This is a genomic window from Psychrobacter sp. Choline-02u-9 (genome assembly GCF_002836505.1).
Taxonomy (GTDB): Bacteria; Pseudomonadota; Gammaproteobacteria; order Pseudomonadales; family Moraxellaceae; genus Psychrobacter.
Genome location: NZ_PJBF01000045.1, coordinates 1 through 57671 on the forward strand (window position 1 = coordinate 1; position 57671 = coordinate 57671).

At 41.4% G+C, this 57671-nt stretch carries 52 protein-coding genes and 2 tRNA genes (1 of these 54 running past the window's edge); 26 read left to right on the forward strand and 28 right to left on the reverse strand.

What is annotated here, in order from left to right:
• Positions 1-351, reverse strand: a 351-nt coding sequence (locus tag CXF69_RS14410) for a hypothetical protein (RefSeq protein WP_219621363.1), incomplete at its 3' end; no start/stop codon positions are given.
• A gap of 422 nt (positions 352-773) precedes the next feature.
• Between CXF69_RS14410 and CXF69_RS05355 the strand changes: the two genes are divergently transcribed.
• From CXF69_RS05355 to CXF69_RS05380, 6 genes are all read left to right on the forward strand, one after another.
• The gene (locus CXF69_RS05355) at positions 774-1685 is read left to right on the forward strand and encodes a YagK/YfjJ domain-containing protein (protein ID WP_102078903.1); all 912 of its coding nucleotides are present in this window, start codon (positions 774-776) and stop codon (positions 1683-1685) included.
• A gap of 167 nt (positions 1686-1852) precedes the next feature.
• On the forward strand, positions 1853-2140 hold the full coding sequence (locus tag CXF69_RS05360) for a hypothetical protein (RefSeq protein WP_102078904.1): 288 nt from the start codon (positions 1853-1855) through the stop codon (positions 2138-2140).
• A 93-nt stretch (positions 2141-2233) separates the two neighbouring features.
• A complete protein-coding gene (locus CXF69_RS05365; RefSeq protein WP_102078905.1) occupies positions 2234-3229 on the forward strand; it encodes a DUF932 domain-containing protein in 996 nt (331 codons plus the stop codon).
• A gap of 243 nt (positions 3230-3472) precedes the next feature.
• Positions 3473-4507: a YqaJ viral recombinase family nuclease gene (locus CXF69_RS05370; protein WP_228706741.1), complete on the forward strand. Its 1035-nt coding sequence runs from the start codon at positions 3473-3475 to the stop codon at positions 4505-4507.
• A 115-nt stretch (positions 4508-4622) separates the two neighbouring features.
• The gene (locus CXF69_RS05375; protein WP_102078907.1) at positions 4623-5534 is read left to right on the forward strand and encodes a recombination directionality factor; all 912 of its coding nucleotides are present in this window, start codon (positions 4623-4625) and stop codon (positions 5532-5534) included.
• 168 nt (positions 5535-5702) lie between these two features.
• Positions 5703-5963, forward strand: coding sequence for a helix-turn-helix transcriptional regulator (locus tag CXF69_RS05380; RefSeq protein WP_102078908.1), 261 nt, complete (start codon positions 5703-5705; stop codon positions 5961-5963).
• Between the two features lie 61 nt (positions 5964-6024).
• On the opposite strand, the gene CXF69_RS05385 is transcribed toward CXF69_RS05380, so the two are convergent.
• Positions 6025-6441, reverse strand: coding sequence for a hypothetical protein (locus CXF69_RS05385; RefSeq protein WP_102078909.1), 417 nt, complete (start codon positions 6439-6441; stop codon positions 6025-6027).
• Positions 6442-6765: 324 nt separating this feature from the next.
• Here CXF69_RS05385 and CXF69_RS05390 point away from each other — a divergent pair, with 324 nt between their 5' ends.
• Positions 6766-7143 carry a hypothetical protein gene (locus tag CXF69_RS05390; protein ID WP_102083159.1) on the forward strand — a complete coding sequence of 126 codons (378 nt, stop codon included), beginning with the start codon at positions 6766-6768 and terminating at the stop codon, positions 7141-7143.
• 244 nt (positions 7144-7387) lie between these two features.
• Here CXF69_RS05390 and CXF69_RS05395 read toward each other — a convergent pair whose 3' ends face one another.
• Positions 7388-7606 carry a hypothetical protein gene (locus CXF69_RS05395; RefSeq protein WP_145990090.1) on the reverse strand — a complete coding sequence of 73 codons (219 nt, stop codon included), beginning with the start codon at positions 7604-7606 and terminating at the stop codon, positions 7388-7390.
• Positions 7607-7834: 228 nt separating this feature from the next.
• Between CXF69_RS05395 and CXF69_RS05400 the strand changes: the two genes are divergently transcribed.
• A complete protein-coding gene (locus CXF69_RS05400) occupies positions 7835-9700 on the forward strand; it encodes a DUF262 domain-containing protein (protein ID WP_102078748.1) in 1866 nt (621 codons plus the stop codon).
• Positions 9701-9794: 94 nt separating this feature from the next.
• The gene (locus CXF69_RS05405; RefSeq protein ID WP_102078749.1) at positions 9795-10268 is read left to right on the forward strand and encodes a hypothetical protein; all 474 of its coding nucleotides are present in this window, start codon (positions 9795-9797) and stop codon (positions 10266-10268) included.
• Between the two features lie 57 nt (positions 10269-10325).
• On the opposite strand, the gene CXF69_RS05410 is transcribed toward CXF69_RS05405, so the two are convergent.
• The 12 genes from CXF69_RS05410 to CXF69_RS05460 form a co-directional block, all read right to left on the reverse strand.
• Entirely contained in the window at positions 10326-11306 is a 981-nt protein-coding gene (locus CXF69_RS05410; protein WP_102078750.1) for a hypothetical protein, read from the reverse strand.
• 115 nt (positions 11307-11421) lie between these two features.
• Positions 11422-11853, reverse strand: coding sequence for a hypothetical protein (locus tag CXF69_RS05415; protein ID WP_102078751.1), 432 nt, complete (start codon positions 11851-11853; stop codon positions 11422-11424).
• A 143-nt stretch (positions 11854-11996) separates the two neighbouring features.
• Entirely contained in the window at positions 11997-12821 is an 825-nt protein-coding gene (locus tag CXF69_RS05420; RefSeq protein WP_102078752.1) for a M48 family metallopeptidase, read from the reverse strand.
• Positions 12822-12849: 28 nt separating this feature from the next.
• Positions 12850-16143 carry a type I restriction endonuclease subunit R gene (locus CXF69_RS05425; RefSeq protein ID WP_102078753.1) on the reverse strand — a complete coding sequence of 1098 codons (3294 nt, stop codon included), beginning with the start codon at positions 16141-16143 and terminating at the stop codon, positions 12850-12852.
• A 12-nt stretch (positions 16144-16155) separates the two neighbouring features.
• Positions 16156-17514, reverse strand: a complete 1359-nt coding sequence (locus CXF69_RS05430) for a KAP family P-loop NTPase fold protein (protein ID WP_219621264.1) — start codon at positions 17512-17514, stop codon at positions 16156-16158.
• Between the two features lie 138 nt (positions 17515-17652).
• Positions 17653-18645 carry a restriction endonuclease gene (locus CXF69_RS05435; RefSeq protein ID WP_102078754.1) on the reverse strand — a complete coding sequence of 331 codons (993 nt, stop codon included), beginning with the start codon at positions 18643-18645 and terminating at the stop codon, positions 17653-17655.
• A 79-nt stretch (positions 18646-18724) separates the two neighbouring features.
• Positions 18725-19405 carry a hypothetical protein gene (locus tag CXF69_RS05440; protein ID WP_102078755.1) on the reverse strand — a complete coding sequence of 227 codons (681 nt, stop codon included), beginning with the start codon at positions 19403-19405 and terminating at the stop codon, positions 18725-18727.
• A 64-nt stretch (positions 19406-19469) separates the two neighbouring features.
• Positions 19470-19616, reverse strand: a complete 147-nt coding sequence (locus tag CXF69_RS14300) for a hypothetical protein (RefSeq protein ID WP_180954800.1) — start codon at positions 19614-19616, stop codon at positions 19470-19472.
• 38 nt (positions 19617-19654) lie between these two features.
• Positions 19655-20458 carry a hypothetical protein gene (locus tag CXF69_RS05445; protein ID WP_102078756.1) on the reverse strand — a complete coding sequence of 268 codons (804 nt, stop codon included), beginning with the start codon at positions 20456-20458 and terminating at the stop codon, positions 19655-19657.
• 148 nt (positions 20459-20606) lie between these two features.
• A complete protein-coding gene (locus CXF69_RS05450) occupies positions 20607-21875 on the reverse strand; it encodes a DUF6161 domain-containing protein (RefSeq protein ID WP_102078757.1) in 1269 nt (422 codons plus the stop codon).
• Entirely contained in the window at positions 21875-23119 is a 1245-nt protein-coding gene (locus CXF69_RS05455) for a restriction endonuclease subunit S (protein ID WP_102078758.1), read from the reverse strand. Before CXF69_RS05455 ends, CXF69_RS05450 begins: the two co-directional genes overlap by 1 nt.
• A complete protein-coding gene (locus CXF69_RS05460; protein WP_102083160.1) occupies positions 23112-24644 on the reverse strand; it encodes a type I restriction-modification system subunit M in 1533 nt (510 codons plus the stop codon). Before CXF69_RS05460 ends, CXF69_RS05455 begins: the two co-directional genes overlap by 8 nt.
• Positions 24645-25048: 404 nt before the next feature.
• Here CXF69_RS05460 and CXF69_RS05465 point away from each other — a divergent pair, with 404 nt between their 5' ends.
• The 3 genes from CXF69_RS05465 to CXF69_RS05475 all read left to right on the forward strand — a co-directional run bounded on the left by CXF69_RS05465 (position 25049) and on the right by CXF69_RS05475 (position 28175).
• Entirely contained in the window at positions 25049-25840 is a 792-nt protein-coding gene (locus tag CXF69_RS05465; RefSeq protein ID WP_102083161.1) for a DUF4339 domain-containing protein, read from the forward strand.
• Positions 25841-25873: 33 nt separating this feature from the next.
• Complete coding sequence (locus tag CXF69_RS05470; protein ID WP_102078762.1) at positions 25874-26761, forward strand: hypothetical protein; 888 nt, start codon at positions 25874-25876, stop codon at positions 26759-26761.
• A gap of 694 nt (positions 26762-27455) precedes the next feature.
• On the forward strand, positions 27456-28175 hold the full coding sequence (locus CXF69_RS05475; RefSeq protein ID WP_102078763.1) for a hypothetical protein: 720 nt from the start codon (positions 27456-27458) through the stop codon (positions 28173-28175).
• 94 nt (positions 28176-28269) lie between these two features.
• Here the strand turns inward: CXF69_RS05475 and CXF69_RS14305 are convergent, their stop codons facing one another.
• From CXF69_RS14305 to rsmH, 8 genes are all read right to left on the reverse strand, one after another.
• Positions 28270-28641, reverse strand: coding sequence for a hypothetical protein (locus tag CXF69_RS14305; protein ID WP_180952663.1), 372 nt, complete (start codon positions 28639-28641; stop codon positions 28270-28272).
• A gap of 443 nt (positions 28642-29084) precedes the next feature.
• The gene (locus CXF69_RS05480) at positions 29085-30032 is read right to left on the reverse strand and encodes a putative RNA methyltransferase (RefSeq protein WP_102078764.1); all 948 of its coding nucleotides are present in this window, start codon (positions 30030-30032) and stop codon (positions 29085-29087) included.
• A gap of 139 nt (positions 30033-30171) precedes the next feature.
• A complete protein-coding gene (gene mraY, locus CXF69_RS05485; protein ID WP_101205970.1) occupies positions 30172-31290 on the reverse strand; it encodes a phospho-N-acetylmuramoyl-pentapeptide-transferase in 1119 nt (372 codons plus the stop codon).
• 3 nt (positions 31291-31293) lie between these two features.
• A complete protein-coding gene (locus tag CXF69_RS05490; protein ID WP_102078765.1) occupies positions 31294-32742 on the reverse strand; it encodes a UDP-N-acetylmuramoyl-tripeptide--D-alanyl-D-alanine ligase in 1449 nt (482 codons plus the stop codon).
• An 82-nt stretch (positions 32743-32824) separates the two neighbouring features.
• Positions 32825-34540 carry a UDP-N-acetylmuramoyl-L-alanyl-D-glutamate--2,6-diaminopimelate ligase gene (locus CXF69_RS05495; protein WP_102078766.1) on the reverse strand — a complete coding sequence of 572 codons (1716 nt, stop codon included), beginning with the start codon at positions 34538-34540 and terminating at the stop codon, positions 32825-32827.
• Positions 34541-34606: 66 nt separating this feature from the next.
• Entirely contained in the window at positions 34607-36697 is a 2091-nt protein-coding gene (locus CXF69_RS05500; RefSeq protein WP_102078767.1) for a peptidoglycan D,D-transpeptidase FtsI family protein, read from the reverse strand.
• Complete coding sequence (locus CXF69_RS05505) at positions 36694-37176, reverse strand: cell division protein FtsL (RefSeq protein ID WP_057762053.1); 483 nt, start codon at positions 37174-37176, stop codon at positions 36694-36696. The genes CXF69_RS05500 and CXF69_RS05505 overlap by 4 nt, the downstream gene beginning before the upstream one ends.
• A gap of 306 nt (positions 37177-37482) precedes the next feature.
• Positions 37483-38484 carry a 16S rRNA (cytosine(1402)-N(4))-methyltransferase RsmH gene (gene rsmH, locus CXF69_RS05510; protein ID WP_228706742.1) on the reverse strand — a complete coding sequence of 334 codons (1002 nt, stop codon included), beginning with the start codon at positions 38482-38484 and terminating at the stop codon, positions 37483-37485.
• 397 nt (positions 38485-38881) lie between these two features.
• Between rsmH and gltX the strand changes: the two genes are divergently transcribed.
• The 6 genes from gltX to CXF69_RS05540 all read left to right on the forward strand — a co-directional run bounded on the left by gltX (position 38882) and on the right by CXF69_RS05540 (position 43707).
• Entirely contained in the window at positions 38882-40408 is a 1527-nt protein-coding gene (gene gltX, locus CXF69_RS05515) for a glutamate--tRNA ligase (protein ID WP_102078769.1), read from the forward strand.
• A gap of 155 nt (positions 40409-40563) precedes the next feature.
• The gene (locus tag CXF69_RS05520; protein WP_102078770.1) at positions 40564-40929 is read left to right on the forward strand and encodes a hypothetical protein; all 366 of its coding nucleotides are present in this window, start codon (positions 40564-40566) and stop codon (positions 40927-40929) included.
• Positions 40930-41051: 122 nt separating this feature from the next.
• Positions 41052-41127: transfer RNA gene (locus CXF69_RS05525), tRNA-Ala, on the forward strand.
• Positions 41128-41275: 148 nt separating this feature from the next.
• Positions 41276-41351: transfer RNA gene (locus CXF69_RS05530), tRNA-Glu, on the forward strand.
• Between the two features lie 291 nt (positions 41352-41642).
• A complete protein-coding gene (locus CXF69_RS05535) occupies positions 41643-42296 on the forward strand; it encodes a LysE family translocator (protein ID WP_102083162.1) in 654 nt (217 codons plus the stop codon).
• Positions 42297-42366: 70 nt separating this feature from the next.
• A complete protein-coding gene (locus CXF69_RS05540; RefSeq protein ID WP_102083163.1) occupies positions 42367-43707 on the forward strand; it encodes a HEPN domain-containing protein in 1341 nt (446 codons plus the stop codon).
• A gap of 63 nt (positions 43708-43770) precedes the next feature.
• Here CXF69_RS05540 and CXF69_RS05545 read toward each other — a convergent pair whose 3' ends face one another.
• Both CXF69_RS05545 and CXF69_RS05550 read right to left on the reverse strand, forming a co-directional pair.
• Entirely contained in the window at positions 43771-46608 is a 2838-nt protein-coding gene (locus CXF69_RS05545; RefSeq protein WP_102078386.1) for an aconitate hydratase, read from the reverse strand.
• Between the two features lie 296 nt (positions 46609-46904).
• On the reverse strand, positions 46905-47975 hold the full coding sequence (locus tag CXF69_RS05550) for a DUF3025 domain-containing protein (RefSeq protein ID WP_102078387.1): 1071 nt from the start codon (positions 47973-47975) through the stop codon (positions 46905-46907).
• 126 nt (positions 47976-48101) lie between these two features.
• On the opposite strand from CXF69_RS05550, the gene CXF69_RS05555 reads away from it, so the two are divergent.
• Together CXF69_RS05555 and CXF69_RS05560 are read left to right on the forward strand one after the other, a co-directional pair.
• A complete protein-coding gene (locus tag CXF69_RS05555; RefSeq protein ID WP_102078388.1) occupies positions 48102-48818 on the forward strand; it encodes a metal-dependent hydrolase in 717 nt (238 codons plus the stop codon).
• Between the two features lie 59 nt (positions 48819-48877).
• Entirely contained in the window at positions 48878-49465 is a 588-nt protein-coding gene (locus CXF69_RS05560) for a YchJ family protein (RefSeq protein WP_102078389.1), read from the forward strand.
• A gap of 24 nt (positions 49466-49489) precedes the next feature.
• On the opposite strand, the gene CXF69_RS05565 is transcribed toward CXF69_RS05560, so the two are convergent.
• The 3 genes from CXF69_RS05565 to CXF69_RS05575 form a co-directional block, all read right to left on the reverse strand.
• On the reverse strand, positions 49490-50410 hold the full coding sequence (locus CXF69_RS05565) for a class II glutamine amidotransferase (protein WP_101205983.1): 921 nt from the start codon (positions 50408-50410) through the stop codon (positions 49490-49492).
• Positions 50411-50740 carry a hypothetical protein gene (locus tag CXF69_RS14480; RefSeq protein ID WP_227522960.1) on the reverse strand — a complete coding sequence of 110 codons (330 nt, stop codon included), beginning with the start codon at positions 50738-50740 and terminating at the stop codon, positions 50411-50413. It abuts the gene before it with no gap.
• Positions 50741-50812: 72 nt separating this feature from the next.
• Complete coding sequence (locus CXF69_RS05575) at positions 50813-51976, reverse strand: homoserine kinase (protein WP_101205984.1); 1164 nt, start codon at positions 51974-51976, stop codon at positions 50813-50815.
• Positions 51977-52161: 185 nt separating this feature from the next.
• On the opposite strand from CXF69_RS05575, the gene hisF reads away from it, so the two are divergent.
• From hisF to glmU, 6 genes are all read left to right on the forward strand, one after another.
• Positions 52162-52944, forward strand: a complete 783-nt coding sequence (gene hisF / locus CXF69_RS05580) for an imidazole glycerol phosphate synthase subunit HisF (RefSeq protein WP_101205985.1) — start codon at positions 52162-52164, stop codon at positions 52942-52944.
• A 185-nt stretch (positions 52945-53129) separates the two neighbouring features.
• Entirely contained in the window at positions 53130-53648 is a 519-nt protein-coding gene (gene ribE, locus CXF69_RS05585; RefSeq protein ID WP_057762077.1) for a 6,7-dimethyl-8-ribityllumazine synthase, read from the forward strand.
• Between the two features lie 216 nt (positions 53649-53864).
• Positions 53865-54707: a transcription antitermination factor NusB gene (gene nusB, locus CXF69_RS05590; RefSeq protein WP_227522961.1), complete on the forward strand. Its 843-nt coding sequence runs from the start codon at positions 53865-53867 to the stop codon at positions 54705-54707.
• 14 nt (positions 54708-54721) lie between these two features.
• Positions 54722-55753, forward strand: coding sequence for a thiamine-phosphate kinase (gene thiL, locus CXF69_RS05595; protein ID WP_101205986.1), 1032 nt, complete (start codon positions 54722-54724; stop codon positions 55751-55753).
• A 3-nt stretch (positions 55754-55756) separates the two neighbouring features.
• Positions 55757-56338 (forward strand): phosphatidylglycerophosphatase A family protein, encoded by a 582-nt coding sequence (locus tag CXF69_RS05600; RefSeq protein WP_101205987.1) that lies wholly within the window; start codon positions 55757-55759, stop codon positions 56336-56338.
• Between the two features lie 206 nt (positions 56339-56544).
• Positions 56545-57671 carry the 5' portion of a bifunctional UDP-N-acetylglucosamine diphosphorylase/glucosamine-1-phosphate N-acetyltransferase GlmU gene (glmU, locus tag CXF69_RS05605; RefSeq protein WP_102078390.1) on the forward strand. 250 nt of this gene lie beyond the right edge of the window, so the window shows 1127 of its 1377 coding nt (coding positions 1-1127); its start codon is at positions 56545-56547; its stop codon lies beyond the right edge, outside the window.

The following is a 57671-nucleotide window of genomic DNA, read 5'->3' on the forward strand; positions in this document are numbered from 1 at the left end:
TTCTATATCATAGTCATATTCATTAATAAGGATTTTTAAAGTAAATACCTGAGCTCTCAAGTTCTCCTCGATCAACTGAAAATGCTTATTAGGCAATAAGACATGTGACATTTTCATACAAGCTTCATATGTAACTTCTTTAAAATTTTCTAATTTTGCTAACTGGGTTATTAGTTCTTCGTGTAAGTTATTTGATCTAGTACTCAGAAAAGAAACTTTACTTATCTTATCGGCAAGATAAAGTTGTAACCAAGCCACCTCTCTTTCTGACAAACATCTGATGTTTTCATCAAAGTACTTCTTATTTTTATGTATTACATTTGATACATGACCTACGCTAATATTCGACATTATTCCACCATTTTTATTTTATCACGCGTGATATTTTCATTAATAAATAGTAAGAATATTGTAGATTTAAAGTGTTATTTAAGCAATATTCTAGTGATATTTTCATATCAAATATTAACCTTAAGTCTTCTATTTCAATACTCCAACCCCTAGATTAGTCTAGTTATTGCTACAATCTGAGTTCTCAGGTAACTATCCCCCATCATACTCTTAGTTTATTGAGAAAAATATGAAGTGATTTTTAAGCAAACTATGTGTTTATGCTAGAGATATATGGATTTTACTGAGATGCAATAAGTTGGTATTAGAGTATCAATATACTTGTAAGTACTACTAAGCTAAGAGTTACTCTCTTAGCTATCTGCATTATAAAATTACGAATGTGCGTAACCCTATGAATCAATAAACTCATAGGGAAAATCATGTCACATTTAACTTATAATCAATCCAAACTTACCAATGATGTTGATAAACTGGTCAAAAACGTATTATTTAAAAATCTTAGAGGTAAACGCTTTCAAGGTCAATTGAACGAGTTATATCGTCCATTTATGTTTATGTATTACTCTCAAGACGCTTTGACTTACTCACAAGACTCTGTAAATTACTCACAAGCTATTAACGCATTTATGAACATTACCATTACTTTAATTGGTGCTTCGTATCCTTGTGATGTTATTTGGGACTATGAGAGAAGTCAAAAAATTATTACAAAGTTATTAGAGTATAAAGATAGTATTATGAGAGAGCTTTATGATTGGCGTTACCAAGAATCTCAAAATCAAAAAGTTTTGGAGTGTTACTTTAAAAATCTGATTGAGAATAAATCAAGAGTGTTAGTTATTTTTATTGAGCTAAAGTATTTGAAAAACCAACGGTATAATCTGACTATTCACGATTTTTATAATCACATGAAAAAGCTCAGAAAACTTATCAGCAAGAAAAACGCTTGTTTTAAACACCTAACTGGTTATGCATGGGCATTAGAGCAGGGCTATAAATATGGCGGTTTCCACTGCCATTTAGTCTTAACTTATGATAATTCAAAAAGATATTCTGACTGGCATATCGCTAAAACGATAGGTGAGAAGTGGCAAGAAGTCACAGAGGGCATCGGTACTTATCATAGTTCTCACGACACTAAGACCAAATATAGTTTTGAAAAAGATGGAAAGCTAGGTGTTGGTAGAATACATCGTGATAGTCCTCAGGAGGTAGAGAACGCTTTTACTGTAGCAAGGTACTTAACAAAGTCTGATAAATACGATCAAAAGCTCAAAGTGTGGTTGCCTAAGATGCAAACATTTGGACATGGTGAATTTAAGGAAAAATAGAGAATAAACACTTTGGCTTGCTTAAATATCAAAATAATTTCAGATATACAGTATCACCATGAGATGAGATAAGTAGCCATCGCTGTCTTATCCATCTATCCCTCAACGTCTAATCAAGGTCTGCTTTATAGCAGGCCTTTTTTATGCGCCACTATCAAGGAGTCACTATGAAACCTATCTGTCCCAACTGCCATTCAGCACACGTTATAGAAAATACGGATACCAGTATGCAAAGCATGTCAGAGCATCTGTGTTCACCCAAGCTCTTAGTCAGTCTTGGTACTAGCGTCTGCAAGTACTACAAGATCAACCCCATGATCGGGATGGTTGCAGGTGGCGCACTTGCCACCGTGATTAATCTGGCACAACAAAGACTGATGCAGCCGCCACTACTTAGGGCGGCTATCCTGCCGCGCTATTTATGCAGTACCTGTCAGCATAGCTTTAGCCTCTAACATTCTCATTTGTTTAACCACTCAATGATTCATGCATCAAAGCATTGAATCAGTCAAACCACTTATTTATTCAACAGTAAAAGGAAATTAATCATGGCACATTTAATCGAAAGCATGGCATACGTTGGCGAAACGCCATGGCATGGTCTTGGCAACGAGCTATCCCCCAAACAGCCGATTGAGGTCTGGGCACGTGAGGCTGGGATGGATTGGCGTATCGAATCCTCAGACGTGAGCTACATGGCAACCAATGATAAAGGGCAAAACCTGATCATGCCTTATGACAATAACAAGGTGCTGTATCGCTCAGACACGCTTGAGCCGTTATCAGTGGTGAGTCAGCGCTACCAAGAAGTACAACCAAGTGAGATTTTAGAGTTTTATCGGGATCTGACAGAGCAAGCTGACTTTGAGCTAGAGACCGCAGGGGTACTTAAAGAAGGACGTAAGTTCTGGGCACTCGCACGTACAGGTCAATCAGCAACGCTACGTGGCGGTGATGTCAGTCATGGCTATCTGCTGCTAGCAACCGCTTGTGATGGCACGCTTGCTACTACAGCACAGTTCACCAATATTCGCGTTGTGTGTAATAACACCTTAGCGATCAGCCTTGCGAACGGCAATGGCGGCGTGGTGAAAGTACCGCATAGCACGACCTTTGATGCCGAAAAGGTCAAGCAGCAATTGGGCGTCTCCGTCAGCCAATGGGATGCGTTTAACTATGAGATGAAGCAATTAACTAATAGACGCGTCACTCAAGCAGAAGCAGCCAACTACCTAAATCGTGTGTTTAATGATGTTAAAGATGATGGCCTGATTCTGTTTAATACGGCTAAGAAAGAAAAAGATGCGGTTCCAAATGCAAAAGCCATGAATCAGGTGATGAGTATGTTTAACGGTCAAGGTCGCGGTGCGGATCTGGCATCAGCAAAAGATACGGCTTATGGGTTGTTAAATGCGATGACAGAATTTGTTGATCATGAACGCCGTGCGATGTCGCAAGACCATCGCCTTGACTCAGCATGGTTTGGGGCTGGGGCTAAACTTAAAGATAGAAGCCTCGACGAAGCACTACGCTTGATTGCCTAATCGCTTAGCCACTCTACTTATCTCTTAAATCAACCACGCCTTTGCGCGTGGTTTTTTTATGCCATTAATTAAGCAAGGCATATGCGCATCTCACTAAGAATAAATCTATTAAAGGAGTTCACCATGAACCTGATCGCATTAAATAACATAACCACGACTCAGTTAAAACCCAAACGTTCAGTCATGACAGCTAAAGCGTCTCGAACTGCTAAGTCTAAAACCAAGGACAATTCAGTAGGAGTCATGCTAAAGCAAAATAAAACGGTTGATAAACCGGTTCAAGCAAAGACATCAACCACCGCTAAGCGTTTGGTCAATACCAAAAACCTAAGCCGTGAAGACTGGCTTGAGGTACGCAAGCAAGGCATTGGCAGCTCTGATGCTGCTGCCGCTTGTGGTATCCATCCTTACTTGTCCATGCTTGAGCTATGGATGATCAAAACAGGACGCATGAACTCAAACATTGATGCCAGTAGTAATAACGGCATCGAGGGCTACTCGCCCCTTTACTGGGGCAATACGCTTGAACCCATGGTAGCGAAATACTACCAAGAGCATACAGGCAATAAGGTTAGGCGTGTCAATGCTGTCTTGCAGCATCCTGATCCTGATAACGCCTTTATGCTGGCGAATTTAGACTATGCCATCACTACTAATGATGAGGTTCAGATTTTAGAGTGTAAAACCGCTGGTGAACATGGTACCAAGCTGTGGCGTGATGGTGTGCCGTTGTATGTGACGTGCCAAGTACAGCATCAGTTAGCAGTGACTGGTAAACAGGCTGCGCATATCTGCGTGCTGCTGTGTGGACATGAAGCCAAGATATATAAGGTTGAGCGTGACGAGCGTTTGATTGAATCGATCATCGAACATGAACGTTTGTTCTGGCAATACGTAGAAACGGACACGCCACCAACCCCTGACCACTCTGAGTCAGCAGCCCGTGCATTAAAACTGCTGTATCCAAAGCCTAAACCCTCAAGCAAGATTGATTTGCGAGATGACGATGGCGCTAATAAGTTGTTTGAGCAATTGCTGAGTTACCGCGCATCCATGGAAGACTTTGAGCAGCGTCATGATCAAGTGAAACATCAGCTACAAACACTTATCAAAGACAACGAGGTCGCTGTGTTTGATAAAGGCGCGATCTCGTGGAAGCGCTCTAAAGACAGTGTTGGCCTTGATAGCAAAGCCGTTATCAAGGCGCATCCTGAATTGCTTAAACAGTTTAATAAAACCAAGCAAGGTAGCAGACGCTTCGTTGTCTTAGATGACTGAACTAAAAAGCACTTAATCATCAACGCACAACAACTAACCATTTCAAGCGCATAACCACCCACCCCTAAAAGGTGGGCTTTTTTATGGCTAATCAAAACATATAAGGAATATCACCATGATTAAAGGTCTCACTATAACTCCGCCAGTCTTAGGTCGTATCAGTATTGGCCGTATCATTGAAAAAGACGGCAAGCGTCTGCCTGCTAAAGACGATCAATTCACAATTACCAGCCAAATCCAAAATAAGGAAGGCTGGATCAACCATCCACTTGATGAAAAGCTACGTGGAAATAATGACGGTAAGCTCAGACAAATACCCGTACGCATGCTGTTTAATGACCCTGAGCTGAATTTACGCGCAGAATACACGCTATTTGATAGACAAACGGGTCGGCCACTATGCGTGGGTGACGGTGAGCAATGCCAACGTCGAACCAATAATGGTGTTGAGCAACTGCCTTGCCCATCCCCTGATCGTTGTCCACTGGCACAAGGCGGTGCTTGTAAGCCTTATGGTCGTCTGTACGTTAATCTGAGTGAGGACGATGAGCTGGGCACGTTTATCTTTCGAACGACTGGCTTTAATAGTATCCGTACCTTGGCAGCACGCTTGAGCTACTTTGCAGCGGTATCAGGCAATAAGCTGTCATGCTTGCCATTGCAACTCACACTCCGAGGTAAAAGCACGACGCAAAGCTATCGGACGCCAATTTACTTTGTGGACTTAACACTACGTGATGATGTGACACTGAAGCAGGCGGTACAAGATGCACAGGCAATTGATAAAGAGCTTGGCGAACATGGCTTTGACCAAGCGGCATTAGAGGAAGCTGCCAAACAGGGTTATGTGAATTCATGCTTTGAGGTTGATAACGATAATCTACTCGATGTGGCTGAAGAGTTTTATCCCGTAGAGACAGATGAGGCTAATAGTAATCATCAAGGAGGGTCACAAAATGGTATGGCTCCCTACAATGTCGGTAATATTGAAAGAAGTCTAAGAGAGAGTGTGACAGCTATAAGTTAAAGCAGTAGTAAGGATATACGGCATAAAAAAGGAGCTGATTATTCAGCTCCTTTTTTTATTGCATCATCTAAGACTAGCCGCTGGACTGCATAGGATGCCGTAAAAAAATATGGGACTCCGTAAATGTATGAGAAGAAAGATTCTCATTAACTTACAAAGGAGATAATCATGCAAATCTTAGATCCGAATACACAACAAAATGCATCAACAGCTAGCACTTTACAGATACCTCGCATGATACCGCTCAAGCAGGTAATGCATTATACAGCGCTTAGCAGTACTACGATTTATGAGATGGTCAATAAAAAATCTGATCGTTACGATCCAACATTCCCTGTTCAAGTAAAGCTATCAAAGGGACGTGTAGCATGGGTAGAAAGCGAAGTGGCTGATTGGATTGAGAGCAAGATGGCTGATCGGATTCACTGATCAAGGATAAAAAATAAGCCGCACTACGCGGCTTATTTTTTTATTTTAATAAATAGTTAATTTATTTTTTAGCATCTAAGAAGTATAGTACGGCTAGCCCTTCAGCAAAAATACGTTCGTCAGCTGGACTCGCACTACCACCTCTATAAAATACTTCCTCAGCAGCATAAGCTAAGTTTGAGGAACGTGTATGTCTAAAACTAGCTCCTTTCCATAAGCTATAACCATTACCAGCTTTTGCTTCTGCCTTGGCATCACAATTTGAGCCATAAGAAGTTTGAAAACAATTTGGAATAGATTTCCATTGCTTGGATAAGGCGTAAAAAGCATTACAATCCTGATCACCTTTACACTGCTTTACTTTTGGAGCAACGCTAGAGTTTGTATAGTATTTATTCATTGCAGAAAAATCAGCATGACTCATTGAAAATATAAGAGTAAAACATATACCGACTACAGCCTTCAAGAACTTGTTCATTGTAAATTTCCCATAAAGATTTAAAACAAGCATCCCCCCAAAAAAATGTCGAGAGAATACTTACCATATTATAAAAATAGAGTTATTATAATTCTTATTAATCGATCTATGTACGTATTTTGATTTATCAGAGTACTAACTCTGATTAAGCCGACTTGTACTTTTGATAACATACTGATTACAAGAAATTTATTAAATTTTTTTACTATAAACGCATATATTGCATTGCTATAAGGAACTCACTCAATTAATACTAATAAGACAATATCAATTCTTATCATTATGATAGTAGCGACCGTTTGTGGCGTTATATTGATTAAAACTATGAAATCTAGCGATGTAGACGCAACAGAACAGCATAGAGTAGAGGATATAGATGGAACCTCTTCAGAGGTAAAAGAACAAACACCTGAAGTTGCAGCTTTGCCTGATGATCAAGATGACGATGCAAATCATACGGAAGTATACGTTGATAGTCCAAACCCGCTAACAGACGATGATATCCGAAGATTGCCAGATGAGCTTAGATATGATGCAGCTACAGGCGAGCCACTTTATCCAGAAATTGATGGTCCAGAAATGAGACTTTCTCAAGAAGAGATTAACGAAATGAATGAACTAAACGAGGGTGAGTTTGATGGACCAGAAATAACGCTATCTCAAGCAGAAATTGATGAGATGAATAAGAATGCTGCATATTAATGAATAGACCTCTTGCATAAGTCGGTGCTAGCCGTTGAAGCTCCGTTGTTGGAGGTCAACAAAATGATGCTTTTGCAAGAGATCTAATAGTAAACTTCATTAAACCTATGAGATAACCTTGCTATGTATATTGCATGGAAAGGCTCATCGTGACTGGATATATCTATATTCCAGCTGATACTTGGCAGAACGATAGACTCAGATAACTACTAGGCTACTTCCAAATAGCTAAACCTAGCTAGGTTTAGCTATTTGGAAGAGACCAAGACCAGCCTTCAGAAACGACTAGACCATCGCGACGCATTTTCTGTAATAGGTTACGTACCTTATTCTTACGCTGCTTGTCGTCTAGCACTTGCGGTAGCTTATTGGCCAGCATCTTATCAAAGTCAGCTAACCTACCTCGCTCAAACGTCTTGAGGTACTCTATAATCAAGCTTTGATAATGAATGGTGTCCATCATATCTAGACTGACCATAGCATCAACCAAAAATGGATACGATAGCTCGCTTCAGCCGCATCTTGTAGTAAGACGTTCTTGATGGTCCTAGGAACAAACTCACCGCTATTATGCAAAACCAGTGTATGGCTTGGTTTTGTTTATGCTAAGCTATTTAACTTAAACCAAACAATCTTCTGTAAAAGAATAGGTTATAAGCTAAAAATATACAATTATAATTTAAGGCTAAGTATGAAAATTAAGGCAGATGTTTTTAGTATCGCAGATCTTGAAAGTTATTACTTTATAGTGCCAGACTATCAGAGAGAATACGTTTGGGAAGCGGATAAGCATATTTATCAATTCTTAGTTGATATTGATGAAGAGTTTGAAGCTCACTCTCATGAGCAACAAAGCTACTTTCTTGGTTCAATTATTATCGTAGAAAACAACAATAAATACGATGTTATAGACGGCCAGCAACGTCTAACCACCATTGTGATCAGCCTATGTGCAATGCGCGATATATTAGAAGACATCAAGGAACATAGCCAACTCTCCAATATGAGCAGTAATATTCTCGATATTATAAGAAACTGGCTGTTTAAATTTGATCTCAAGACTAAATCCACACTTTGTCGCCTTGAACTACAGTACGATGAAAGTAACGGATATCTAGATACTTTGATTCAGAAAAAGACATACGAAGGCAAGATCACAAATTCAATCGAGAAGATGCGAAAAGCATATGAGCGTGTTTCTGAGCATTTTCAAAGTTATGCAAACCAAAGTACAGAATTATTCGAAGACTACATACAATACTTTCTGACTAACGTTAACGTAGTCGTGATGAAATCAGACAACCTTGGCAGTGCGTTAAAAATATTTGAAACTATTAACCAGCGGGGTGCTGGTCTCAACGCAATGGATCTTGTCAAGAATTTAATGTTCAGTAAAGCTAACTCACGTGATTTTGAAACGATCAAAACTAAATGGAAGCAGATTAACACTGACCTTCAGAACTGTGACGAGGGAGACAAACCGCTACGTTTCTTAAGATACTTTATGATCGCTCGTTACCATAATGGCATTATTCGAGAAGATGATTTGTATTCATGGATCATATCTAAAGAAGGCAAACAAAAACTACAGTATGAAGATCAGCCACTGAATCTAGTTAATGAAATGGCAACTGCCGCTAAACGCTATAGTTATCTGGTTCAAGCAACTAATAGTGACAACAATGAAGTAGGTATTAATAAATATCCTAACGTCGTCAATATCGGCTACATCAATAAACAGCGCTCACGTCAGCATTTAATATTATTAATGGCGTTAAATCTAAATTGTGATGACGATGTCGTCAATTATCTTGCGCAACAGATAGAGAGCTTTTTATTTTTCGCTAATACACTCAAAATGCAAACTAAAAACTATGAGAGGCGCTTTACAGACTGGGCTATTCAGCTACGCCAAAAGCGTAATGTAGAGGAAATTGTAGAGATTATCGATGGAACCATGATTCCATATCTGAGAGGTTACTTATCAGATTTTAGATATAGCTTTTCGCAAATTCGGCATTATGACTATAACCCGCAGTATCGAGAGCGCTACATCCTAGGCTGCTTAGATACTGAGTTATGTATCCAAGCAGGACTAAACCCACTGAGTCAGGACAACATACAAAAGCTTCAAATTGAGCATATTCTCCCGCAAACCTTGAAAAATTTAGATGTAAGCGATGAGTTTGACGAAGAAGAACGTGACAAATATACCTTTATGCTGGGTAACACCACACTACTAGAGAGTCAAATCAATCAAGCTATTAATAATTACAACGACCTGTCCACTGACTGGTTTGCAATGAAGCAAGCAGAGTATATACACTCTAATTTTGTGCTTACTAAGCTGTTAAATAATCAATATACTATCGGCAAAAATACTGGTCTAAATCGCCTAAAGAATAAGCTGAACTGCCAGTTCGATGAGTGGACAAAAATGTCTATTGAGCATAGACAACAAATGTTAATGGAGCTGGCTTTAGATCATTGGCAGCTAAATGGTAAACGTCTTGATGAGTATGAAAAAATTAGCCCTATGAATAGTGCAGAAGTATAAAGAAGTGATTTATTTAAATTACTTAGGTTAATAAAAACAAGTCGCTTATAGTTAATAGCTTGCTTCCACTGATCAAACCTTCAAGGCAAATTCTATGGACATAGAAGAAAAGACAGCTTTAAACATTGCTAGGGATCTCTCTGATGATTTATGCAAAAAAATAACTAGCAAGACTATTCGTTGGATGCAAGGTTTCGATACACAGCTTTTAGAAATAGACGGTCTTAAAAATCTTTGGGATGACATTTGCTATCAAATGCAGAGAGAAGAGTCTTTCTATTGGAGTCATTATGATGACATGGTTGTTTCTAATATAGTACCGCTACTTGAAGAGCTGGAAGAATATAAGCTTACCGCTATATGGTTGCAAACGAACGATATTGATTATCAGCTATCTGAATTGGAGTCAGATGGCTTATTAGTAGATATTCGGTATAAAACTTTAAATACGTCTTGCTATATAGATGATATAACTAAGTACATAACTAGAGAGTATATTTATCAGCAGGCAGAAAGTTGGCGAAACGATAGACTCCGACAAGCTCTTGGATATTTTCCAGGTGATTAACGTGTTAGTCTACTACTCCCAATATAGAGTATAAATTAGTTATATTTTACTTATTAATCACTCAGGATCATAGTCAGGCACGTCGCGCATAAAGTCATCTTTTATTTCTTGTACTAGATCTTCATACTCAACGCTACCTACTATTAGATTTCTAGCTGCATCCCAGTCACATAGCTCTTCTATAACAGCATCATCGATAATAGGCTGTATATCATAGTTGATAGCTTTTACTAAGTCAGGTAATGATAAATATTCTAACTTAAGCTTTATCTCATTTTCTAACTGACCAAATAAAGTTTGACAGTCAATTAACGTTTGAACGTCATGTAATCCTTCATACGAAGGGTATTTGTCTTGAATATAAATTAAATAGCCAAGATACTCATATAAATTAATACGCTTACCATCCCTTCTAATATGAAATGAATTCATTTCACAATAGCTTTGCTTCATAGGCTTGACTATACCTAGTATTAAGCTCTTTCTCGAAGAAGCATTGGAGAGATCAGCTAAAGTACATAAAAGCTCATATAAGTTATCTTTCTGTTTTTCTAAATATACATATCGACGATCAACAGAGCGCTCACCAAGTTTATAACCATTACATTGGTCACCATAGAAATCAGCTAAATCTACCGAGAACTTGACTAAATCAATCAAACAGCTTTCTAGTCTATAAGGTAAGTCTTCTCTACCAACAATATTGTTTATCTCACAACGTATGAATGAAATGTAAGCTTGAATAAAAAAATAGTTACATTCTGCTATTAAAACCTCTCTATCGTTTAATGCCTCAGCTAACTCGATAAGTCTGTCAAGTATAAAATCAACATCGCCACCTTCCCTGAGAACTGAAGATATCTGCTGTAATTTAAATATCAACCTTAACTCACTTGCAGAAAAGCTAACACCGTTATAACTAGAGATTTCAAGATCTTGACCATACGAATGATAAATGGACTGAAAAATCGCAGTATATTTATGTCGCCTACTGTATAGATCATTCTTGATCTTTTCATTAAACCATTGCCGTACCATTTTTATATCAAGCTCCAAAACTTTAATTTTTAGCTATTTTTACAATATCATGAAGTCAAACCCACCGACACTTGACCATTCATCAGCATAGGCAGTAACCAGTCTCTAAGCCCAGCTAACCTGCTTTTGTGTGCGGTATCAGCTCACCACTAGGTAGCTCTATTAGGTAGGTTGTCACAAGGTACGGTTCTGCTGGAAATGCTAAGGCTTCAGGGATTAGTGGGCCATCTACGCCTATTCCATAATTGTTCATATCAGCAAAGGATTTTTCAGCCGCTATTAACGTGTCCTCTAAAATGCTGTGCATATATTGATTGAACATAGCTACTTCCACAGCCCCAGACATCGTCCCATGCTCAAAGCTAAGCTTGTAATTATCAGGGATCTTTGCTACTTGGGCTGTTCGATAATCAGAACGAGCAAGTATTGTCAGAACCGTACTTATTTCCTGATCAGTGGCTTCTAAAGCATATGCTCTAAATAAAAAACGCTGAACGATACCAGTCATTTGATCTACGATTGGCCAAATATTTGCTACAAGTTCCATAACTCTTTCCCCAATTATTAATTACTACTTTAAAAGAACCGAATACCGAACTAATTGGATTAAAACTATTTTACAATGTCGAGCATACTGTCTCCGCGTAATTTATATTATAAAGTTCTTGCCAAGATACAATCTTTCTTTAGTCACTCATTCAAATATAGCTCTGCCATTCCATCCAGTCTAGCCTTTACCGCTTTCCAATTCGGCATCACTTGCGTTAATAAATGCCAAAAACGCTCACTGTGATTATGCTCTGCAATATGACACAGCTCATGCAGTATCACGTAATCAATGCATTCCTTTGGTGCTTTTACTAAATGCGGATTTAATATTAAATTGCCTTTAGTTGAGCAGCTTCCCCACTGCTTTTTCATGGTCATTAATTTTATTGCAGGACTATTTTTAACCCATGAAGCCTTATATATCAAGGCTTCAAGCCTCTCTCTAGAGATCGACCTAAATTTATTTTTATACCACTCGTCAATTAGGCTTTTGACGATAGCAGTTCGTTCTTCAATATTTAGTTTAGAATTACTTTGAGACAATTTCACATTCAATTTACCGCGACTGAGCTTCACCGTGCTGTTTATCACATTGCTAGTTTCTGCATCGGTTATCACTTTTAACACATAACGACGGCCTAGATAAAATTGGGTTTCACCGCTGACATAACGCTTGGGCAATACATGATCTTGTTGCTTGGCAAAGTCTTGTAGGCTTTGCCATATCCAGCGAGCACGCTTCATCATGGCATCATAAATCATCTCATCGGTAGCATCGTTAGGTGCTGTGGCGACCACACGCTGATCAGGATGTACTTTAATGATCACTTTTCGAGGCTTGGTCTTTTTAGCAATCAGCTTGTCGCTTTCAAGCTGTTTTATCTTTTCTTTATAAGTTACTTCTTTACGCACAACTTCATAGTCAATTTTATCTTGACCATAATAAAACACACCATTCTCAGTCATTACCTACTACCCTCTTGCTGCTCTTAGGCTACTTGTCTCTCGAAAGTCCAAGACGGGTAATCTTTAGCACTTCCTCGATGAGCTGTTGCGCTTTATCGATACCCAAATCCATAAATAACATCGGCAGCAATTTGACACTAATAGCATTTTCGATCTCTGCTGGATTAATAGAGTACTCAGCCACTGCTGTCTTAACGATATTATCAATATCAAAGGCGTAAGCGACTAGCTTGTCGTTATCTAGCTCTTTATCTATCAAGAAATCAGTATCAAATAAATGCTTAAACAAACCAAAATACGCCTGAGCATGTTTATTTAATTTACCACTATCATCGATAAACTCATTTGGCACATCAGCGACATCACGGTCTTTGACGGCTTGCTCAAAGTCAGCAAACATCATGTACTGCTTCACTGGCGCATCGAACATTGCCTTGGCATCCGCAATCGCTTGCTTAAGCAATTTAGAAAAATACTCTTGGGCATAAGGATCATCAGCAAGATCTTGCTCAATCATCTTAGTGACACGGCCAGTGATTTTATCGGTTTGGTTACGGGCTTCATCATCGCTTAATTCTTCAGGCTTAACATCCTTACCTAAGTTGCCAACCAAGTAAGCTCCTTTTGCCTCACGAACTTCAAGGCCAGCGATGTGCTTATCAAGTAAGCTTCGAATATCCGCTTCATACTCATCGTAATCGATGGTTTCATCAGCATCCTCGCGCACTTGCTTACGTAGATTGATAAAGGCTTTTAGGTCGGCTTTGTAGCGATCACGCTTGTTATCGAATGATTTGTCTTCAAAGAAAGACGCTGATTGCAAAGCGATTTTCATGGCGTTAGAAAATGCGGTCAAAGCCGCATAAAAGTCATCACGTTCTTTGAGCTTGGTATCAACTACCCTACCATCGATTTCCTGCATCTTTGGTGCAAGCACTTGTCTTAGCGCTTGTCCGTCTTGCTTGTTTTTCACCGATGAGAAAATAGCCCATAGCTCGCTCTGTAGTCTGGGTAACTGCTTGTACTCAGTATCCATCGCGTTATATAGACCTTTGAGGTCTTCGATATCAAAGCCACCTTGCGTACGTTCTGCTAAGTCTTGGTATTTCTCAATGGTAATATCCAATTCTTTTAGGATGCCACGATAATCAATCAGATAACCAAAACGTTTCTTCTCATGCAAGCGGTTTACCCGTGCAATCGCCTGAATCAAGTTATGCTGCTTTAGTGGCTTATCGATATACAGCACGGTATTCTTTGGCTCATCAAAGCCCGTTAGTAGCTTATCGACGACGATCATAATGTCAGGACCATCGTCCTGACTAAAAGCTTCTATAATGGCTTTGGTATAAGCCTTTTCATCACCGCCGTACTGATTGGCGACATTATCTTGCCACCAGTTCTGAACGATGTCTTTTGACTCTCCATCGACGGTATCATGCCCTTCACGGGTATCAGGTGGTGACATGGCCACCACTGAGGTCACTTTGCCAATCTTATCCAATGCTATTTTATAGCGGATAGCAGAGGCTTTAGAGTCACAAGCCAACTGGCCTTTTAAATGCTGCTGTTTAAAGTTTTGGAAGTGGTCAGAGATGTCGTGAGCGATCAGCTCAATACGACCTTCAACCTGATAGATTTGACCTTTTTGGGAGAATTTACGTTTGAGATCCGTTTTTTGATCATCGGTGAGCTTTTGGGTGATACGGTCAAACCAAGCATCAATAGCTTGGTCATTGGTATTGAGCTCAGGGATACGCTCTTCGTATAACAGTGGGGTAACGGTTTTGTCTTTGACCGCTTGCTGCATGGTATAAGAGTGAATGATGCTACCGAATTTGTTTTCGGTCTTGTCATCTTTCAGTAACGGCGTACCTGTAAAGGCAATAAAAGCGGCGTTTGGCAACGCTTGGCTCATGCGAATATTGTTCTCACCGTTTTGGCTACGGTGACCTTCATCGACCATGACGATGATGTTTGGGCTGTCGTTATAGCATTCATCATACTTAACGGCTGAACCAAACTTATTAATAATGGAGAAAATAACCCGCTCGTTACCGTGACCGATTTGCTGCGCTAGACGGCGACCAGAAGTTGCCATGGCATCGGATTTATCGCGATCGCTAAGTACACCACCAGAAGCAAAGGTTTGACTAAGCTGAGTTTCTAGATCGACACGGTCGGTGACGATAATGACGCGGCACTTGGCAAGTTCTTCTAACCAAATAAGCGCTTTGGAGAAAAAAACCATCGTAAAGGACTTGCCGCTACCTGTGGTATGCCAAATGACACCGCCCTCACGACTACCTTTTTCATCGAAACTGCTGATACGTTCAATCAGTGCTTTTATACCAAAGACTTGCTGATAACGGGCAACAATTTTGCCAGCCTTTTTATCAAACAAGGTAAACATGCGCGTCATCTCAAGCAGACGCTGTGGCTGTAAAAGGCTGATGATTAAGCGGTCTTGATCAGTGACGGCTAGATCACCGCCAGCAATCAATGATTTATATTCATCTTTAATAGAGGTAGGACGATCACCAAACAAGTTATCAATCTGCTCATCACTGAGCGCTTGGTTTTTTAAACGATGAAATTCAGGCTCAGAGATTTCTTCTTCGACCCATTTTGCCCAAAACTTCTCAGGTGTACCGCAGGTAGCATACAGACCGTCATTGCCATTGACCGCTAGCAATAACTGGCTATAGGCAAATAGATGTGGAATTTCTTTTTGCTTTTGATTGCGAATATGCTGGGACACCGCTTGAGCATTGGTCGATTGCCACTCTCTACTGGAGTCAGGGCGTTTGGCTTCGATCACTGCCAGCGGTAAACCATTCACAAAGCAGACGATATCGGGTCTACGGCTGTTTGTACCCTCGCTATTGAGTACCACCAGCTCTTCGGTCACGTGAAAGCTATTGTTGTCGATATTATTCCAATCGATCAAACTAATGGTTTGCGAGGTTTTTTTACCATCGATAAACTCGGTCACCGTCACGCCATAGAGCATGGCGTTATATAGCGCCTCGTTTGCTGCCTGCAAGCCTAAGTTCATGGCAGGATTTAGTTCATGCATGATCTTATCAATGGCGCTATCTGATAAAGGATGTAGCTTGCCCTCAAACATAAAAGTTTGCTTAGCTAAAAATGCACGCATGATAGGTAGTAATACAACTTGGTCAGTAGCCTTACTTGAAACCACTTTTGAGCGCATGGCACTGCATTGACTGGGTGGAATAAACTCATAGCCTAATGTTGTCAGCAAGGTCAAAGCAGGAATTTTCGAGCTAAATTCTTCTTGGAAATTTAGTGTAGCCATAATTCAAACCTATTACTCAAAAGCCATTATATTTGCTGTTTTTATAATTTGAGCTATTGCTCTTTTATCGTGCGGCATACCATCCATAAATTCGTAATGTCTAATATATGAATCCCATTTCCTCTCCTGCTCTACGGATACTCTATAATCTTCAATATTCTTATTACAATCCTTAGCTAGAATAGCCATAACAAATTCAAAAACTTCTGGTCTAGTACTACCTCCTTCTTCAAGAAATGGGGTTTTTTCCACTCCTAAGAATTCACCAAGTAGTTTGGCATCAATAGTACCTTTTTTAATTTGTATTATTAACTCAGGGCGATAGCACACTAACATCACACCAATTAGCCGAAGTAAAATCCCACCAATATATGTCTGATTGGTAAAGGTTTCAGCATTAGAAAGAGTCTGTACAATTTGCATATGCAGAACTAATGTTTCTATCTCTCTAAGAGAAAGGTCTTGATGCTGAATTAAATGATCAATAGCTTTTCTAAAATAAGATGAAACTAAGTACTTATTAGGTAAACAATTTTTATCTTCTGCCAATTTAAAAAAATGGTTGCTGGCAGCTAAAATAGGCAAGTTCGAATTTCTTTCAAATTTTGGAGATAACTCAAACCTAAATTTTACAAACTTATCTAAATAACGCTGTGCATCTACTGCTTGACCATAACAATGGTTAATCGAGGCTTTGAGTTGCTGAGTATTAGTAATAAGCACAAAACTAACATTTTCTACGTCGAACGTATGCTTAATAATTTCAAGCGTATCAATTGCAAAACTAGGTCTACAGCGATCAAGTTCATCTACAAATATAACAATTGGGCTATTAGATGCAATTTCTGTCAAAGCAGCTTGTAAAGTCTTTAGATTTTTTTCTGCTTCTATATGTTCTTTTAATATTAATTCAGCCGTAGCATCGATTGCTTTATCAGTCGCTTCTTCAATTTCATCAGTAAAGTCTTCTGCCACATCGGTAAAGTCTTGTCTGAGTAAATGAGATACACTGGCCTTAGCGAGCGCCTTAATACCAAACCTTACAGCAGGTAATATCTTTTTGATAAACTTTTTACGTGCTGGTTCATTAGGTAAGATTTTTATTATTTCTGCTAGTACAGTCATTAAAGGTTCATTAATATGATCAGCTTTAAAAGCATCAATATAAATTATGCTATGTGTCTCATCTTCCTTCATTAGATTGATCAGTTTATGGCAAAACTCAGTTTTTCCTGTTCCCCAACTACCATCAATAACCATTGGCGAAATATCTATATCAGATTTCAAAAGCTTAATAGCTTTCTCAGCGATACTTTTACGTTGAAACTCATCACGCTCATCAAACGTTTTTGCCGTAATGTCCATATCCATTTTACTGTTCCTTTGATTGAACTTGATAAGTTATTATTAGAAATTAATATTAGCGACTGACATCTGTACGATCACTCGATATCTATGGATACTTATGACGGTTTATACAACCCATGTCGCACATACCTTTTATCTTTGTTATAGCAGCGTAGGCAAGCTCGATATCCCGAGTGATGAGAGACTGTCATCTGATAACAGATTAAGGTTATCGTATATCCAGTTGACGAAATCAGCTCCTGCTAATACAGTAACATTGTGCAAATCTGCAAAATCATTATTTTTAAAGTCAGCAGTGGTAATCAGAACTTTATCGATTTGGGAGTAATCATCTTCATTGACCTCATACTCTGCAACTTGCTTTATACCATGATTCCCTGTTGTACCATCATGGTGCTTAACTTGAATAAAAATGCCTTCCTTCTTTTCTGAGAATTCTGAAAAACGTGTCGCAATGACATCGACATCTTGTATGCCCGATTTCTCATTTTTCGCAGGTATACGTGCAGTGTAGTTTTTAGCTTCTAAAATTTCTTTAATAAGGTGTTCAAGACCAATGCCACCAGACTGAAGGTTTATATCTTTATTACTGCGCAATCTAGATAGTAGATCAACTTTAAAATTCTCAGTATTTTGCTGTATTTTAAGTTCTTGTTCATTATTCCATGTATATAGCTTGTCGTTCTTAATCGATTCTATATGCTTATATAACTCATCCGAAAACTCATTCAAATCACAAACAGTCATGCGTATTTTAAGTCTGTTTTGCAGGGCAGTTGATAAGTTACCTCTAGGGATAAAGTAACCATCCTTATGCTTTAGATATCTGACAGATATTCTATTCTCCCCATACTGAATGCCTTCGGTAACAGGTTGATAACTTTTCTCACCAACTATTTCCGCAACAGCAACTGCTCCAGAAAAAGGAACAATCACATAGTCACCTTGCTTAAGATTAAAATAGCGTTTTATTTGATTGGTTTGTCGTCCTCTACCGATACCTTTGAACCCTTGGTCAATTAAATCTTTGACAGTCTCAAATTGAGAAAAATTAACACTCGCCCAACCATAGCCAATCTGATTATTTTTAATAAGCTTAGGACTTCTGACCATTACAAAATTAACTTGAGCCATTTACCAATTTCCTTTTAGGTGAGATATAAAAACCAACCATGTTCTATATGTATATTAGTATTGCCTAAGAAGTGTGAAGCTAGTCACTACATCTTTTGTAAAGTGATGCAGCATCATTCCAATTAGCTTTAACACGTACACTTTTATCCGGTAAATATTTATAATTTATTGTGTGTATGACTGGATCAGCTTCATAATAAAAAGCACCTGTGACATTCAACTCATTTGAAGATATAGGATCTACTTTGATAACATCGAAGCGTTGAGTGCCATTTGAAGAACCTTTGCTATCACTTAAAAATGCTGGCTCACGAATTGCTTTAGGGAGATCGCAGTCTCCCCAAGAGCCTTGGTATTTTTTAGGAACAATACTAGATTTTTTCGAATAGACGTAAGAACCGTTAAACGCCCTTTCAGTAGACGTACAGTTGCTTAAATTCTTTAACTGAATTTCATTGGGTGAAAATCTCGCTTCAATTTGGCAACCTAAGTTAGACTGATAGTCTAGATAACCACTCTCCGGTACCGTAAAAACAACAGTACTGTCGTCTTGGATCGGCTTGGCTTTACTAGTAGTAACAAAGCTAGAATAGCCAATCATATTAGCAAGGAACAGCTCGTAATGTTTAGCGCCCTCATATTCAAAACTGCTTAGATGTACTCGTTTATTGGTGCCGCTGATATAGACGCCTTCCACTACAGGAGTAGCCATAGCCGTTAAAGGTAGTATGAAAAATAGCACTAAAGCTTGTTTTAACATTAAATGACGCCTTTTTAAGATTCACTTTTCTTAATAGTAGTTCACTGGTTCGTACAACGCACCTCTACTCTTCTGTCAAATCGAGACATAGCGTTTGTTCGGTCTTATCGATTGTAACTGATACTGTCATAAAAAAGGCAACAAAAAACCGCCAAGGTTGCGCGTTACCCAAAGGGCGTAGCGTGGCGGTTATGTTAGGTAATGGATTCACTTATGCTAACTACTTAACTCAATCTATGATTGCATACCTCAGGAAAGCTTTAAGATATTAATTTCATTGTTATCTGTGGCCTCTGACAGGAGAGTATTAAGGTATGTTTTTGAAATATCTAAAATGAACTTTAAAGCTTCATCATAACTTAAAGTTTGTCTGCCGCCTGTATTGCTTGTATATCCGTGTCTTGAATTAATTCCAGTTATGGAAAAGTTATTTGCTGAGTTTTTAAATCTTCGTTTTAAATTCGTATCAATTTGCGTGTCAATATTTGTTATGCTTTCTAGATTCGCAATTGTTTCAAATATTTTGTAAAGCTGACTCCAATCATCAGAATCAAGATCTATTCTATCTATTAGTTTTAGTATCAGATATACATCCTCTCTTATCAATGATAGTAGTAAGAAATGAAAAATACTTGAATTTCCAAGCCCCAGTATTTGTGATTTCAAGTCTTCAACTAACTTAATTTTATCATGGGAAAAGTTGTTAATTGAGAACCTTGTATCCTTCCTTTCCAAAGGAACTATTGTATCTTTTAAATAAAACCCTTCAACTCTCAAAGGTAACCTACGTAAATCTTCAAAACAAAAAACCTTGTGTATCGAGTTAAAAATACTTACTAGCTCATAGGCTAATTGGCAAATCGTATTATTATCATTGGCATAATTAAAAATTGCTGAATTTAGCCTGAAATCATCATTTGGACAATCTAGATAATGATTAACGCCTCCCGTAATATCAAAATATTTTGTAATAGTACTACTATCAGCTAAACTACGAGAGTAAGCTGGATTGCCATATACTAAAAAATTGTATGTAGATAAGAAGTTTAGCATGAGTATATACCACTATCTTTTATTGATATTAAAGGTGAATGCTTGCAATAAGAACTTATTTAAAATAACTTCAAAGAATGCCCGCTTGCATAAATCAAGTATGTAATGCTGTAATATAGTTAGTGCAGCATATATGTATGCTACACCTCTATCTATTCGATGAAGCATTAATAATCTCATGTACACCAGGCATAGTTGGACTAGAATCACCTGAGATAAGCCCTGTATCTGCTCGGCTAAATAAAGCTTGTAATACAATACTGCGTGCATCGGTATCAAAATCATCTTTTTCATGAGTTAACGATAGATATAGATAGGTCAATTGCTCTCGCTCTTCTGCATCACGTTGCAAATGGTAAGAACTAAATACCAGTTTTGAAAGTGCTTTTATAGCAAAGGCATAGACTGACAGAAGGGTAATAAATAGAACAACCCCTTGTAGGCTGTCTATACTTATAGTAGTAGTCTGAGCATTTATCCACGTATAAAATAGAACACCAAAAATGGCAAGCCCAACAGCAACGAACCCTGAAAGAATTAGCGCCCACCGATTTCCTAGTTTTTTATAGTCTTCAGCTTTCTTACTCCAGTAACTTGCAGCAGGCTCTAACCTTAGTTTTTCCTTGTAAGTTTTTTCAAGACTTTCAATTTCTTCACTCCAAATACTGAACTGTTTATTACAATCTCTCATTAGAACATCTGAGTTTTCCTTAAATTTTTTCTTGGAACTGTGAAGCTCTTCATATAAATTATCTCTCGTATTAAGAATCCTTTCTTTCAATTCGTCAATAGATTCTTCTTCGAGCGTTATTCTTCTTTCCAAATAGCTTTCACCCTGCATTTGAAACTCATAAGATAATAGAGCACCTTTGAAAGCGTCTAAATTACTTAAGTTAGTAAATCTTGGCTTTTCAAAGAAAGCTTCGAAAAAACTGCTTGCTGTCACTACACCATAAGCTCTGAATATTTCGAGACCTTTTTTACAGAATACATGTTCAGACCACACCCAGCTCTCGTTCTGTAAAGAGTAGAAAGTCTGCTGAATACTACTTATAGCCTCTTCAACTTCAACTTCTTCGTTATGATTATTATCAATCCATAAACCAACGAACTTGAGTTTGAAATTTTCATCTAGGTCTTTAAAATATAGTCCAGAGCTGATAATTGAATATAACAAAGGCCTTTCTGCTGTCCGAATAGCATGTCCTTGTACAACCTCTTCAATATGCATTCTGTCTTCAGCTGTGAGATGATCTTCAATTTTCGTCCAAAAATCTCTTTCTAAGGCTATAAAATCTCTCAATTTGTATAAAGTATTAAAAGCGAACTTTTCCCCAGTTGCATCTTTAAATGAAAAATCTATTTCTCTATCTTGAACCTTTCCAGGGTTGTTTAGACTAAGATCGTTTATATCCATCAAGCCACCTCCCCATCAACCACCACCCGCTTCTTACCCGTGAGCAACACCTGCATCAGCGCCTTTTTCTCTTGCTGCAAATCAGCCAACTGCTGCTCAAGCAACTCAATTTCTTTATCGGCATTGGTTAATACCGTAGCGATTTTTTGTTGTTCAAGGAGAGCTGGAACTTTAATTTTTATAGCTTTAATAATAGTGGCACTTAAATTGGGTTGTCCACCTTGAACTAGTAGCAATGCTTTCAACATTTCAACTTCAAGTAAATAAAACAAGAATAAGTTATGGAATTTTTCTTTTGGCTCTAATGCTAAAACTGCTTGATTTACAGTTGCACTATCTAACGTATTCAAAGCTACTTTACCTGCTGTCGCGCCATACATAGCAACAAGAATACTTCCATTTTTAACTATTTTTGCAGAAGAGTTTTGAAGCCCTAGTTCTGTTATATATTCATTTACAGAATCGACAAATCTATCGTTCAGTTTTCCAGAAGTAATCCAAGGAATGCTACCGTTGTAATACTCATCCTTTGTTCTAGAAGGTGTTCCACCTGAAAAACATTTTGAAGTAGAACCTATACTAACCTCTTCCCACTCACCCTCAAACCGCTGACCCAACCCATCAAGCAAACGCTTTTTACCCGTCAGTAATTGCTGCATCAGCGCTTTTTTCTGCTGGGTGCTATTGTCAATCAAACGCTCAGTGGTGCTAATCGCTTTATCCCAAGTCGATAGGATTTTGGCGATTTTTTGTTGTTCTGGGAAACTTGGAACAGGAACTTTTATTTCTTGCGTAAGCTTAGTATTAAAAACTCCTTGTGCTCCGCCTGCTGCTCCAGCAAAAATCTGTTTTTTACCAAGTGGAGAGAGTAAAAAATAGGTAAAGAAATCAATATCAGCATCGTCTATTAAACTTGATTTGATGATAATTGCATTTGCTATATTAGCGACGCTATTTAAGCCTGTAACTTTGCATACCATGCCTAAGTTAGCGCCTACACGGGCAATTAGTATGTCGTTATTCTTGATTTGAGATTTTTTATTTTTATCATTAAATGAGTGAGTGACATATTTAAGGTCTATATGTCTAAAATAACCATTCCTAATATTTAACGTTCTATAAAAAGGCACTCCTTCTTCTTCAGAGCAATAATAGTCATTGACGTTTCCTACATATCCTACAACTACCTTAGGAAAGACCTTACCTAATCGTTGTACTTGCCAAGATGATGGGTATTTATTCATAACCCAACTCCTTTAAAAATCCTGCCATTTCACTCTCTAAACTTTCCAATTCAGCCTTTAACTCCAGACGCTCAGTACGCACCGCATCCAAATCAATCTCCGCCTCTTCTTCAAAAGTATCGACATAGCGGGGAATGTTTAGGTTAAAGTCATTTTCTTTTATTTCATCAAAGCTCGCTAGATACGCATATTTATCCACGCTTTCCCGCGATCTATAGGTCTCGATGACTTTAGCAATGTTATCTTCAGTCAGCTGGTTTTGGTTCTTACCTGATTTGAACTCATTACTGGCATCAATAAACAGGACCGTGTCATCGGTCTTATTCTTTTTAAACAGTAAAATAGCGGCTGGAATCCCCGTACCAAAGAACAGCTTTTCGGGTAAACCAATCACCGTATCGAGTAGGTTTTCTTCGATGAGTTGCTGACGGATTTTGCCTTCACTTGACGCACGGAATAGCACGCCATGCGGCACGACCACGCCCATACGTCCAGTGCTTGGCTTAAGCGTTTCGATCATATGACTGATAAAGGCATAGTCGCCCTTAGTCTTGGGCGGTACACCACGATGGAAGCGACCATAAGGATCGCTACTAGCATCTTCATGACCCCATTTATCTAGTGAAAACGGCGGATTGGCCGTCACCACATCGAACTGTAATAAATGCTTGCCGTCTTTATCAAGTAGCAGCGGATTACGGATGGTATCGCCCCACTCGATACGGTGGTTGTCCTCACCGTGTAGGAACATATTCATCTTGGCCAGTGCCCATGTCGAGCCAATGGCTTCTTGACCGTATAGCGCATACTTCTTAGAATTTGAGTTTTTGCGTACCATCGCCCCGCACTTAATGAGTAGCGACCCTGAACCACAGGCTGGATCACAGATCTCATCACCTTCGACAGGCTCAAGGATAGTCGCTAGCAAATTGGATACCTCAGGCGGTGTATAGAACTCGCCAGCCGTCGCTCCACTACTGGCAGCAAAATGCTTGATTAAGTATTCGTAAGCATTGCCAATCACGTCGAGGCTACCGACACGCTCAGCACTTAGATTGAGAATGTCTTTGCCAAAATCTTCTAATAAATGGCGTAGTAGCTCATTCTTTTGCTTTTCTTGACCTAATTTATCTGTGTTAAAGCTGATATCTTGGAAGACGTTTTTGAGCTTGGTGCCGTTGGCTTCTTCAATTGCATGTAGCGCCTCGTCAATACGTTGACCGTTGCCTGGCTGATGACGCAGCTCGTATAAATCCCAAAAGCTTGCACCTTCAGGCAAGACAAAACGCTGCTTGGACATCATGGCGTGGATCAGCTCGGGGTTGTCGCCATACTGCTCGACCAGCTTGTTGTACTCATCTCTATAGACGTCAGACAGGTACTTTAAAAATAACATGGTCAAGATAAAGTCTTTATAAGTATCGGCGCTGATGACCCCGCGAAAGGTATCACAAGCATTCCATACGGCTTTGTTGATATCGTCTTGATTGATTTGGGTAATATGACTAGCAGTACTGTCGGGCATTTGTTATTCCTTAACGCGCTGGAAAATTGCTGGTTATTATAGTGGTGTAATGATAGCAGGGTCCAAGAGAATTGGCAGATGTCATTGCTGAAAAATTTGATTCTATTAACTCTATAAGGGTACTAAGCAGTATCGCGAAGTGGATTAATATTACTGTCGAGTTTAGCTTTTCATTTGATGCCTTAGATTAAACTTATCTAGCCTTCTTAGTTTTAAATTAGCGCGGCTTGTTTTAATAGAGTTATTAAATAATAAAATAAATGTTTGTTCAGTTCCGATATTCTTTGCTAAATTGTTGCTAATATGTTAAATTTATTGATTTTCATAAAACAAACATTGGTTCATTAATAGTGTAAAAATACTAATGGCCAATGTTTGTTTTTATGTTGCTATAGGGATTCAATATGAATGGTAGTAGTAGGGTCAAAAGTTATCACTACATATCAAGTGATGGTAAAACTATAGGGCCAATCACTGAAAAAGAGGTCAAAAAGCTACTGTTAGAAGAAAACATAAATATAGATACACTAGTTTGGGATGGTAATGGTGATTGGAAGCCTATAAAAGATACAGATTTAGCAGAGGGTATAAGTTCTATTACGCCACCACCGCCACCGCCACCGCCACCGCAAAATCAAAGCACAGGAAATAATTCTAGAGACACAGGAGTGCTTACAAATAGTCTAGCTTGGGGAATAGCCCTCAGTTCATTTGTTAGTATTATCTTAGGATTAATAGCATATATAGCAGCTATTATAATGGCTTTCATAGATCATAAAAAATGCAAAAAACAAGGCATAGATATCTCACCAAAATGGATGATTTTTATACCTATATTGTACCTTTGGAAAAGATCCAAAAAATTTGAAGATAATAAGAAAATATTTTGGATTGGCTGTGCAGGTATAGTCGTTTCTGTTTTATTCATATTCTCCGAAATAGGCAATCTTTCTGGAAATAGTTATATAGAAGAAAATTCTTGTGAGCAAGTTACTGACATGGTGAGGTTCGGTTCTTATATAACTGGTTTAGATGAATTTGGGGGCGATAATGTAAGATGCGAAGAAGTTAATGTAGATCTTAAAATTTCTGATAGTAAATACTATGCTACAGCTATATTGAATACTGGTGACGCCATAGATATCACTATACGTACTGATGGTGATCAAGTACAAGCATCAATAGGTAGAGAATAATAATCAATCAAGTACAGTATTAGTGAGAAATTTATGAAAAAACTATTAATGTTAACTTCAATACTTCTACTAACATCATGCTCAGATAATGAAGCTGATACTGGCTTTATAGCTAATGAAGCTGATATTTCTGAAGAATACATTTATGACGAAGTAAAATCTAGTTTTGATTTTGAAGAGTATAATGAATTTCCAGATTATAACGTAGAGGATACAAATGACTTTCTTAATAAATTATTAGTGGTTAGCTTGTTAACTGATGACCTAGATGATAATGACAAAAATATCATAAGTCGTATTGCATTAGGAGATGATGAGTACGAGAGACGGTTTGGTGAAGTAGGTGACAATCCCTTTAAAAGAGAAGATATTACTGAAAGCACTTATCAAGAAGCACAAAATTACGGTAATTCTATTAGAGATAATAGAAAATTCGTTTTTGATATAGATCATGATGACTATTATTATCCTCACTATGATGAGGTAGCAGAAGAAGATAAGAAGTTAATCACAGCTATCGCAACGGACTATAACAATAATGAGCCTCCACTTAAGAGCTATAGCATTGACGGGCAGTACTTTCCATTATTTGGTGTCAATAGTATATCAATCAACTTAGAGACAAGAGAGGACATAGATGGTAGGAAAATAACTAAATACCAGCATGTTCTTGATGAGCCTTATTATATACGTATGAGTAAGCTATATGTTAGTAGCAGAGAAAAAGCCGAAAAAATACAAGACCTAATAGATAAGAAAGAGTTAGGAATGGCAGGAAAAGTTTATGTCGAATTCATATATGATGAGATTTCCATGTCAAACTCTTCTGCTCCTTATAAAATAAACGGTATTGTATTAGATTTCTATGACAAAAATACTAATGAAATACTTGAAAGCGCTCAAGAGTTCAGATCGTTGTAGTTAGAGATAACGGTATCAATATATTTGTTGGTAAATATATTGATACAATTTATTATGAGATAAATCCTATTATTTGCTTTGTATCCAACACTATAATGCTGTTGGTCTATTTGGTGGTCTAATGCGCAGTAAAAAATATATAAACACAATAAAATCAATAACCTAGCCTATTAGTTTGACTTCCTCCTTCACCGCCAATCTTATTCTGCTTAAGTAAAACCTCAGCTTTTCTATCTTGTTCTACCCTTTCCTAAATATTCTTTATATATTTTAACAGTTTAACAGTAAGACTTTCAGTCTATACTCATCCTCTACTGCTGTCTGAAATATTTCAGTTTAGCCTTAACTCCGTGTGCTGTATGAATCTAATAAATATATATAATCGAATAATACGTTTATTGACCAAGCTAAAAAATCGTACCATGGACTGAGAGTGACTCATAAAATGAGTCGATACTCTATTACGATTCGTTTTATTATCAGCTTAATTTTATTCCTAGACCCTTATACGAAAAGGCTTTGAGTTTTCCTGTGGCATTCAATCTAGCTTTGTATCTATATTTACCATCATTGCTATACCGTACAAAAATGTAATCACAATAGGGTCTCTGATACTCGGCAGATGCCATTGTCCAAAAATTGGATTATAGTAGATATCGGTAGTATTTATTTAAATAAACTAAAGGATACAACGATGAAAACACTAGGAATGTGTATCGTAGCAGGACTCGGATTGAGTGCTTGCGCTACTGGCATGGGCGGCATGGCAACAGGTAATACCAATCAAAATAATAGCTCTGATAACGTAGTCACTCAATACCCAGTTGAGACTGCCCTACTCAATATCTATACCAAACAACGTAGTGAAAAACTGATCGCTACTGTCGGCGGACAAAGCGTAGCCGCAGATATTCAAACAACCCCTAAAGGCAGCATGCGCTTTAATAATAGAATGGTACAAGGCGCAGAAGTCAGCACAATCAACACAGTGAATCAGCAGATTACGGATCAGTCAGTCGCTATCAATTATTTTACGCTAGACCCATTGGTGTTCCATGGTTTTACGGATAGTACGGGTGAGTATTCAATCGCTAAACAAACGACTAGTATCCCTAAAATGGCTACTGTAGGCGACTCAAATCAGCTCATCACTGAAAACGTATATGCTGACAGTAGTATGCGTCAGAAAACCGCCACTTATAAGCAGGACTGGTCACTCACACAAGATACAAATAACACGGCGTGGCTCTGTATAAAAACCTCAGGTAATCTGCTTTTGACTTCTGGTGCTGCAGATACGTCGTCAGAATGCTATAAAATCAATGCCAAAGGCGATGTTTTGAGTAGTAAGGTCACACTCACTCAGCCTAATAAAAGCGGTACATCCAAATCAATGACATTTATCAGTCAGTAGCATTTGCTCAACTAGTAACGCTCAATAGTGTCATATAAGAACAAAAAAATAGCGCCTAATTAAGGCGCTATTTTTGGATGGTAGGATCGTATTTTTATGAGCGACGGTCATGGTTGTTTTTATCATGGTTGTTTTTATCATGGTTGTTTTTATCATGGTTGTTTTTATCATGGTTGTTTTTATCATGATTGTTTTTGTTGTGGCTGTTTTTAGTATTGCTGTTTTTAGCATGAACATTTTTGGCTGTTACTTTATGTTTAGCAGCCACTATTTTCGCTTTGTGATATGACTTTGCTGCCTTAGCTTTGGCATGCTTATAGTTATTACTCTCTTTATTGCTGCTGTGTTTTTGATGCTGTACCTGAGCTGTATGATGCTTATCAAAATTAGGCGCGGCATTGGCCTGACCAACCATCGACAAACAAGCAGTAACGGCTAGAATCGAGCTAACTAGTATCTTTTTCATCATTTTATTCCTTTGAATTCATATTTAGAGTAGTTATAGATAATGCATTTAGTGTTAAATGAACTATCGTGATAAAGCTTTACTCTATCGACAAAGAGAATGATAAATGATTCTAGTATTAAGTAGATTTATGAAACTTGAAGAAAGGTTGCGATTGTTACGAGGGTATGCGTGATCAAAGGCATGTTAGGTGTTGGCGTAATGTTTGGTTAAATGACAGCGTATTTAGGCTTTATCGGTAAGCATCGTAAACAAGATATTTATAAAAACGCGAATGACTAGCTGATTGATAAAGAGTGCAAATACGGAAACGGTTAAGCCAAATTTCCTGATATCAATATTTCTGGTATTCGAAAAACCTAACTCATTAGGAGTTAATGGCTAATGTTTAAAACGAGCATAGCAATACCCCATACTGCTATGCTCTAAATGTGCTAAATGTGCTAAACAGACGTTTTCTGCAAAATATAAACCACAAACTTTGCCTCTGTGCTAAATGCTTCTTTCTCTACTGCTGCCAGTAGTGCTTGCCTTTTTTCGCTGCGGGCACGGTACGCATAAGGTGTCATCGTCATCAAATCAGCCAAATCCTCTGCGGATAACGTCAGCTCTGTACTGACACGGCAGGTCTCAACCAACGTAAAATATGGTGCCAATTCTTGCAAAAATTTATCAGAATCATGCTCACGCACATCATCAAATAGCGCATCACGCATCGTTGCCAAATGCCTAACATCAGGTTTGGCAATAATCAGATAGCCACCATCCATCAATACATTATCAAATGCCTCGGGCAAAATGGGGCTAAAAATACTACTAATACCCCTCATACTGTGCGGGCGTAATGGTAAATGTGCAGCACTGGTCACTAATGGATAGACCGCTGTCGTTTTGGCAGTATCTTCTTGGCGCGGCTGATACCAGAGACGACCTATCGCTTTGCTTACTTTAGCCAACTCAACCACTGCAGGCTTACTGATGTCAGCGGCTATAAGCGTATCTATAACATTCAAGCTCATTTGTGCCATTGCCTGCGTGTAGTAACCTTCACCGCAGCCAATATCAAGCCAATTGACTGGCTTGCTATCTTGCTCGTTTATGAACTCATCGTTAGACAGCAACTCTGTCATTTTTTGACTAATTAGTTTTTGGAGCAAGGCATAGTGCCCATGATTCAAGAACCGTTTACGCGCATCGATAGATTCTTGGCTGTCCCCAGGTGCTTTGGACTTTTTTTGTTGTACTGGCAGCAGGTTGACATAGCCTTGACGCGCTACATCAAAGGGATGTGAAGTCTGCTTAGGGTGCAAACTACCATCACAGCGCCAAGTATCTGCAGCGGGCTGTAGCGGTGACTGACAAAGTGGACAAATAAATAACGACACGGGCATCTCAAAGTGATAGCAATATGCTTCGCATTTTAACAAAATTCATGTGTCTTGAGCGACAAAAAGCCGTCTCAATCATGATTGAAACGGCTTTTTGGAGTTTTGCAAATTGATATCTATATAGATATTCGGCGGTTATAGCTTAACGCAGTTTTAGCGTCATTAGCCCAAGGATGACAAGGATAATAGCAATAATCCAAAATCTCGCCACCACTTGTGTTTCTTTCCAGCCAATTTCCTCAAAATGATGATGCAGCGGTGCCATACGGAAGACGCGTTTTTTGCGCAGTTTGTACGAGCCAACTTGCAACATCACCGATAGCGCTTCTGCGACAAACAAACCGCCCATAATCGCGAAGGCAATCTCTTGACGGGTCATCACGGCGATAGTACCTAGCATCGCGCCCAATGCTAGCGCGCCAACATCACCCATAAAGACTTGTGCTGGATGCGCGTTGAACCATAAGAAACCAAGGCCTGCTCCGACCATTGAGCCACAGACGATGATGACTTCGGAGTTATAAGGAATATAAGGTACATGCAAGTAATCAGCAAAGCGTACATCGCCTGATACATAAGCCATCGCGCCCAAACCTGCAGCGACGAGAACGACTGGCAAAATCGCCAAACCATCCAAACCGTCGGTTAGATTGACTGCGTTAGAAGCACCATTAATCACAAAATAGGTAAAGATGATAAAGCCAATACCAAATGGCACTGCTGAAAATGGAATCATCCAGTCTTTGAATACTGGCAATAGCAGATCCTGCATCTCACGCGTGGTGTTGATATCGGGTTGTAGCGTGGCAATATAGTACAAAGAAACACCGACAAATAACGCACCCATAGATAGCCAAAAATACTTTTTGCGAGCTATTAAGCCTTTTGGATCTTTGTACTTAATTTTTAGCCAATCATCAGCCCAACCTACGGCGCCGAAGATAACCATAACCACAAGCAAAATCCAAACATAAGGATTGTTTAGTCGTGCCCACAGCAGCGTCGATATGCCAATCGCACTGAGGATCAATACCCCGCCCATGGTTGGCGTACCAGTCTTGGCCAAATGCGATTGAGGCCCATCGTTACGAATGGCCTGACCGTATTTGAGCGAACGTAGGTGCCGAATGACACGGCCACCAAACATCATGCTAAATACAAGGGCGGTAACAACTGCAAGCAATGCTCGCAGCGTCAACGAAGAAACCGCAGAAAACGGCGTATAATACTGGCCAAGCCAGCCGAACAACCAAACTAACACCGCCTACTCCTCTACTAGCGCATGAATAAGTGTTTCCATTCCCATGGAACGAGAGCCTTTGAACAACACAGTACAAGGCTTAGCTTGTTGCGCTTGCAAATACGGCTGTAAATACTGTAATAAACTGTCTTTATCGGCGAAAGCATGAGCGCTGATATCAGATACCTCTTGCGCACCCGCAACGGTATAAGGAGCATATTCGCCAACACAAAGCAGCACGTTGATACCTGTGGTCGCAATAGTACGGCCCAAGCTCTGATGCTCACTGATAGCCGCCTCGCCTAGCTCACCGATATCGCCCAGTACCATGACCTGCGTACCTGTTTGCGCAGCCAATACTTTGGCAGCGGCACGCACTGAATGCGGGTTAGCATTATAAGTATCATCAATAAGACGATGCATACCAAGTATTTGGCTATTTAAACGACCTTTAGCGGGACGCGCATTTTCTAGCCCAATGACGATGTCACTCACTTCAATATTTAGCGCATACGCACAGGCAGCAGCAGCCAAGGCATTATTGACATTGTGTTCACCTGCCAATGGCAAGTTGATATCATGGATTTGGTTACCAATATGTAGTTTAAACTCACTACGTTCAGGCTCTACGTCTAGATGGCTTGCGCTTACATCCGTATTACCAAAGCCAATCACATGTGAGGTGTGCTTTTCAGCGATACGGCGTAGCTGATTGGTAAAATCATCCTTATCAGGAACAATCGCAAACTGCGCGTCCGTCAACGTATGGTAAATCTCTGCTTTGGTTTGGCAGATACCTTCACGGCTACCAAACTCACCCAAATGCGCTGTACCGATGTTTAAGATACAGGCCACGTCAGGCTGAACGATTTCAGTCGTATAAGCAATCTCGCCAATATGGTTTGCACCCAACTCTAAAATAGCATAGCGATGATGATCTGATAGCTCAAGCAGCATCATTGGTACACCCAAATCGTTATTGAGGTTACCACGAGTGATCAAGGTCGGTGCCAATCTACCAAAAATACTGCCAAGCATTTCTTTGCAAGTGGTCTTGCCGCTAGAGCCCGTAATAGCAATTACAGTCAAATCTGTATGCTGCTGACGACGATACGCTGCTAATTGACCTAGCGCCAAACGGGTATCGCTGACCACCAATTGCGGAATAGCATTTGGGCCGGACAACGAAATAGGATGCGAGACAACAGCGGCAACAGCGCCTTTTGATATTGCTGTGTCGATATAATCGTGACCATCAAAATTATCGCCGCTTAGCGCCAAAAATATATCGCCTGGCTTTATCGTACGGGTATCGGTGGCTATACGTTTACTGGACAAGGCCGTCTGTTCTGCTCCATGGCCTTGTGGTAGTTGCCAATGCCCATCGAGCGACGTGGTCGCTGCGAGCAGATTGTCCATTTGCCAGACATAGAGCCCTTGCGACTGGGCAGTATTATCGGTGTCGGCTGTCATAATGATTACCTTATATGATGACTACTTAATTTTTATATTTAATGATCAATTTTTACTAATGCATGTAACGCGAGCCAACCAATTACACACGTCCCGTCTGATTCAATGCCTGCTGCAAAACAACACTGTCATCGAAATCATAGCGGACGTTATTAATCTCTTGATAGGTTTCGTGACCTTTGCCTGCGATGACAACGATATCATCTACACCTGAGTGACTAACTGCATACTCAATAGCGGTTTGGCGGGCAGGTTCAATATGGGTTCGTTGATATTGCTCAACTGTCATACCAGCCTGCATATCTTGCAAAATTACATTTGGGTCTTCGGTACGTGGATTATCCGCAGTCAGAACAACTTGATCAGCACCTGCCAGACCTGCTTGTGCCATCAACGGTCGCTTGCCTGCATCACGATCTCCACCGCAACCAAATACTGCCCAAAGCTGACCTTTACAGTGGGTTTTTAAGCTTGCCAGCACTTGGCTTAGAGCGTCTGGAGTATGCGCATAATCAACGATAAAGCAGCCATCATTTGACGGTACACGCTGCATACGCCCAACCGCACCTTGCAACTGTGCAACAGCAGGCGCAATACGCTCAATATTTATAGCCAAGTCAACATCAAGTGCTACGACGGCTGCTATCGCTGCGAGCAAATTGGCTACATTGAAGCGACCTAATAATGGACTGATAATCTCTATGTTGTCAGCTTTCTCATCACCAAAATTCGTACGCAGATTAATTTTTACACCCTGCAGACTCGGTGAGATATCAGCGGCTACAAAAGTAGCAGATTTTGATGAATCCAAACTGTACGTCCATACCGTCAAGTCGCTAGCATTTGCCGTATCTAACATAACATGAGCGTGCTCATCATCGATGTTGATAATGGCATGAGTCAAATCTGGAAAATGAGCTTTATCAAACAGCTTTGCTTTGGCAGCGGCATATTCTGCCATATCGGCATGATAGTCTAAATGGTCACGACTCAAATTGGTGTAAATCGCTACAGTGACTGGCATACCTTGTAGACGTTGCTGGTCCAACCCGTGAGAGCTGGCCTCTAATGCTAATACTTCTGCTTGCTCTGTTCCCATCTGATATAGGAACTGCTGGACAGCTAACGCATCGCCCGTGGTATGGCTGGCTTGCACCAGAGCGCCAAGTCTACCATTACCTGCCGTACCCATCACTGCACTACTCTGACCCATCAATTGAGTAAGCTGTGCTACTAATTGACTGATGGTTGTTTTACCATTCGTACCAGTCACCGCAACCACGGTCGGTAGAGTCACTGGCTGCTGATATTGCAGGCGCGCTTGAATTAAGCTACCCAAAAAGTCGCGAATGTTAGGAACATATAAGACAGGGCATGGTAATGCTGCTAGTTGCTGAGGTGCATTAGCAATACTATCTGTCTGCGGTTCACTACTGGGATTTGAGGGATTTGTTGCTTCGCTAAGTAAAACACTAGGGTCAATTTCTGAGAGAATAAACGCGGCTTGTTTAGCGGCTTGCCGTAAATAGTCGCGACTTTTTTGAGGGTTGGCTGTTTGACTCTTTAGAAGGACGAATACGTCGTTCGCTTCCAGTTGACGACTGTCTAAGCGAAACTGCTGAAATGGGATATGGGCAGTAGATTGAGCTTGTTCTGACTCTGCCTGCTTGAATACTTTCTGAATCGATGTTTCTATCATCGCTGTAAGTTTCTCAGCCAGTTTTTGCTGCTGGCTTTTATTGGCATCTATAAGCTGTTGTAAAGTAACAGTAGCGCTATCTAGCGATGATATAGTCATAGATAAATCCTAAACAGTTAAAACGTGTCAGCTCAGTAGAACTAGACATTTAAAATAATTGAACGCTTACTGCGCTTCCGTTTTTAGTGGCTTATCCAAAGGCACATTATACAATCGCAATGCTTCTTTCATTACATTATGGAAGACAGGGGCGACCGTTAGACCAGCATAAATCTGACCGCGCGGGTCTTCGATAAGCATTACGCCTACCAGCTTTGGATTGGATGCAGGCGCCATGCCAGCAAAGACGTTACGATACTGATCCGTATAGTAACCACCGTCTGGATTGATGCGGCGTGACGTACCCGTCTTACCTGCCACGCGATACCCGTCAATGGCAGCGGCTTTTGCCGTACCACCAGGCTCAGTCACGCTCTCGAGCATCTGTACGATAGACATTGCCTGCTCATGCGCCATAATGCGTTTGCTTGGCTGCGACTTATCATCTTTAATTAAAGTTAATGGATGCATGACTCCACCTGCTGCTAGGGCTGAATACGCCTGTGCAACCTGTGCTAATGTCACTTGTAGACCATAACCATAACTGACCGTCGCGCGGCGCGAGGTTTCTTTCTCTTTTGGCGTAACGATTAAACCACTGCCCTCACCTGGGAACTGCAAAGGTGTTTTTGAGCCAAAGCCAAACTGTCGTTGCATATTACTAATAGCATCGGCTGGCAGTGATAGCGCAATCTTGGTGGAGGCCACGTTACTGGATTTCTGTAATAGCGTGGCCATGTTAATCATACCTAAATTGTTATGATCTCGAATGGTATAGCCACGTACGCGAATCGAACCAGGATTGGTATCAATCAAAGTCGTTGGCGTATATTTGCCCGAGTCTAGCGCTGCCGCCACGGTAAACGGTTTCATCACCGAACCTGGCTCGAACACATCTAACAGTGCGCGGTTACGCTGATTTTCACCCGTCATCTCATTAAGGTTGTTCGAGTTAAACGACGGCCATGTTGATAGTGCCAGCACTTCACCAGTCTGCACATCAACGATCATACCCGTTGACCAACGTGCTTTTTGCAAACGCCCAGCCTTTTCTAGCTCTTTATATAGCAAATACTGTAAGCGCGAATCAATCGTTAATGCCACATCTTTGCCAGGTACTTCTGGCTCGATCTGTTTGATTTCTTTTAGGCTGTTTTGTTTGGCGTCTTTTAGAACCAGTACTTTTCCGTCATCACCTGCCAGATCTTTTTCGTACTGACGCTCAATACCAGCACGGCCTTCGTAACCGCCTTCAGGATCTTTGGCGTTTTGACCCATAAAGCCCAGCAGCTGCGCATTAGACTGTGGCTGCGGATAATAACGCTGAAAGAAATTCTTTTCGTAGACGCCAGGGAAATCAAGCGAACTGACGCTTTGGGCAATCTCAGGTGTGACCTTATTAAGCAGTGGCAAATAGTGCGATCCTGCGCCAGATGGCAAAGCAGCTTTTACCGCTTTCTCATCGGTCACATCGATACTGTCATCAATGGCCGTGACTTTTTTCAACTCATCGACCGAGATATTGGCAGCAGCGGCTAGCTTTGTCAGGTCCATATTATCCAGACGCTTTTGCATACGCGCCTGTAATTGTGGACTGCTAGGATTGGTAATGATAATGCGCTTTAGCTCGTAATATTCACGAGAATAATCATGTGGACTAAACGAAACAGTCGCGAGCGGCGCACTGACTGCAAGCGGTAGATTATTACGGTCGGTAATCATACCGCGATAAGATTTTTGGGTGCGCTCACTGGTAATGAGCTCATTGCCTTTGTCTTGATAGAACTGTGCGTTGGCAACCTGAATATAATAGGCGCGGCTAATCAATAGCGCTAATATGACCAGCGCTAGACCCCAGACCATACGAAAACGGTTTTTGTCTTGTTCGAAACCACCGAGAGCAGAAGCACCTGACGCTTTGCTCGAAAAAACCATTTTTCTCTTGCGGTTTTTTACACTGGTGTAAGCCCCTTGGGTATCGCTTTTTTTGATGCGTCCGAATAGTTTGGCCTTACGATTACTTGTAGCTTTATCGGGCTTGCTACTTGTTTGACCAGACTTAGCAGCACTGGCTCGGCGGAGAGGTTTGGTTACCTTGCCGCTGGCTGGTTTTTTGCTAGTGTTTTTTGCGGTGGATTTAGGCTTTTTCTCACTCATTGTCCTGCCTCCGTCGCTGGTTCTTCAGGAGAGATGTCGGTAGAGGCACGTGGCCCAATAACGTCAGACATATCTTCATCTGAGTCTTCCGTAACCACTGGCACCAATGCAGTCGCAACACCAGGCTGAATAATCAGCTTATCCTTTAATGTTGGCGAATACATACCCAATTCAGCAACCGCTCGACTGGCAATCTGCGGAGTGGCGCTAAAGGTTTGCTGCTCAATCAATAGACGCTGATGCTCTACTTGTAGCTTACGTTCTTGTTTTTTCATGTCTTGCAAGGTTTTGTAGTCCTGATGATATTGCTGAACTTCTTCGGCAGTTTTGATACCACTCCATACAATCGTGGCTGCCAATAGCAGTAGCACGACCACATAAATGCTCACCACATTAAACCGGCGCACGAACAGCTCGCCGACATCGGTATTATAAGGTGTAGCAGTGCGGCGATTCGCAGGTTTGTCAGATATTGCCATGACGATCTCAAAAAGGTGAACGTAAACGATAAAGTAGATAACGGATTGCGAAAGATGAACGTGTCATTATTCGGTCATACCATTGATAAGTATCAAACCAAACACGTTGCATGGCTGTACTACATATAAAGCCATGCAACTATCATGCAGATAAAAATCAACTGCTGAGCCTAACAGACAATATTTACAGATTTTTAACAGTGGCGTAGCCATTAGGACATTTGCGCATCATTTAGACAAATATTAGCAACCTCAGGCAACTCACTAATCATATTCGACTATGACTTGTGGCGTCGTGATGTTCTTCTATAACCCTGTTGTCTGCTCATAAGCTGTGTCGGTGCGAGTTGCCATACGCAACCATGCACTGCGCGCACGCGGGTTTTGACTCGTCTCAGCTTTACTTGGGCCAACACGTTTTGGCTTGCTAAAGTAACGTGGACGATTGGGCGGCATTGGCAAGTTTTCGTCTTCTGGATACTGCCCTTTGCTATGACGCTGCAAAAACTGCTTGATGCGGCGATCTTCTAGTGAGTGAAAGCTAATCACTGCAAGCTGTCCGCCCGACTTTAAGATAGGAATGCTTTGCGCTAAAAAGTCGTCAACATCGCCCAGCTCATTATTAATAAAAATACGCATGGCTTGAAAGCTTTGCGTCGCTGGATGTTTACCCCGTTGCCAGTTAGGATGCGCTACTTTGATCACTTCTGCCAACTCAAGTGTAGACTCGTAGCTTTCCATCTGTTTGATAGCGCGTGCAATACGGCGGCTATGACGCTCTTCGCCAAACTCATAAAGCACATTGGCCAACGTTTCGTCATCGACTGTTTCAAGCCATTCGGCAACTGACTGGCCACGACTGGTGTCCATACGCATGTCTACTGCCCCGTCACGCATAAAGCTAAAGCCGCGACTACCATCATCAATCTGCGGTGATGAAATGCCCAAATCCGCCATCAAGCCATCAACTTCAGTGATGCCCATAGCAGCCAGACTGTCGGTCAACGTCGCAAAACTATCGTGAACCACACGCACACGGCTGTCTTTGGTTGCCAGCTCTTGCGCCACGCTGATAGCTGTCGGATCTTTGTCAAAGACAATCAGTGTTGCGTCATCGGCGAGTTGACTTAATAGCAGTCGGCTATGGCCGCCACGACCAAAAGTCGCATCAACGTAGATACCACTTATATTTAAGCTATTTTGGTCACCTTCTGTTTGCTTGGGCAAGGATTTTACACCGAGCACCGCAGCGACAGTCTCTTGCAGCAGCACCGCATCATGGACAAAACTTAATTCATCAGACGTGATCTCGCCCTCATGACGGGCGTGAGTAACATCCAGATCGACATCTTGCGTAGACGCATCCTTTATAACAGAAGGATTGGACACTGACTCAGAGAGATCAGCGGCGGCAGAAGGACTGGCTTTCGATTTTGGCTTAGACTTTGATAGGCACACAAACAACTCAATAGATGACGACCGTACTGGCCAGTAATTAGATGAAAATAAACAAGTTATGACTTGCTTAGCATTATTATCGCAAGGATACACCTGTAGTCAAGCACTAGAAGGGCTTTTCATTAAAAATATCACGTGTCTCTGTTATACTAGCGCTATATTTTACGCTATTTCTTAACATCGACTTCATATCTTTCATCGCTATTTATACTAATAGCTTATATCGATAGCAAACTTTGAGACTTTTATCATGCAAACCTCTACTGACAGCACGCGCCCTGTACGTACGCGTATCGCCCCATCACCAACTGGCTTCCCACACGTAGGTACTGCCTATATTGCCCTGTTTAACTTGGCCTTTGCCAAAGCTCACGGCGGCGAATTCATCTTACGTATCGAAGACACTGATCAGACTCGCTCGACTGAGCAATCAGAACAAATGATTTTGGACGCCTTACGCTGGGTTGGTCTGGATTGGAGCGAGGGCCCAGATATTGGCGGCCCACACGCCCCTTATCGTCAGAGCGAGCGTAGCGATATCTACAAAAAGCACGCCGAGATACTCATAGAAAAAGACCATGCGTTCCGCTGTTTTTGTACCAGTGAAGAGTTAGATGCTATGCGTGCTGAGCAAATGGCCAATGGTGAAACTCCACGTTATGATGGTCGCTGCGCTCATCTTGCACCAGAAAAAACTGAGCAATTGGTAAGCGAGGGCAAGCCGCACGTGATTCGTATGCGTGTACCGACCGAAGGCACTTGTCAGGTACAAGACATGCTACGTGGCACCGTTGAGTTCCCTTGGACTCAAGTCGATATGCAAGTACTGCTAAAAACAGACGGTATGCCAACGTATCATCTCGCCAACGTCGTCGATGACCACTTGATGGAAATCACTCATGTGATGCGCGGTGAAGAGTGGCTGAACTCTGCGCCTAAGCATCAACTGCTATATGATTATTTTGGTTGGGAAATGCCGACCCTTTGCCATATGCCGCTCCTACGTAACCCTGATAAGTCAAAATTGTCTAAACGTAAAAACCCAACCTCTATCACCTACTATCGTGATGCAGGCGTGCTACCTGAAGCATTGTTAAACTATCTTGGTCGTATGGGTTACTCAATGCCTAATGATTCTGAGCAGTTTACGCTAGAAGAAATGATTGCCAGCTTTGATATTCAGCGTGTGTCGCTTGGTGGCCCTATCTTCGATATCGAAAAGCTAAACTGGCTCAATGCAGAATGGCTACGTGCGCTTAGTCCTGAAGAGCTAAAGAATAAAATCCTTGAATGGGCCAGCAACAGTGATAAGCTAACCGCTATCGCAGCGGCGATTCAGCCACGTATCGAGCTATTGTCTGATGCGGTTAATTGGGGTGGTTTCTACTTCCAGAACCTACCTGACATCAATGCTGAAAGCTTTACTCATAAATCACTCACCCCTGAGCAAATTATCGAGATGCTGCAATTAGCGCTTTGGCAGTTAGAAGTCCTGCCAACGTGGTCAGAAGAAAACATCTATGCCACGCTAAAAGGCCTTGCTGCTCATCTGGATATTAAGATGCGTGATTTTATGGCGCCGTTCTTTATCGCTATCGCTGGTAGCACCTCATCGACGCCAGTCATGAACTCTATGGCGATTATCGGTGCTGATATGACCTTGACTCGCTTGCGTCACGCCGTTGATGTATTAGGCGGTCTCGGTAAAAAGAAACTGAAAAAACTTGAGAAACAAGCGGCAGAACTACCAGATTTCTTAGCTGCTGCTGAATAGTTTAGAAGCTGAATAACTGATCTACTAAACAGTTAACTAGCTAAACTTGTCGAATGTAAAAGGGTCAGGCTATCTCTGACCCTTTTTTCGTTGTTAATAAGTACTACTCTCAGAATATAAAAACCTCTTACTCAATATTTTAATTGGAAATAAGCATGGCCGCCAAAACCGTCACGATAGAAAGCAAAGACTATGTCTTTAATACCCTAAAAGAAGCACAGAAATATTATGATGCCATCATAAAGGAACTGTTTGATGCAACTTTGACCCTGACCAAGGGCCAAGACTTCGAAGATTTAAAATGGATATACAGCACTTACTGTGGTTACACCAAGCATAATCTAGATAAATTGGGCAAATATAACATCATCGGTGTCAAAGGTATAAGAACGATCCGAGAGAAAGGCGGTCAATATATGCCAACTGAATGCTGTGCGATTATTTTTTCTGATGGTAGCGAAGAAGAGTTTTATACTGATAAAGCCATCAAAGAGATCGCACTTAAGCAAAATCCACGCTAATTTGGGCTTATTGAGGCTTTAAAGTAGGCTAAATCACTTTTTTTTGCATATTTATGCATTATTTTTAAAATAGTGGTTGACAAGACTGCCGCTCTTACATAAAATACGCACACTCTTAGCGAGGGGCTATAGCTCAGTTGGTAGAGCACTTGCATGGCATGCAAGGGGTCAACGGTTCGACTCCGTTTAGCTCCACCATACTTATTTATAGCAACGCTCAGTATTACTGAAACGTAATAATAAATACTCGCTAGTAGGACGATATCAGCACCTAGGCAATGCTTATTTACTAAGCTATCTGATATTGTGAAGTACCGTTGTAACCACTGGTTATAACACTCTATGCGTCCCCATCGTCTAGAGGCCTAGGACACCGCCCTTTCACGGCGGTAACGGGGGTTCGAATCCCCCTGGGGACGCCACTATTCGGCGTCACTTACTAGCACTTTTGCTTAGCATCAGATTAGACTAGTAAGCGAACAATAAAAAAGCCCAGTCATCATACGGTGACTGGGCTTTTTTATGTCTGTCATTTCTCAACATCCTCTATTCTATTGTCGTTAGCTTATTATTAATCGCTGCTAGCTTACTGTTGATAGCACTATTGCCAACCTATCTAATACTCGTTAATATCGACCTGATAAGCATATTTATAAAGTGCAGCCACATACTATAAATGATGGGCTTAGCGTAATTAGAGGGAAGTGATTGCGATGTTTGGTATCGAGAATTATCTGGGGTTTATCTTGGCGGCTATTTTGTTAAACCTAACGCCAGGTACGGATAGCATGTACATCATCACCCGTAGTATTTCACAGGGACAAACAGCAGGATTTTATTCTGTTCTTGGCATTACTTCGGGTATTTTGGTACATACTTTATTGGCGGCGCTAGGATTGTCCGTATTACTTGCCAATTCCCCTACCGCTTTTATGATTGTTAAATATATTGGGGCCAGCTATTTGTGTTATTTAGGCTTTAAGATGCTGACGAGCAAAAACTCTAACTCGATAGCAAACAATTTATCCAAAGAGCAGGACGTGACTAGCCAAAAGGCTGTAGATGGTTGGCAAATATATAAGCAAGGCGTATTGACCAATACTTTTAATCCAAAAGTCGCTTTATTCTTCTTGGCGTTCTTCCCTCAGTTTATCGACGCTAGTTATGCTTATGGCATGCTGTCATTTTTGATGTTGGGGCTGACTTTTGCCACCACAGGCTTTATATGGTGCTTGAGTTTGGCGATGTTGGCGTCAAAGTTCAGCAAAAAACTAAGAGAGAATCCAAAAATTGAATCCATGATGAATAAAGTAAGTGGTGTCGTATTTATGGGGCTAGGAATTAAGTTATTGACTGAGAAGGGTTAAGTATAAGTGTTTAAATTATTCATTTGAATTAAGCTATGCTGATCATCTGTATCGGCTAAGGTATAAATTTATGGGCGCTTCTAATCAAGATATTGAGGACTTAAACTTCATTATAACTGAAGGAGTAAGGCTCAATAAATTATTTAAACTAGATCCTGAGTTATACAAAAGTGATTTTGACAATGATATGGACTGCATGTTTTCTTCTTTAGAACCACCGCAATACATAGGTAAAATTGAGTACACGTCAATTCAATTCAATTTTTCATCAGCTGCTCAGAGAGTATTAAAAAATATAGCTAAAAGGCAGCATGGATTTATTGAAGGTATAACAGTACATGAATTGGAAATTGAAATTAGAAATTCCATATATATACATTTAAGCAATAGTGGTAATTTTGACTCACCGGGCTGTATGAAAATACTATCGAGGGCACAGAAAAGAGCGAAGAAAAGTAGGACGCAGATTACGTACTTCTTTCCGTTTAATGCAATTGGTTTGAGCCCTGAAAAAGAAATAAATATTGGGAATTTAAAAATAATTCATAAAGATAGCATTTACGCTAAAGTAAAAGAGGATGACCATTATCGTTTCTTTTTAAAGAGTAATGAAGATAGCTTCAATTGTCTATTACATATACCTATACCAGAGAGCTCTAGTAAGCTGAGTAAGCACAGAGCAGAGAATGTCGCAAATTTCATATATGGAGTTATTAGAGTTTTCACCACATCCTATCACTATAAAGCCGATCAAATAATACTGTTAAATCATCCTTTTCATAAAGATACTACTCATTATATAGCTAATAGCAATGATGAGTACTGGATTGAAGGCTCCTATTCGTTCAATGAGGATTTAAAGGAATTTTGGGACTTATTCGAAGAAGACTTAAAGTCTGATATAGGAACTGTTATAAGCAAGCTTGCTAATCATGCAATCTCTATCAACGGTAAAGAGTGCTTAGCTGACCGCTTAATTGACGCATTCTACTGGTTTGGAGAGGCAGCAAGAGATAATAATGAAAACGCTCAAATTATTAAACTTGTCACTGCGATGGAAAGATTAGTCACTTTATCTGATAAAGATATAACAAATAATTTCTGTAATCGTATAGCTTGTACCATTGCTGCTTATCATGGTGATCTAGATAGATGGAAGAGTGATTTGAGCAAAATATATGACCTCAGATCAAACCTGGTTCATGGTTCTCGAAATCTATATAAATCATATGATTTACCATTAGATTTTAATCCGTTTCAACTAGCTTACCGCGCTATACTTTCTACTTGTATATTGTTTGATAAAGTAGGTTTGGAACTTTCGGTGAAAGAGAGTATATTGAAAAATATATATGCTGAACTAATTGAGATTGGTAAAGACGATAAATATAAGCAAAAGAAGAGTCCATAAAAAAGCCCAACCCCCTACTTTGACGGAGATTGGGCTTTTTGTCATATAAAGCTTAACTAACTACTAGCCTGCTTCTTTGCTCTCAGCAGCCAATTGACGTAGTACATAGTGCAATACGCCGCCATGACGCACATATTCGCGCTCTTTTGGCGTTTGTAGACCAACATTTACCTCAAAGGTTTCTGCCGATCCGTCAGCACGTGTAGCCGTAACCGTGGCCGTTTTACTCTCGCCATTGTCCAAACCTGTGATGCTCAGCACTTCTGAACCATCTAGTTTGTAAGTCTCTGCATTTTGACCATCTTTAAACGTCAATGGCAGCACACCCATACCGACTAGGTTTGAACGGTGAATACGTTCAAACGAGCTGGTTAAAACTGCTTTTACGCCTAGCAAGATGGTACCTTTAGCTGCCCAATCACGGCTCGAACCAGAACCATACTCTGCCCCGCCCAATACCACTAACGGACGCTTATCTTCTTTATACTTCATCGCTGCGTTATAGATAGGCATTTCTTCGCCATCTTGTAACGTAGCGCTGTCATCTTTGAAGTAGTAGGTATAGCCGCCTTCTTTACCGCCCATCATGGTGTTTTTGATACGGATATTGGCAAAGGTACCACGAGTCATGACTGCATCATTACCACGGCGTGAACCATAGCTGTTAAAGTCTGCTTCCATCACACCGCGCTCTTGCAAGTAGTTACCTGCTGGTGAGTCTGGATCGATATTACCTGCTGGTGAGATATGATCGGTGGTGATTGAATCACCGAACAGACCTAGGATACGCGCGCCTTCGATATCAGGGATACCTTCTGGCTCCATAGTCATACCATCAAAGAACGGTGGGTTTTTGATATAAGTCGACCCTTCATCCCATGGATATAGTTGGCTATCCGCTGAACTAATTGCGTTCCACGCTGCACTGCCGTCAAATACTTCGCCATAGTTTTTTCGGAACATATCGGCATCGATATTGTTGGCAATTAACTCGTTAATTTCTTCCGAGGTCGGCCAGATATCTTTTAGAAATACATCATTGCCATCTTGATCCTGTCCTAGCGGATGAGTGGTCAGATCGATATCTACTGTACCTGCTAACGCGTAGGCAACGACTAACGGTGGTGATGCTAAATAACTGGCTTTGACATGCGAGTGAATACGACCTTCAAAGTTACGGTTACCAGACAGTACCGCTGCTGCGACCAAATCATTTTCCTCAATGCCTTTTTCGATCTCTTCTGATAATGGTCCTGAATTACCGATACACGTGGTACACCCATAACCGACTAGATAGAAGCCTGTTTTTTCTAGCTCATCCATCAGATGGGTTTTTTCTAAATAGTCGGTGACTACTTTAGAACCGGGTGCGAGCGATGTCTTCACCCAAGGCTTGGCTTTAAGACCTTTGGCAGCAGCTTTTTTGGCCACTAGACCTGCACCAATCATTACCGCTGGATTAGAAGTATTGGTACAAGAAGTAATGGCAGCAATAACTACCGACCCGTCTCGTAGTTTGTGTTGTTTGTCATCGATGCTGACATTTGAGAAGACATTATTTGCTGGCGCGTAACCTGCATTGTCATCACTGGTATCAACTTCGATATTCGGTTCAGCCGCCAAGTGTTCAGCTTGCTCTTGCTCGCCGCCTTCTTGATCAAAGCGTACTTTGCCTTCTACTTCTGACTTGCGATCTTTGGTCATTTTTTCTAGCGTTTCGCCGAACTTCTCATGCATATCAGACAAATTGATACGCTGCTGTGGCAAGTTCGGACCAGCAAGTGCTGGCTGTACTGACGACAGATCTAGTTCTAATTTGCTTGAATAAGTCGCCGCAGGTGTATCGGCATCGTGCCATAAGCCTTGCGCCTTAGCATACTTTTCAACCAACTCAATCTGCTCTTCATCACGGCCTGATAGACGCAAGTAATCAATCGCCATTTGGTCAATTGGGAAAATACCACAAGTCGCACCATACTCTGGTGACATATTGGCAATGGTAGCGCGGTCCGCTAGCGGCATACTATGTAAGCCTTCGCCATAAAACTCGACGAACTTACCTACCACACCATGTGCACGCAACATCTCAACGACACGTAATACCAAATCGGTTGCGGTGACGCCTTCGGTTAGCTTGCCTTTTAACTCAAACCCGACCACTTGTGGAATCAGCATCGAAGACGGTTGGCCTAGCATCGCAGCTTCAGCTTCGATACCGCCCACACCCCAACCAAGCACGCCAATACCATTAATCATCGTGGTATGGCTATCTGTACCAAATACTGTATCTGGATAAGCTGTCAGCTCACCATCGACGTCTGCTGCCATCACCACACGGGCTAAATACTCAAGGTTAACCTGATGCACGATACCTGTCGCTGGTGGTACCACGACGAAGTTTTCAAAGGCTTGCTTGCCCCAATGCAAAAACTCATAGCGCTCATTGTTACGCTTAAATTCAATCTTTTCATTCAAATCTAGCGCATCTTCGCGGCCATAAGCATCGACCTGTACAGAGTGATCGACGACCAGCTCACTAGGAATAAACGGATTGATCTGCTCAGCCTTACCGCCAAGCTCGACCACTGCATCACGCATCGCCGCCAAATCGACTACTGAAGGTACACCAGTGAAATCTTGCAATACCACACGCGCTGGCATAAAGGCGATTTCTTTTGACGCCTCAGCCCCTGCATCCCAGTTGGCAACTGCTTCGATATGGTTTTTGCCAACTGACTGGCCGCCGTCTTCGTTACGCAATAGGTTTTCTAATACCACTTTCATACAAAATGGTAGTGTATTGATATGCTCATAAGTTTCGGTCAGCTTTGGTAGGCTGTAGTAGGCATGTTCCTTGCCAGCAACCGAAAGGGTGTCTTTTACATCAAAAATATCACTCATGATAGCTTCCTTATCGTTGTTATAAATCCTGGACATAAATTATTATAAGTTTATGTATGACTGGTGGCTCAATAAATGATTGATCTGTCTTGAATCAATATCGCAGTTTCGCAAAACTGCCTGATATGAGTCAGTGTTAACAAAAGAGATAATCATATCTGTAGTGATTAACAGAAACTCCCTTTTACCATAACAAACATACAAGGCTTTGTTAACGTCTGGACGTTGTCGAATCGTGGCACAATCGTAAACGTAACAATGGTTTAGCGAGCTATTTTTAAGCAATCCCTTTCTATTTATTTTTTATCTTTTTTACGTCGCCCACTGCGGAACACGTAGCTGTCTTCATAAAAGTCAGTATCGGCATTCTCTGCCCAAAAGTGTGGCACCCCTAAGATCGGTAACGGCGCAAGCTGGCGCGGTTTGACGTCATCATTGGATAATAATGTGTCCATGTATTCGGCAACTTTGTCATCCAAATAGCTCATACGTTCAGCTAACGATAAGGTAAAGAATTCTTGTGCAACGTGAATGACAATGCTGTGAGCGCATAGAGGTTTGCGAGGATGTACCAACTGCTCAAGCAGTGCATGGCCAAAGATATAGACTGCTGCCTGAGCACTTGTATTCGGTTGTGCTGGGTTGTCCCATTTAGCACGTGGCTTCACCAAACTTGCCTGCCAGTCAAAATTGACTAATGCCTTACCGATACTAGCATCAGAAGTCACTAGCACTGCGCCATTCTCATCAAAGACAGTAATAGTGTCGCGCACACGCCCTCGACGCTCACTAATGCCCTGCTTTGCGATTTCTAGCATATGGTAGTAATTGAGCATAGCTTTAGTCTTCGGAAAGGTCAGCCAAATACTGCCATTAAACAAGTCATGCAAATTATCACGCGTCGGGATATTGCCAGTTGTGCCGATAAATTGTTCATAGGCCTCCCCTTCAGGCAATGCATTTTGAGAGACAAACTGTAGCGTTTGAGACGCATGACCATGGGCAGGTTTAGTATGCGGTAACGGCTGTTGCAAATATTCAGCCTGCTGCGTCACTGCCGCTTTTAAGACTTTGGCAATCGTGTCAGGCGTATTGATGTCAGAAGCATTTATATCGTGCTTATTTGGGCTTTTCACATTATCCAAACCTTCTGAATCATTCGAACCATCCAAGCTCTTTCTCTGTGATTTCGAGCGACTAAGGTGTTCAATCGTGTTGCTGATATAACTCAATTGAGTAATATGCGATAACCAAGGCACTTGCCAGTCAATAGTAGCAAAGCTGTTATCAAGCTGACCTTCTACTACAGGCAGCTGCTTAGTATGAGTATCAGAGTTAAGTGTGGCGGGTAAATCACTGGCAGGCATAGACGCTCTCTCTTACAGGCTATCTCTATTAGACGTATGGACGGTATATGGTATCATGGTGCGCTTTTTTACTGCTAGATACGCCGCTCGAAAGGACTTTTTGAGCGCTATGGATGAATGAGTTTTATGGCAAATTTTAATACCCACTTAAATGTCGCCTTTATGGTCAGCGGCACACTGAGTTTGACGGTTTATAAAGCTGGATTAATTGATGATTCAGGGTTTTTGGTGTGCGTGGCGCTTGGTACTATCGGTGGGTTGCTGCCAGACTTGGATTCTGATAATTCAACACCGATTAAGCTCGGTTTTAATATCACCTCGTTTATATTTGCCTTTGGTCTGGTCATGCATTGGCGGAGTGATTTAAGCTTACTGGCATTAATAGTATTGTGGCTGGCGGGCTACGGTTTTATGCGTTACGTCGTCTTTCATATTTTTACTACTATGACGGTGCATCGCGGCGTCATCCACTCTGTGCCGTATATGGCGATACTGGGATTGGGTCTGACGTGCTTAAGTTATTATGGCTTGCACCTACCACTGACGACCAGTTGGTTTTATGGTCTGTTTTTATTTGGTGGCGCGATAGTGCATTTGTCATTGGACGAGCTGTATAGCGTCAATTTGTCCAATATGAAAATGAAACGCTCATCGGGTACAGCGATGAAGTTTTATCAGCCAAAAGACAAATGGTGGTATTTGCTCTTATATACTATTCTGGCGCTACTGGTATATGCCGCTCCGCCTTTTGAGGTGTTTTGGTCACGATTAAGTGATCCTTCCGCATGGGCGCAGCTTAAGGTCGGTATATTGCCAGAATTAATAAAAAGCATGCTGCAATAAAGTTATCAAAAGACCATTGAGCCTAAACGAATAAGCCCAAACAAAAATTAGAGTAAAACATGCAATCTTACCCAAGTACTTGCCCGTGCCAAATCAATCCAACAGCAGAGACGGCAGACGCTCCGCTATCCTATCAAAACTGCTGCCAGCCTTATCATGATGCTTTTTATAATGGTGCTTTTTATAATGATGAGGTTGACGAAGCAGATGGTATAAAAGCGGAGACAGCCGAACGGCTCATGCGTACGCGCTATAGTGCGTTTGTACTCGTGAAACCAGACTATATCGTCAAGACCACAGTACCTGCGCAGCAAGGCTTGCTTGACGTTCAGGCGATTAAGAGTTGGGCTAAAGAGACAGATTGGGCAGGATTAGAGATTGTAGAACACAAGCCAAAGCTGGGTAAGAGGCATGCACAGGTTGAATTTAAGGCTTATTTTAATGCTAAAGATAATGCAGGTGATTTAGCAGGAAAAATACAGGCGCATCATGAACTGTCTACTTTTGTAAAAGCTAAACACAAAGCCAACGTTGATACGCGCTGGTACTTTTTAGATCCAACGGTTGCGATGACTGTCAGCCAAAAGCAACCGTGCATTTGTGGGTCGGGTGAAAAGTTTAAACGGTGTTGTGGAAGTTATATTTAAAAAAATTTAGTTATTTATCGTTCCCTAAACACTCGCTCCAACGGCTCGTGCAATTGCAATACCTTCATCAACGGTCAAAAATTTACGCTGGCTTGGACTGTCTTTATAAATGACATCACCATCTTGAAAAATTAAACATTCATTGACTGCCAATTGTTGCCATTTCTCATTTTCAGTCAATGGAACGGTGACTAAAATAGTGACTTTATCTGTGTCTGTGGTCACATCACCAAAATTAATCGCCATATCATCATCAGCGAGTTTGGCTTCACCAAATGGTGCTTTGCGCGTAAGATAAAACAGTAAGCTACCTGCATAAGCCAGTTGCCACCTACCATTGGATATTAAGCAATTAAATAACCCATTGGCAGAGAGATAGCGACACTGGGTGGTCAAGAAATTAAACAGTGTCTTGTCATCAGGGCGTGACTTAAAGCTACTCTTTAGACGATTGACCAAATAGCAAAATGCCATTTCAGAATCAGTTGAACCAACTGGCTGACAGTGTGAGGCATTGCCGTTGTCTTGTAGGCGCTGACAGCGTTTGATAAATTCGCTATTCATCTGCCCATTGTGCGCAAACACCCACTGCTCGCCCCAAACTTCACGGACGAATGGATGGGTATTTGCCAAGCAGTTCTGCCCTTGCGTCGCTTTACGAATATGCGCGATGACATTCATGGCTTTGATTGGGTAGTTATTGACTAAATCGGCGACTGGCGATAGATGGCTTGGACGATTGTCATGAAACAAACGCAGACCCGTTGAGTCATTTGCCGTCTCATCGTTAGCTTTGTCATTATTGCTGCATTCGCTGCGCTCAAAAAACGCAATACCAAAGCCATCTTCATGACTGTCTGTCATCCCGCCGCGCTTGCGAAATCCTGCAAAGCTAAAGCCAATATCTGTTGGGGTATTACAGTTCATTCCTAAGAGTTGACACATTTACAGTTCACCGCCTTTATTGTCGTCTATTATCGAGTTACCTTGAATAGGATTGCTTTGAGCAGCAGATAGCGCATCAAAGTCAGCATCACTCATCTCATCTAGTAAGGCTGCACCATCGGTTGGAATGGTCGCTAAGATACACTGAGCTTCTACCAAATCCGTATCCTCTACCCAGAGAACGATACCCGAGTTCATACCTGGGATAGCGCTGAGCGGTTGCAAGGACACGGTGATGCCGTTATTACGTAGTAGGTTGGCGTGCAGCTCACCCTGCATATTGGTATCGTAGCGCGCCAGTTTGTGCCAGTTATCAACTTGATCGGTCATGGGGTCGCCTCTAAGGTTTCGGTACTAAAATTAGTACTAGCATTGGTACTAGAATAAATGAATAGGCAATGCTTAAGACAATTGATCTAGCGTATATTCTTTGATTGCAAACTCACTACTATTTAATGTTTCCTGCGCTTGCTCAGCTTGCGTGATACTGCTAAATACGCCGACTATTTGATTATCTGGTTTGCTTAATAGTACAAATACGGTATTTTGCGACTTTTCAACATGCGCCCAATGATAAGCAGCCAAGCGTTTCATCAAGTCAGGGTTTTTGACCATGATGTTATCACCCGTACGGCCTTCGGTACGATTGTAGTGAATCACGTTTAGGCGTAATAACCAGAAAATCACTGCTGCCTTTGCCAGCATAACAGGTAGTGCACGGTTTTCGTCGTTATTTAGCGGGCGAATCGATTCATAACCTTGTAAGAACGCTGCCATTTTACTACGATCAAAGTTAACGGATTCGCCTTGTTCTGCAACACCCCACGTGGTACAAAAATCATTGATAGTGATCGCAATATCCATCACATAATGCTCAACGCTGACTTCGGTAAAATCCAACAGGCCCGTCAGCCGCGCTTCGCCTTTTTGTAGATTCCATAAGGTATTGTCAGCGAACATGTCTAAATGGCATAAACCTTTTGGCAAGGTTGCCAGTGGTAATTCCGAATAAGAGCGCCAGATATCGCTCATCAGCTTAGCTTCGTCACCTGGCATAAACTGCATTTCACGGTCGCGCACATCTGCCCATGGGTACAAAGGCACGCCATATTGCTCACTTGGTTGTAGTGCTTGTAGCGTTTCATGCAGCATCGCTAATGCCGCGCCAATATCATGACACATTGCTTGCGTGGTTTGATCTGGATGTGAACCTGTTAGACACGGCACTAGCGTAATCGCTTTGTCTTCATAATGGATGACATAACGCTTATCATCGTTATCCGTTTGCGAACCATTTGATTCAACAACGGCTAGCGGCGCGGCAACTGGTAATTTGCCATTTAATTGATTAAGAATAACGGCCATTTTTTCGATATCAGCAGGTGGACGCTCTTCAAATAAAGTGAATACGTAAGAGTACGTGCCGTCTACATCGTCAGTCGTTTGAATAAACCAGTTTGAGTTTTTAATACCTTGAGTGATCGGAATCGCGCGGGCAAACGACACGCCAAAGCTTTGGCAAAAGGTGGCAAACTGATCATCGGTTAACTGGGTATAGACGGACATGACATCTCACTTATAGCAATTGGATAAGAAGTTAAATAGGATAAATTTATGCGGTAATGACAGCAATTGTACCGCGCATGATAAAACTATGGTGAAAAGCGTAATAATCTTGCGAAAACCTGCCTGAAATAGCAGTGATTTTGCTAGACTAGCGCCTATGAATTGATTATAAGGTGAAAGACCCTATGTTAGCAAAGCGTATCATTCCTTGCTTGGACGTAGACAATGGCCGCGTGGTCAAAGGCGTGCAGTTTGTCGATATAAAAGACGCAGGCGATCCTGTCGAAGTAGCCAAACGCTACAACGAACAGGGCGCTGATGAGATTACTTTTTTGGATATTACTGCGACCAATGATGAGCGCGACACCACTTATCATACTGTTGAACGCATGGCAGAAACGGTATTCGTTCCGCTAACTGTTGGGGGCGGTGTTCGAAAAATTGCTGATATCCGCAATTTGCTCAATGCTGGCGCGGATAAAGTGGCGATTAACTCAGCAGCCGTATTTACGCCGGAGTTCGTTGGTGAAGCCGCGCAGAAATTTGGCAACCAGTGTATCGTCGTTGCCATCGATGCCAAACGCGTCGCTGATATCAACGTCGATGGTATTGTCGTACCACGTTGGGAGATTTTCACTCATGGTGGCCGTAAGCCAACGGGTATCGATGCCGTTGCTTGGGCGAGCAAAATGGCAGAGCTGGGCGCTGGTGAATTACTAGTCACCTCGATGGACGGTGATGGCACCAAAAAAGGCTATGATTTGGCGCTGATGCAGCAAATTACGAGCCGCGTTAATGTACCAGTTATCGCCTCAGGCGGCGTCGGTAACCTACAACATTTAGCAGAAGGCGTACTAGAAGGCGGTGTCGATGCCGTACTTGCCGCCAGTATTTTTCACTTCGGTGAGTACACGGTATTGGAGGCCAAAGAGTATATGGCAGCGCAAGGAATACAGATGCGTCTTTAGCACGCTCGTAATATACAAATAAAACCCAAAAAAATGCTATCATAGCGCTAACCATTTATTTTCGTTCAATTAACTAGGGCAACGCCAAAACAATAGGTGACCGAATCGATTGAACGCATCAGACTATTTAGCTATTTATTGACGCCTATATTTCAATTGAACGCTTATTAAGCAAAGGATTTTTTATGTCGAATTTACAACAGCAGCGCAACGACGTGACTCATATCGATGGTAACCTACATCAAAACGCTGATGCTCGCATTGGTATCGTTGTTGGTCGTTTTAACGGTTTTGTCGTTGAGTCATTAGTTGATGGTGCAATTGATGCCCTACTCCGTCATGGTGTATTGGGTAGCAATATTACCGTTATTCGCGTGCCTGGCGCATTTGAGCTACCTCTTGTGGCCCAGCGCGCTGCGGAATCAGATCGTTTTGACGCAATTGTGGCATTGGGTGCAATCATCCGTGGCAGCACGCCGCACTTTGATATTGTAGCTAGCGAGTCGGCCAAAGGTTTGAGCGCTGTGGCAATGGATTATAATATCCCTGTTGCTAACGGTATCATCACCACTGATAGCATCGAGCAAGCTATTGAGCGCTCTGGTACAAAAGCAGGTAATAAAGGCTCTGAAGCTGCGATGGTTGTGCTAGAAATGATCGCTGTTTTGTCACAGCTTGATATTGATGATATCGATGAAGCTTAAGCCTTAAAGCTCAAATTTATTAGTCTAACTGGTGCTGCTATTGAGCAATAGCAGCACCTTGTAACATGACGCCAGCTATCAACACACTGGCTATTTTTTGAATTTTCGCCGTATTTCTATACCCTTTAAAATTTTGAATAAACAAAGCTAAAAAGCTACTTTGTTAATTTATATTTTGACTGGGTATCATCTCAAAAATTTAGGTACAGACCCCCTATGACTGACCAACTCAAGCGCGCTATCAGCGCTGCGAAAACCGCACAAGCCAATGATGGACAAGCTGAAGCTACCCGTATAGCGAGCAGTAGTGCAGGTGATCAAACCTTCGATATGAGTGAGTCTTCTTATAAGACCAGTCACACCGCTATCCGTAAGGCGCGCCGCTTTGCTATGCAAGGTCTATATGAGTGGCTCGTCACCGACCGCCGCTTTGATGTAGATGGCAAGCTTGGCTGGAAAGCCAATGCTCCACATGATATTGCTGCCCGTACGCGTGCAACCAATGCTATGCATACCGTCCATATCGGTTATTATCATGAAATGATGCGCGACATCCCAGAGCAAATTGAAGCACTCGATGCGATTATCAGTCAGCATCTCGATCGTGAGGTTGATAAGCTAGATACGGTTGAGCACGCTATTTTGTTGATTGGCGCGTATGAGCTGCAAAACCGTGTAGAGATTCCTTATAAAGTCGTGCTTGATGAAGCGATGAAGCTAAACAATCACTTTGGGGCGACTGATGCTCATAAATTGATCAATGCGGTACTGGATAAAATGGCTGGTGAGCTGCGCGCTTTAGAGGTACAAGCAGATACCAATGCCAATCTACGTACGTCACAAAAAGCGGCGGCTAAACAGCCTGAAGTAAGTTCAGCCGATAATATCGAAACTGCTGCTGAAACAGAAAGCGCTATCGTCGATGAGCCGACTGCATCAAACAAGCCGCGTATCAGTGCTAACAAAGCCAACGTTAAACGCAGTAGTGCCAGTAAAGCCAGTGCAAATATCAGTGACTTTAAGGCGAGTAAGAAAAACGCTAACGATACTAAAGATTAAGACTAAGACTAGCCATGAACGAGTTTGAGCTGATTGAGCGTATATTCTCACAGATGCAGGCCACGCATGCGCCATTAACTGGTATCGAAAAAGGTATCGGTGACGACGCGGCTGTGATGGCATTGCCAGCAGGATCACGCTTGGTTAGCTGTATTGATACACTGGTTCAAGGTCGTCACTTTCATGCTGACTGGCAAAGAGTCGACGAATTAGCATTTGCGATTGGCTATAAAGCCGTGGCCGTTAATGTCTCAGACATCGCTGCTATGGGTGCGACGCCGCATAGCATTATGCTAGCGCTGGCATTACCTGAACGTTTGGCAAAACACGAATGGCTTACTGAATTTGCCAAAGGGCTGTTTCATGCTTGCCAGCTGTTTGGCGTGACGCTGATAGGTGGTGATACGACGCGCAGTGAGCGTTTAGTGCTTAGCATCAGCGCGCAAGGGTTGCTCGCTGCAGATACACCAGCCATTTATCGATCAGGTGCGCAAGTTGGTGACAAAGTTTATGTTTCAGGCACACTTGGTGATGCTGCTTTCGCCTTGCAACATCCTGACAGCGCACAAGGTATCGAGTTGGCACATCGTCTACATATGCCAACGCCGCGTATTGCACTAGGTGCAGCATTGGCAAAGATCGGTGCCACAGCGATGATAGATATCTCTGACGGTCTTTATCAAGATCTTGGGCATATCTGTCAGCAAAGCTCTGTAGGCATGCGCATCCATTTAGACAAGCTACCGAGTAGCGAGTTACTAGCCACGGTAGAGTTATCTGAGCGTTTGTTATGTCAACTAACGGGCGGCGATGACTACGAATTAGCGTTTACCTTACCTGCACATATCAAACCGCCTACTGGCAACACACCTGTCACTTGTATCGGCGAGGTAATTGCACTAGCAGATCCGATAGCGATAGATACCAAGTCTCCTGATAACTCACGTCTTGAACTGTTTTATAAAAATCAGCCAGTGACGCCAACTCAGCCCGCACCGTTTTTAACGTGGCCTAATCTTACTGGTTACCAACACTTTACAGGCTAATCCATGACTGATCACGACTTATCTAAGCCTGACATCCGTAAAGCAAATGACTGCCCACCCTTACCAGTCGGTGCTAGCGTGCTTGACCGTGTGGTTTATTGGCTTGGGCTAGGTTTAGGTAGTGGTCTGCCGCGCCGTGCACCTGGCACTTGGGGTACTGTTGGTGGGTTAATCATTGCCATACCATTGTTGAGTTTGGGCTTTGTACCTTTTCTCATTTTGACAATTCTATCTTGTATTTTGGGCGTTTGGATTTGCGGACGTACTGCTGAGTTGATGCAAGGTCATGATGATCCGCATATCGTTTGGGATGAGTGGGCAGGTATTTGGATTACCCTACTACCCTTGTCTTATATGGGGATTGCTGACGATAACTTCTGGCAAAATGTGTCTCAAGAGCTTTCTATTTTCGCCATTGTTTTCGCTTTTATCTTATTTCGATTTTTTGATATCGTTAAGCCGCCACCGATTGGATGGGCTGATAAAAGGGTTGCTGGTGGGTTAGGCATTATGCTTGATGACATCATCGCCGGTATCATGGCAGCAGTAGTATGGGTAGCGGTTATGTTTGGTGTGCTGTTATAAGCTACCCATACTACTACGATACTGAATTGGCTATTCTATAATCGCTTATCCTAGCAACGTTATCAATTTGAACGCTACTCTCCTGCATCGACAATTGATCTATTGTTAGCAGGTTGCATTACAAAGCCTGCACATCACAGTGTTTTTCTAACTGAACATTTGCGCTATAATCCAATATTATATTTTGTTACATTTGCGAGCCTATTATGACATCTCCTCTTTCTGTAATTATTTTAGCTGCCGGTAAAGGCACACGTATGCAATCGGCAAAGCCAAAGGTATTGCAGACATTGGCTGGGAAGTCTTTATTAGGCCATGTACTAGATACGTGCCATCAGCTCACTGTTGATGAAACCATCATTGTTCATGGCTTTGGTGGCGATCAAGTAAAGTCAGAAATTACCAATCAATATACACAAGCATCAATTACTTGGGTTGCTCAAACTGAGCAATTGGGAACTGGCCATGCGGTCAAGGTGACACTGTCTGATTTACCCAAGTCAGGACAAAGTCTCATTCTTTACGGTGATGTGCCATTGGTCAGCTGTGAGACGCTAACGGCATTAAAAACTGCCAATACTAATGGTATGTCGATGCTGACGTTGACTGTCGATAATCCATTTGGATTGGGTCGTATTAAACGCGACCAAGCAGGTAATATTGAAGCCATCGTTGAACAAAAAGATGCCGATGCTGAAGAGCAAAGTATTAAAGAAATTAACAGCGGTATCTACTGCGTCGATAATGCATTACTGCACAAATATTTGCCTGAGCTCTCTAACGATAATGCACAGCAAGAATATTATCTGACGGATATCGTCAAAATGGCAGTTGCCGATGGTATTACTATCGCAGCGATTGAGCCTGAGCATACGTTTGAGATTGAAGGAGTTAATAATCGTCAACAGCTTGCTAGTCTAGAACGCACTTGGCAACGTAAGCTAGTTGCTGACTTACAAGAAGCTGGCGTACAGTTTGCCGACCCTACTCGTGTCGATATCCGTGGTACGTTAAGCGCTGGTCAAGATGTATTTATTGACGTTAATGTGGTGTTTGAAGGTGACTGTACCTTGGGTGACAACGTCTATATCGAAGCGGGCTGTGTCATCAAAAATGCCAAGATTGGTAATGCCTGCTACATCAAACCGTATTGCGTGATCGATCGTGCCGATATTGGTGCTGGTGTTGATATCGGGCCTTTTGCGCATTTGCGTCCTGATACCGTACTATCTGATAACAGCAAAGTTGGTAACTTTGTCGAAATTAAGAAATCGACTATTGGTCAAGGCAGTAAAGTAAATCACTTAAGCTACGTCGGTGATGCAACAGTCGG

Excerpts from the sequence above, each read along its gene's own strand:
- CXF69_RS05355 (WP_102078903.1), top strand. The coding sequence starts at position 774 with ATGTCACATTTAACTTATAATCAATCCAAACTTACCAATGATGTTGAT.
- CXF69_RS05360 (WP_102078904.1), top strand. The coding sequence starts at position 1,853 with ATGAAACCTATCTGTCCCAACTGCCATTCAGCACACGTTATAGAAAAT.
- CXF69_RS05365 (WP_102078905.1), top strand. The coding sequence starts at position 2,234 with ATGGCACATTTAATCGAAAGCATGGCATACGTTGGCGAAACGCCATGG.
- CXF69_RS05370 (WP_228706741.1), top strand. The coding sequence starts at position 3,473 with ATGCTAAAGCAAAATAAAACGGTTGATAAACCGGTTCAAGCAAAGACA.
- CXF69_RS05375 (WP_102078907.1), top strand. The coding sequence starts at position 4,623 with ATGATTAAAGGTCTCACTATAACTCCGCCAGTCTTAGGTCGTATCAGT.
- CXF69_RS05380 (WP_102078908.1), top strand. The coding sequence starts at position 5,703 with ATGCAAATCTTAGATCCGAATACACAACAAAATGCATCAACAGCTAGC.
- CXF69_RS05385 (WP_102078909.1), bottom strand. The coding sequence starts at position 6,441 with ATGAACAAGTTCTTGAAGGCTGTAGTCGGTATATGTTTTACTCTTATA.
- CXF69_RS05390 (WP_102083159.1), top strand. The coding sequence starts at position 6,766 with ATGAAATCTAGCGATGTAGACGCAACAGAACAGCATAGAGTAGAGGAT.
- CXF69_RS05395 (WP_145990090.1), bottom strand. The coding sequence starts at position 7,606 with ATGATGGACACCATTCATTATCAAAGCTTGATTATAGAGTACCTCAAG.
- CXF69_RS05400 (WP_102078748.1), top strand. The coding sequence starts at position 7,835 with ATGAAAATTAAGGCAGATGTTTTTAGTATCGCAGATCTTGAAAGTTAT.
- CXF69_RS05405 (WP_102078749.1), top strand. The coding sequence starts at position 9,795 with ATGGACATAGAAGAAAAGACAGCTTTAAACATTGCTAGGGATCTCTCT.
- CXF69_RS05410 (WP_102078750.1), bottom strand. The coding sequence starts at position 11,306 with ATGGTACGGCAATGGTTTAATGAAAAGATCAAGAATGATCTATACAGT.
- CXF69_RS05415 (WP_102078751.1), bottom strand. The coding sequence starts at position 11,853 with ATGGAACTTGTAGCAAATATTTGGCCAATCGTAGATCAAATGACTGGT.
- CXF69_RS05420 (WP_102078752.1), bottom strand. The coding sequence starts at position 12,821 with ATGACTGAGAATGGTGTGTTTTATTATGGTCAAGATAAAATTGACTAT.
- CXF69_RS05425 (WP_102078753.1), bottom strand. The coding sequence starts at position 16,143 with ATGGCTACACTAAATTTCCAAGAAGAATTTAGCTCGAAAATTCCTGCT.
- CXF69_RS05430 (WP_219621264.1), bottom strand. The coding sequence starts at position 17,514 with ATGGATATGGACATTACGGCAAAAACGTTTGATGAGCGTGATGAGTTT.
- CXF69_RS05435 (WP_102078754.1), bottom strand. The coding sequence starts at position 18,645 with ATGGCTCAAGTTAATTTTGTAATGGTCAGAAGTCCTAAGCTTATTAAA.
- CXF69_RS05440 (WP_102078755.1), bottom strand. The coding sequence starts at position 19,405 with ATGTTAAAACAAGCTTTAGTGCTATTTTTCATACTACCTTTAACGGCT.
- CXF69_RS05445 (WP_102078756.1), bottom strand. The coding sequence starts at position 20,458 with ATGCTAAACTTCTTATCTACATACAATTTTTTAGTATATGGCAATCCA.
- CXF69_RS05450 (WP_102078757.1), bottom strand. The coding sequence starts at position 21,875 with ATGGATATAAACGATCTTAGTCTAAACAACCCTGGAAAGGTTCAAGAT.
- CXF69_RS05455 (WP_102078758.1), bottom strand. The coding sequence starts at position 23,119 with ATGAATAAATACCCATCATCTTGGCAAGTACAACGATTAGGTAAGGTC.
- CXF69_RS05460 (WP_102083160.1), bottom strand. The coding sequence starts at position 24,644 with ATGCCCGACAGTACTGCTAGTCATATTACCCAAATCAATCAAGACGAT.
- CXF69_RS05465 (WP_102083161.1), top strand. The coding sequence starts at position 25,049 with ATGAATGGTAGTAGTAGGGTCAAAAGTTATCACTACATATCAAGTGAT.
- CXF69_RS05470 (WP_102078762.1), top strand. The coding sequence starts at position 25,874 with ATGAAAAAACTATTAATGTTAACTTCAATACTTCTACTAACATCATGC.
- CXF69_RS05475 (WP_102078763.1), top strand. The coding sequence starts at position 27,456 with ATGAAAACACTAGGAATGTGTATCGTAGCAGGACTCGGATTGAGTGCT.
- CXF69_RS14305 (WP_180952663.1), bottom strand. The coding sequence starts at position 28,641 with ATGAAAAAGATACTAGTTAGCTCGATTCTAGCCGTTACTGCTTGTTTG.
- CXF69_RS05480 (WP_102078764.1), bottom strand. The coding sequence starts at position 30,032 with ATGCCCGTGTCGTTATTTATTTGTCCACTTTGTCAGTCACCGCTACAG.
- CXF69_RS05490 (WP_102078765.1), bottom strand. The coding sequence starts at position 32,742 with ATGACAGCCGACACCGATAATACTGCCCAGTCGCAAGGGCTCTATGTC.
- CXF69_RS05495 (WP_102078766.1), bottom strand. The coding sequence starts at position 34,540 with ATGACTATATCATCGCTAGATAGCGCTACTGTTACTTTACAACAGCTT.
- CXF69_RS05500 (WP_102078767.1), bottom strand. The coding sequence starts at position 36,697 with ATGAGTGAGAAAAAGCCTAAATCCACCGCAAAAAACACTAGCAAAAAA.
- CXF69_RS05505 (WP_057762053.1), bottom strand. The coding sequence starts at position 37,176 with ATGGCAATATCTGACAAACCTGCGAATCGCCGCACTGCTACACCTTAT.
- CXF69_RS05520 (WP_102078770.1), top strand. The coding sequence starts at position 40,564 with ATGGCCGCCAAAACCGTCACGATAGAAAGCAAAGACTATGTCTTTAAT.
- CXF69_RS05535 (WP_102083162.1), top strand. The coding sequence starts at position 41,643 with ATGTTTGGTATCGAGAATTATCTGGGGTTTATCTTGGCGGCTATTTTG.
- CXF69_RS05540 (WP_102083163.1), top strand. The coding sequence starts at position 42,367 with ATGGGCGCTTCTAATCAAGATATTGAGGACTTAAACTTCATTATAACT.
- CXF69_RS05545 (WP_102078386.1), bottom strand. The coding sequence starts at position 46,608 with ATGAGTGATATTTTTGATGTAAAAGACACCCTTTCGGTTGCTGGCAAG.
- CXF69_RS05550 (WP_102078387.1), bottom strand. The coding sequence starts at position 47,975 with ATGCCTGCCAGTGATTTACCCGCCACACTTAACTCTGATACTCATACT.
- CXF69_RS05555 (WP_102078388.1), top strand. The coding sequence starts at position 48,102 with ATGGCAAATTTTAATACCCACTTAAATGTCGCCTTTATGGTCAGCGGC.
- CXF69_RS05560 (WP_102078389.1), top strand. The coding sequence starts at position 48,878 with ATGCAATCTTACCCAAGTACTTGCCCGTGCCAAATCAATCCAACAGCA.
- CXF69_RS05565 (WP_101205983.1), bottom strand. The coding sequence starts at position 50,410 with ATGTGTCAACTCTTAGGAATGAACTGTAATACCCCAACAGATATTGGC.
- CXF69_RS14480 (WP_227522960.1), bottom strand. The coding sequence starts at position 50,740 with ATGACCGATCAAGTTGATAACTGGCACAAACTGGCGCGCTACGATACC.
- CXF69_RS05575 (WP_101205984.1), bottom strand. The coding sequence starts at position 51,976 with ATGTCCGTCTATACCCAGTTAACCGATGATCAGTTTGCCACCTTTTGC.
- hisF (WP_101205985.1), top strand. The coding sequence starts at position 52,162 with ATGTTAGCAAAGCGTATCATTCCTTGCTTGGACGTAGACAATGGCCGC.
- ribE (WP_057762077.1), top strand. The coding sequence starts at position 53,130 with ATGTCGAATTTACAACAGCAGCGCAACGACGTGACTCATATCGATGGT.
- nusB (WP_227522961.1), top strand. The coding sequence starts at position 53,865 with ATGACTGACCAACTCAAGCGCGCTATCAGCGCTGCGAAAACCGCACAA.
- thiL (WP_101205986.1), top strand. The coding sequence starts at position 54,722 with ATGAACGAGTTTGAGCTGATTGAGCGTATATTCTCACAGATGCAGGCC.
- CXF69_RS05600 (WP_101205987.1), top strand. The coding sequence starts at position 55,757 with ATGACTGATCACGACTTATCTAAGCCTGACATCCGTAAAGCAAATGAC.